Source organism: Limnohabitans sp. INBF003, assembly GCF_055396645.1.
On record NZ_AP029222.1, the window covers coordinates 2651801 to 2708832 of the forward strand.

A 57032-nucleotide genomic window follows, 5' to 3' on the forward strand; every position below is an offset into this window, starting at 1 on the left:
CAACTACTACGCCGTCAAAAAGGCCCGCGATTCCAACATGCGCCACCGACCCGTCGGTCTGGGCTTGATGGGCTTCCAGGATTCGCTGTACGAAATGCGCATCCCCTACGCCTCACAAGCGGCTGTGGAATTTGCTGACCAGTCGATGGAAGCGATTTGCTACTACGCCTATTGGGCATCGACCGAACTGGCCAAAGAACGCGGCCAATACGCCACCTACAAAGGCTCGCTGTGGGACCAAGGCATCTTGCCTCTGGACACACTCAACCTGCTGGAGCGCGAACGCGGTGGTTATGTCGAAGTCGACCGCTCATCCACGCTGGATTGGGACACGCTGCGCAACAAGATCGCAGCTGACGGCATGCGCAACTCCAACTGTGTGGCCATTGCCCCCACGGCCACCATCTCAAACATCATTGGCGTGGACGCTTCGATTGAGCCTTGCTTTGGCAACCTGTCGGTCAAGTCCAACTTGTCCGGCGAGTTCACCGTGATCAACGGCTACTTGGTGCGTGACCTGAAGCGCCTGGGTCTGTGGGATGACGTGATGGTCATGGACCTGAAGCACTTCGACGGCTCGCTGCGCCCGATCGATCGCGTGCCCCAAGAAGTGAAGGCACTTTACGCAACTGCATTTGAAGTCGAAACCACCTGGCTGGTCGAAGCCGCTGCACGCCGTCAGAAATGGATTGATCAAGCGCAGTCGCTCAACATCTACATGGCGGGTGCGTCAGGCAAGAAGCTCGATGACACGTACAAACTGGCTTGGTTGCGTGGTCTCAAAACCACTTACTACCTGCGCACATCCAGCGCCACGCAAGTGGAAAAATCAACGGTGCAAGCAGGCTCACACAACGCAGTCTCTTCATCGGGTGCGCCATCTTCAAGCATGGGTGCAATGGAGGCGGCGGCAGTGCCTGCACAAGCGCCAATGAATGCGATGCCGGCAACTGACGTCAAGTTTTCCGCGATCGACGACCAAGGTTGTGAAGCTTGCCAGTGATTTGAAAAACATTGCACTTGGCTGTGATAAGCCAAGTGCGATGCAATTGAACAACACTTCACGGTTGCGCAGATCGAAAAAGTGCATCGCTTCTTTGAATTTCGCGCGCTTGCTTTCATAATTTGAGAACTGGAATTTTTTATGTTGTCCTGGGACGATCAAGTCAAATCCGCACCGCAGCCTGCGATGCCCTCTTTTCCCGGCGCTGATGCAACGACAGCGTCTGCCGCCGCATCCCCAACAGCCAGCCCACGCCGCATGAATGCGGCAGACAAACGCATCATCAACGGCCAGACCGACGTCAACCAACTGGTCCCCTTCAAATACAAATGGGCTTGGGAAAAATACCTGGCCACCTGCGCCAACCATTGGATGCCGCAGGAAGTGAACATGAACCGCGACATCGCCTTGTGGAAAGACCCCAACGGTCTGACCGAAGACGAGCGCCGCATCGTCAAGCGCAATCTCGGCTTTTTCGTCACCGCTGACTCGTTGGCTGCCAACAACATCGTGCTGGGCACCTACCGCCACATCACGGCCCCTGAGTGCCGTCAGTTCTTGTTGCGTCAGGCCTTCGAAGAAGCCATCCACACCCACGCTTACCAATACATTGTGGAATCGCTGGGTCTGGATGAGTCGGAAATCTTCAACGCCTACAACGAAGTCCAGTCCATCCGCGACAAGGACGAGTTCCTGATCCCGTTCATCAATGTGATCATGGACCCGAACTTCCACACTGGCACGCTGCAAACCGACCAAACGCTGCTCAAGTCGTTGATCGTCTTCGCCTGCCTGATGGAAGGCCTCTTCTTCTATGTGGGCTTCACGCAAATTCTGGCACTGGGTCGTCAAAACAAGATGACCGGTGCTGCCGAGCAGTACCAGTACATCCTGCGCGACGAATCGATGCATTGCAACTTCGGCATCGACCTGATCAACACCGTCAAGCTTGAAAATCCACAGCTGTGGACCGCCGAATTCAAGGCCGAAATCAAGGAGCTGTTCCTCAAAGCGGTCGAGCTCGAATACCGTTATGCCGAAGACACCATGCCGCGCGGCGTGCTGGGCATGAACGCATCCATGTTCAAAGGCTATTTGCGCTACATCGCCAACCGCCGTGCCACTCAGATCGGCCTGGAAGCCTTGTTCCCGAACGAGGAAAATCCATTTCCCTGGATGAGCGAGATGATTGACCTGAAAAAAGAACGCAACTTCTTTGAAACCCGGGTCATCGAATACCAATCCGGTGGGGCTTTGTCCTGGGACTGATCTTCTGAACACCCCTTCAATGCAACCCCTTTTCAAGCCACAGTTCGCAACGCCTTCGGGTGTTGGGCGCTGTGGCTTTCCCGCGTTCATGGTGTTGGGGGTTTCCTCAGCACCATGGATCGCTTTGTGCAATCCAACAAGCACCAAGCGTTCCCTTTCCGTTGAGTTCTCAACTTGATCAAGGAGAAAATCATGGCAACTGCAAAAAAAGTAGCGGCAAAAAAAGCTGCTCCCGCAAAGAAGGCCGCTGTGGCCAAGAAACCTGCTGCTAAAAAAGTAGCCGCAGCCAAGAAACCCGCCGCTAAAAAAGCAGCTCCAGCTAAGAAAGCCGTCGCGGCCAAAAAGCCAGCTGCCAAAAAAGTAGCAGCGAAGAAGCCAGCAGCTAAAAAAGCAGCTCCAGCCAAAAAAGCTGTTGCCGCTAAGAAGCCAGCTGCCAAAAAAGTAGCAGCAAAGAAGCCAGCAGCTAAAAAAGCAGCTCCAGCCAAAAAAGCTGTTGCCGCTAAAAAGCCAGCAGCTAAAAAAGCCGCAGCCAAAAAGCCAGCAGCCAAAAAAGCCGCTCCAGCTAAAAAAGCAGCCGCCAAGAAAACTGCTGCTAAAAAGCCAGCCGCCAAAAAGCCGGCTGTGAAAAAGGCTGCTAAAAAACCTGCTGCAAAGAAGGCATCTAAAGCACCCGCTGCCCCCGCTGCACAGACAACACTGAATCCACAAGCTGCATGGCCGTTTCCTTCGGCCGCCAAGCCCTGATTCAAAAGTTAGACGCAAGTAGCGCTAAAGCCCGACACCGGCAACGGTGTTGGGCTTTTTTGTGGGCGATCTGCAGGGCGTGCGAGGGTACCCGTGACGGGTCAAGGGTAAAAACTGAGCAACCGGTAGCCCGATGGCATAAGCCCATCTTCAGGCATGAGGTGCAATTGACCATCCCACGTTTGCCCGGCGGCCAATGACACCGGCGCACCCAACTCGGCAACAGGCACCACACGACGCACCAAAGCTTTGTCTTGCGCGTTCAAAAGCGTCAACTCCAAAGCAGGTGTCTGCAGCGTTTGCGATGTGGCATTGCGCCAAGACCAACGGAGAAAAAAGCCCCCCTCTTCACGCGGCGTCAAGCTGGAGTTCTCAATCACGATGCCATCGCGCACCTGCAGCGGAGAAATTGCACAGCCCCATGTGCGGCAAACGGCCTGCCAAATTTTTGCGACGCCGGGTTCGGCTGCGACCAACGCATGGCGCTCGATCCAAAACCATTGAAACGCAAGTGCCAACAACAAGGCCAGCACGCTCAACTTGGGCAACCAGTAAGATCGCTTCAAGGCTGTGGGCGCGTTCTGCTCAGGGTGACCTGCGTCTGGCTGGGGATGCACTTTTTCGCCAAGGCCACCCAGCATCGATTCGTTGTGCAGGGGCGTCAAAGGCTCAGGCTTGAAGGTCGCAAGCGCTTCTTCAAATGCGGACACGGCCGTATCAGGCTGAACCGAAGGCTCGGATCGGTCTTCTTGCTTGAGCAATTCATCAATGACCAGCCGCTCAGCACTGCCAACAGAATCAGCTGTCTCACGTTCGATCAGGACCGGCCATGCCACCACCAAACCCGTGCTGTCAAAGGCATGCTGGCATTGTCCGCAGCGCAACCAACCTTGGGCAATCTTGAGCTGGTCAGGCACCAGCGTGTAGATCGTGGCGCATTCAGGGCAGCGGACAATCCGGGTCATGCGGTGGCAAGGGTCATGGTCAGCGCCTTTGCCTGCAGGTCAAGGCAAGGCAGCGGCAGATTGGGCAGTCATCAGGATCCAGCCATCTTCGCTGTCAGCGACTTCCAACTGAGTCCAGGGGGCATAAGCGGCCTTGAGTTCATCGGCTTGCCGCTCCAGAATGCCGGCAAGCACCAATGAGCCGCCAGATGCCACATAAGAGCACAGCAATGGGGCGAGCACTTTGAGCGGTGTCGCCAAAATATTGGCCAGCACCGTCTGGTATTGACCCTTGGCCTTGTCAGGCAAGCCCGCCAGCAACTGGACATGGTTGGCCTCGGCGTTCAGTTCGGTCGACGTGACCGCCGCATCGTCAATGTCCACCGCATCAATGGATGATGCGCCGTACTTGGCCGCACCGATGGCCAAAATGCCCGAGCCGCAACCGTAATCCAGCACGCGTTGACCCTGTACGCCGTGCTGGGCAATCCAGCGCAGGCACATGCGGGTGGTCGAGTGCGTGCCCGTACCGAAAGCCAAACCGGGATCGAGCCGGATGATCTGCTTGGCCTGTGCTGGTGGCTCATGCCAAGTTGGGACGATCCAGAAATCAGGGGTAATTTCTACCGGTGCAAACTGCGATTGGGTCAAACGAACCCAGTCTTGATCTGCCACAGCCTGAACACCCAAAATACGACAGCCCTCAAAAAAGTCCTGCGCAGACAACAGCGCAAGCGCCTCTTGCGCCTGGGCTTCTTGCGCAAACAAAGCCACCATGCGCGAACGCTGCCAGCCGTCTTTGGGAGGCGGCATGCCGGGCTCGCCAAACAAGGCCTGCTCTGCAGGGGTCTGGGCATCGGCGTCTTCGACCGACACACTCAAGGCATCCAAGGCATCGAGCGCATCGCTCAGGACATCAACCCGGTCTTCGGGGCACAGCAAGCTCAGTTCAAACATACGGTCTCAGCGTTTGTGCTGGCTCAGCCAGTGTTCCAGATAATGGATGTTGGTGCCGCCTTGCATGAACTTGGCGTCCACCATCAGCTCGCGGTGCAGCGGGACGTTGGTGTTGATGCCTTCGATCACCGTCTCATTCAGGGCTGTCTGCATACGGACCAAGGCCTGCTCGCGGGTATCGCCGTGAACAATCAGCTTGCCAATCATCGAGTCGTAGTTCGGCGGCACGAAGTAGTTGTTGTAAACATGTGAGTCCACCCGCACACCCGGCCCACCAGGCATGTGCCAAGACGTCACACGACCAGGCGAGGGGGTGAACTTGAACGGGTCTTCGGCGTTGATGCGGCATTCGATGGCATGACCACGAATTTCGATTTGTCTTTGCGTGAATGGCAGTTTCTCGCCCGCAGCGACCATGATCTGCGTCTTCACGATGTCCACACCCGTCACCCATTCGGTCACGGGGTGCTCGACCTGCACGCGGGTGTTCATTTCAATGAAATAAAACTCGCCGTTTTCGTACAAAAACTCGAAAGTTCCGGCGCCACGGTAATTGATCTTCTTGCAAGCGGCGACACAACGCTCACCGATTTTCTCAATCAGTTTGCGGGGAATGCCTGGTGCTGGCGCTTCTTCGATCACTTTTTGGTGACGGCGCTGCATGGAGCAATCGCGCTCACCCAGATAGACCGCATTCTTATGCTTGTCGGCCAGGATCTGGATTTCGATGTGACGCGGGTTCTGCAGGAATTTTTCCATGTAGACCGCCGGATTGCCGAACGCAGCACCCGCTTCGGCCTTGGTCATCTGCACCGCATTGATCAGGGCTGCTTCGGTGTGCACCACGCGCATGCCGCGGCCGCCGCCACCACCTGCAGCCTTGATGATCACGGGATAACCCACCGATTTGGCAATGCGGCGAATCTGGACCGGGTCGTCGGGCAATTCGCCCTCAGAGCCGGGGACGCAGGGCACGCCCGCGCGGATCATGGCCTGCTTGGCCGACACCTTGTCACCCATGATGCGAATGGAGTCGGGCGTAGGACCAATGAACTGGAAACCGCTTTTCTCGACGCGCTCGGCAAAGTCGGCGTTTTCACTCAAAAAACCGTAGCCAGGGTGAATCGCCTCGGCATCGGTCACCTCAGCTGCCGAAATGATGGCCGGCATATTGAGGTAGCTGAGCGGAGAAGCCGCGGGGCCAATGCACACCGCTTCTTCGGCCAACTTCACGTATTTCGCGTCTTTGTCGGCCTCGGAGTACACCATGACCGCTTTGACACCCAACTCTCGGCATGCGCGCTGGATTCGCAAAGCGATCTCACCGCGGTTGGCCACCAGGATTTTCTTGAACATGAAATCCCCGTTTGCTTATTCGACGATGAACAAAGGCTGACCGTATTCCACCGCCTGGCCGTTTTCACACAGGATCTGCGTGACGGTGCCAGACTTGTCGGACTCGATCTCGTTGAGGATCTTCATGGCTTCGATGATGCACAGGGTGTCACCCTCCTTCACCACAGAGCCGATCTGCACGAAAGGCGCAGCGCCTGGACTGGACGAGCGGTAAAACGTGCCCACCATCGGTGATTTGACGGCATGACCAGCAGGCGCGACAGGGGCTGCTGGTGCTTCTGCGACCGCAGGAGCGGCCACGGGTGCGCTGACCATGGCGACGGGAGCCGCCTGCTGCATGACCATTGGCGCAGCAACGCCCATGCTTTTGACAATGCGAACCTTGCCTTCTGCCTCGGTGATTTCCAGTTCAGAAACATTCGAATCAGACACCAGATCAATCAGTGTTTTGAGTTTGCGCAAATCCATAGATCCTCCATCGCGTTGAGCACATGTAATGGATCGAATTTACACCAATTTTCAGTAAAACACCCCGAAACTGCAGCTATTCAAGACGATAGAAGCCGAAATTCAGCGCAATTTGGTCAATTCACTTGTCAAAAACAGAAACAATGAAGCTTTCGGCCAACTCAAACAGCCGCAACATGCCATTGAACCAAATCATCCCGACTCAATTGACCCATCTTTTGTCGCCAAATACTGCCATCTGCTTTGAAAAATACAGTAAATGGCAAACCACCTGCTGCATTGCCCAGAGATTTGGCCAACTCTGTGCCCGCCAACCCCGCCATACCGACCGGAAAACCAAGGGGTTGACGGCCCAGAAAACGCCGCACCGCGCTGGGTTGGTCAATGGCCAAAGCAAGCACTTGGTGACCATTGATGGCATGTTCACGCCAAAAAGCATCAATCATCGGCAATTCATCGACACACGGAGGGCACCAGGTGGCCCAAAAGTTCAGCAGCAAAGGTTTGCCATGGAAGGCCGACATGTGCAATCCCTCACCCGAAGGGGTTTCGAACTGTTCTGACCAGACCGGGTGTCGGCTCGCATCGACAACCGCTTTGGGCTCAAAACGCCACAAAGCCAAGCCCATGCCAGCCACGGCAGCCGCTGCGCCAGCACCCAAAATCACGTTGCGCCGTGAGGCACCAGAGCTTTGATGTTCCATGTCCAGATTGTCTTTCATGCCGCCAACAGGCGCTCCAAAGCGGCCAAATCCCCTCGGGGCGAGCGGCCTTGCGCATCGGGCAGCAAGGCCCCGCGCAAATCGTCCAGATCGTAAATGCGCAGGTGCACACCCACATCTTCGTTCAACGGTGCGCAAAAGCTGTGCAAACTCAGCACATCCACATCATCACCGTGCAAGCCCCGCACAGTCTGGACTTCGTAACGCTGGTTTTGGTTGATCAAGGCGATCTCGGCCGATTTGGGATCGTCACAAAACAAGGCCAGGTCAATGTCGCACAGGCGTGTGGCCCAGCCCTGCCAGACCGCGCCGCCTAGGTGCGGGCGAAATTCGGCCAGCCGCTGCATCCAGACCTGCGCCAATTCACGCAAGGCCTGCAACTCGCCAGGTTGGGTGTCGCTGCAAAACAGGGCAATGTAATCACGCACCTCTGACTCGACCACGTCGTTGGTCGGCAAAGCGGTGCGGGCGGGCAAACCCAACTCTTTCAGCGCACGGTGCTTGGCTGGCCCAAAAGCCAACCCTTCTTCCACCACCAATCGGGCCGCTGTCGCAGCAATTTCGAGGGCAACATCGTTCATGGGTGTCGATTGTGCCCGGGCAGATGCTTGACACGTGCCTGCGCCACCTAAAATCCCCCCATGCATATTCATATTCTGGGCATTTGTGGCACCTTCATGGGTGGTTTGGCGGCACTGGCGCGAGAAGCCGGTCATCGGGTCACCGGCTGCGATGCCGGTGTTTATCCTCCCATGAGCGACCAGCTGCGGGCGCTGGGCATTGACCTGATCGAAGGCTTTGGTGCCGAACAGATGACCCTCAAGCCCGACATGTACGTGATCGGCAACGTCGTCAGCCGCGCCCGCTTGGCCGACGGCAGCCCCAAATTTCCGCTGATGGAAGCGATTCTGGAAGCCGGTGTCCCCTACACCAGCGGCCCGCAATGGCTGGCCGAGCATGTGTTGCAAGGCAAACATGTGCTGGCGGTGGCGGGCACCCACGGCAAAACCACCACCACCTCCATGCTCACCTGGGTGATGGAGCAGGCCGGTTTGCAGCCCGGCTTTCTGGTCGGTGGTGTGCCGCTGAATTTTGGCGTTTCAGCGCGGCTTGGCGGGGGGAAGTATTTCGTGATCGAAGCCGACGAATACGACACCGCCTTCTTCGACAAGCGCAGCAAATTTGTGCACTACCGTCCGCGCACGGCCATCCTGAACAACCTCGAATTCGACCACGCTGACATTTTTGACGACCTGGCCGCCATCGAGCGCCAGTTTCATCACCTGGTGCGCACCGTGCCTGGCTCGGGCCGGGTGGTGGTCAACGGCCTCGAAGAAAGCCTGACCCGCGTGTTGGCGCAAGGCTGCTGGAGCGAAGTGCGCAGCTTCGGCTCGACCGTGAGCGACTTTGTAGCCGAAGGCGAGCCTGCCAGCTTCAAGGTGCTGCAAGCCGGAAAACCGGTGGCCGAGGTGCAATGGGCGATTGGCGGCGTGCACAACCAGCTCAACGCGCTGGCCACCCTAGCCGCAGCCGAGCATGTGGGCGTGAGCCCGGCTGTGGCGGCGCAAGCCTTGGCCACATTTGAAAACGTCAAGCGCCGGATGGAAGTGCGCGGCACCGTCCCATTTGAAGAGGGGGGCATCACCGTCTACGACGACTTTGCCCACCACCCCACCGCCATCCGCACCACCGTCAACGGCCTGCGCCGCCAGGTGGGTGATGCCCGCATCCTGGCCATCTTCGAGCCCCGCAGCAACACCATGAAGCTCGGCACCATGAAAGCCCAGCTGCCCTGGAGCCTCGAAGAAGCCGATCTGGCGTTTTGCCACTCGGGCGGTCTGGACTGGGATGCTGTTGCAGCACTCAAGACCATGGGCACTCGAGCGCAAGTGGGTGCCAACATAGACGAAGTGATTGCCCAAGTGCTGGCGCAAGTACAACCCGGCGACCACCTGCTGTGCATGAGCAACGGCGGCTTTGGCGGGATTCACGCCAAATTGCTGGAAGCGCTGGCAAGGCGCTGACACTGTCTTTATCTGGGAGCGAGCATCTGCTCGCGAACATTGGCCTGAGCCAGTTCAAGCATTCGGCCGCAGGGGCGGCCTCCCACAAAGATGCAGCGTCAGGTGTTTCGTGGGAGCGCGCCCCTGCTCGCGAATCCATGCGTTCAGGCGATGCCCGCATTCGGCCGCAGGGGCGGCCTCCCACAAGAGGTTCAAATGCGGAGCCTGAATATCAACCCGCCCGACGCGCCTTCACCGCGTCCGACAGCACCTGCAGCACGCCCACGCTGTCATCCCAGCCGATGCAGGCGTCGGTGATGCTCTGGCCGTAAGTCAGCTTCGTCACGTCGTCCTTGCCGGGGGTGAACTTCTGGGCACCGTCCACGATGTGGCTTTCGACCATGACACCGAACACCTGGCGCGAGCCACCGCTGATCTGCGCCGCGATGTCCTTAGCCACATCGATCTGACGCTCGTGCTTTTTGCTGCTGTTGGCGTGGCTGCAATCCACCATCAAGGTGGCGGGCAGCTTAGCGGCTTCGAGTTCCTTGCAGGCGGCGGCCACGCTGTCTGCGTCGTAGTTGGGGGCTTTGCCGCCGCGCAAGATCACGTGGCAATCCTGATTGCCCTGGGTCTGCACGATGGCGACTTGGCCATTTTTGTGCACCGACAAGAAGTGGTGACCACGGGCTGCCGCCTGGATCGCGTCGGTCGCGATCTTGATGTTGCCGTCGGTGCCGTTCTTGAAGCCGATGGGCGCCGACAGGCCCGAAGCCAGCTCGCGGTGCACCTGGCTTTCGGTGGTGCGGGCACCGATGGCGCCCCAGCTGATCAGATCACCAATGTACTGGGGCGAGATCACGTCGAGGAACTCACTGCCTGCGGGCAGGCCCTGGCGGTTGATCTCGATCAGCAACTGGCGTGCGATGCGCAGGCCTTCGTCGATGCGGTAGCTCTCGTCGAGGTAGGGGTCGTTGATCAGGCCCTTCCAGCCCACGGTGGTGCGCGGTTTTTCGAAGTACACGCGCATCACGATCTCCAGCGTGTCGGCGTACTTTTCGCGCAGGGGCTTCAAGCGGCGGGCGTAGTCCAGCGCTGCGGCCGGGTCATGGATGGAGCAAGGGCCGATGATGACCAGCAGGCGGTCGTCCTTGCCATGCACGATGTTCTGGATGGCTTTGCGGGTGTTAGCGATCAGGCTTTCCGTCGCCGTGCCGGCGATCGGGAAGAACCGGATCAGGTGTTCTGGCGGAGGGAGCACGGTGATGTCCTTGATGCGTTCGTCGTCGGTCTGGCCGGTACGGTCAACAGCATTCGGATACCAAGCGTCTGGGGCGGTGGTTTTGGCGTTCATCGTGGACTCCTCAATTGAAAAAAGACAGGTGAAAAAAAACCGCCGGGCTTTGGGGCTCCGGCGGTGTGTGTCGAGATGTTCGGGTGCTTATGCGCTCGCCTCTCGTCCGCCGGGGACTGAGAACCAAAAATAAAAAAAGTAAAAAGCAGCGATGCGCGAAGACATGGATTCAATGTAGCACAGTTGGATGACAGTTCCTGACAGGGCGATCCGGGGACAAACCCGAAGGCTTCAAGTTCAGGCCGTGCCCCCAACCGTCAAGCCGTCGATGCGCAAGGTCGGCTGGCCCACGCCCACCGGCACGCTCTGGCCTTCCTTGCCGCAGGTGCCCACACCAGAGTCGAGCTTCATGTCGTTGCCGATCATGCTGATCTTCTTGAGCGACTCGGGGCCGCTGCCAATCAGCGTCGCGCCCTTCACAGGGTATTGGATCTTGCCGTTTTCCACCCAGTAAGCCTGGCTGGCCGAGAACACGAACTTGCCGCTGGTGATGTCCACCTGGCCACCCGCGAAGTTGGTGGCGTACAGGCCCTTTTTGATGCTGGCCACGATTTCTTCGGGGCTCTTGTCGCCACCCAGCATGTAGGTGTTGGTCATGCGCGGCATGGGCACATGGGCGTAGCTTTCGCGGCGGCCATTGCCCGTGGGCTTGACGCCCATCAGGCGGGCATTCATCGCATCCTGGATGTAGCCGCGCAAAATGCCGTCTTCGATCAGCACATTCTTCTGGCTGGCGTGGCCTTCGTCGTCCACGTTCAGCGAGCCCCGGCGGTCAGCGATGGTGCCGTCATCGAGCACCGTCACACCCTTGGCGGCCACGCGCTGGCCGATGCGGCCACTGAAGGCGCTCGAACCCTTGCGGTTGAAGTCGCCTTCCAGGCCATGGCCCACGGCCTCGTGCAGCAGCACACCGGGCCAGCCGTTGCCCAGCACCACCGTCATCTCGCCCGCAGGCGCAGGGCGTGCATCCAGGTTGATGAGCGCGGCCGACACGGCTTCCTGCACATAGCTCTCGACCATGGCGTCGTCAAAATAAGCCAGCCCAAAGCGGCCACCGCCGCCACTGCTGCCCACTTCACGGCGGCCGTTTTGCTCGGCGATCACCGTGACCGACAGGCGGATCAAGGGGCGCACATCGGCCGCCAGCGTGCCGTCGGCGCGGGCCACCAGCACCACGTCGTATTCGGTGGCCAGGCCCGCCATGACCTGCACCACGCGGGGGTCCTTGGCGCGGGCGATTTTTTCGACCTGCCCCAGCAGATTGACCTTGGCCGTGCTGTCGAGCGTGGACATCGGGTCCAGCGAGGGGTAGAGCGAACGGCTGGCCGAAATCTTGCGCGCAGGCACCTTGATGCGCTTGTTTTGCGCGACCGAAGCAATCGAGCGCACCGTCATGGCCGCGTCCATCAAGGAGGCTTGCGAGATGTCGTCCGAGTAGGCGAACGCAGTTTTTTCGCCCGACACGGCCCGCACGCCCACGCCCTGGTCGATGCTGAAACTGCCGGTCTTGACGATGCCCTCTTCGAGGCTCCAGCCTTCAGAACGGGTGTACTGGAAATACAGGTCGGCGTCATCGACCGCATGGGCCTTGATGGCGTTCAGCGCTTGGGTCAGGTGGGTTTCATCCAGTCCAAAAGGCTCCAGCAAGAGGGAGCGGGCGGTGGCCAGACGTTCGATGGTGGGTTCGCGTGAAATCATGGGAGCCATTGTAGGGACTGATCAAGCCCCTTGCCGGTGTGTTCTTTGGCACAGCGACAGGGTAAGCCGACAGCATCGGCACCACCGCGACCGATCAAGTCAGCCCATGAACCTTTAAATAGACGCCGAAAGCGAGAGGCAGCACACAGACGACCGCAAGAGGCGCTTGCTAAGTTTGACTTGGCTTTCACCACCCCAGGAGATTCTCATGACCAAAATCCCGTTCTTCAGTCTCATCGTCGCACTGTGCGCCAGCACCACGGCTTTCGCCGATCTCCAACTTGTGCAGGAAAAGCAGTGCCTGCAATGCCACGCGGTTGACAAGAACTTCATCGGCCCCTCATTCAAACGCATTGCCTTCCGATGGAATGGCAATCCGGTGGCTGAGAAAATGTTGATCTCCACCATCCGCAATGGCACCCGTGAAGGCGGTGGTCAGCATTGGAGTTCCACCACCAACATGCCGGATGCCTGGGAGCGCCCCATGGTCAGCGAGGAAGAGGCCAAAAAGATCTTCGTTTGGATCATGGTCCAGTAAAACCGGCCCCCTAATTGGGCCGGCGCCGCCACTCAAGCGGCAGATGTCATGTTTGCACCAGCTGTTTGGCTTTGGCTATCGACATGAGAATGCCCAGCGCCAGACCCAAGGTGACCATGGCCGTGCCACCGTAGCTGATGAAGGGCAGAGGCACGCCCACCACGGGCAAGATGCCGCTGACCATGCCCATGTTCACAAAGGCGTAAGTGAAGAAAATCATGGCCATGCTGCCCGCCAGCAAACGGCTGAACAAGGTGGGGGCCTGGGCCGCGATGACCAGGGCACGGTAGACCAGAAAGAAAAACCAGAAAATCAGGTACAAGCCGCCGACAAACCCAAACTCTTCGCCATACGCGGCAAAAATGAAGTCGGTGGTGCGTTCGGGAATGAACTCCAGGTGGGTTTGCGTGCCTTGCATGAAGCCTTTGCCCAAGAACCCGCCCGAGCCGATGGCGATCATGCCCTGAATGATGTGAAAGCCTTTACCCAAGGGGTCACGAGCCGGGTCCAGCAAGGTGCAAATGCGCTGCCGTTGGTATTCGTGCAGGACGCGCCAATCCACATCGTCGGCACACAACGTGGGCTCCATGATGACCAGCACCACCACCCCGACAAGGCCCAGCACCACAGGCGGCAAAATCCAGCGCCATTTAAGCCCGGCAAAAAAGATCACCGCCAGGCCCGCAGCCAGCACCAGCAATGAGGTTCCCAAATCAGGCTGCTTCATGATCAAGCCAACCGGAACACCCAAAATGAGCAAGGCCACCGCGAAATCAGAAGGTCTCAGCTGGCCTTCGCGTTTTTGAAACCAGGCCGCCAGCATCAGAGGCAAGGCGATCTTCAGGATTTCGCTGGGCTGGATCACCACGCCCAAATTGACCCAGCGCCGAGCCCCTTTTTTGGTGATGCCAAAAAGCGCCACGGCAATCAGCAGCAGCACCCCGAGGGTGTAAACCGGTACGGCCCAGGCCATGAGTTTTTGTGGTGGCACCTGGGCCACCACAAACATGATGGCGCCAGCCAGCAGCATGTTGCGGCCGTGGTCCACAAACCGGGTGCCGTGGTCATGGCCAGCCGAAAACATGATCAGCAAACCCGCGCAGGCGAGCATGAACACGGCAAACGCCAAGGGGCCGTCAAACCCCTTGAGCAGATACCTCACGCGCTGCAACAGCGTCGGCTTTTGAATGACTGAACCCATGGTGCGGATTATCTCAGGCTGAATTTTGAAAATGGGGGCCAGCGTTGCCGTCAGTGGCTTCGTCCGCTGCGGAACATGCCGTGGGTTTTGCGGTTGAGCGCGCCTTGGGCAGCCAGCTTGTTCATGGAGGGACTGGCGTGCGCGTGGGTGATGGCCATGCCCAAAGCATCGGCCGCATCCTGGCGAGGCACCACGGGCAGCTGCAGCAAGCGTTTGACCATTTCCTGAACCTGCGACTTCGCGGCACGGCCATGCCCGGTGACCGACTGCTTCATCTGCAAAGCGGTGTACTCGGCCACAGGCAAATCGCAAGACACCAGCGCGGTGACGCAACAGCCCCGGGCCTGGCCCAAGAGCAAGGTCGCTTGCGGGTTGATGTTGACAAACACGATTTCGACCGAGGCCACATCGGGCTGGTAACGGGCATTGATTTCGCGGATACCGTCGTAAATCACCTTCAGTCGGGCGGGCAAATTGCCCATTTCTTCGCGGGTGGTCTCGATCACCCCGCTGGCCACGTATTGCAAACGTGAACCGGTCATGTCCAAAACCCCAAAACCCGTGGTCTGCAGGCCCGGGTCAATGCCCAAAATGCGCAAGGTTTGCGGCGCGGGGGTGGTCAATGAGCTCATGGCAACACCACGTCGCCCATGCGGGCCATGATGGTTTCGGCGCGGCTGGCCAGATAGGCCGATTGCGCACGCTGCTCAAAATACCGGGGGCGCGGCAACATGACGGCCAGGCGAGCGGCTTCCCAGTCGTTCAGGCGGGCGGCACTTTTTCTGAAGTAATGCTGCGCAGCCGCTTCAGCACCAAAAACACCCTCACCCCACTCCACGCTGTTGAGGTAAATCTCCAGAATGCGCTGTTTGGACAACAAGGCCTCCAGCGTCACAGTGATCAGCATTTCCTGGCCCTTGCGCAACAAAGTGCGTTCACCCGACAAAAAGAGATTTTTGGCCAGTTGCTGGGTGATGGTGGACCCGCCCACAATCTTGACGTGGGGCGTCTTGGCATCCGGCCGGCGCTGGGCGCGCTGCTCAGCCACGGCTTTGGCCTTGGCGTTTTTCTCCCAGGCTTTCTCCAGCGACTCCCACCAAATACCGCTGTGCTGGATGAACGCGCCGTCTTCTGACGCAATGACCGCCCGCTGCAAGCTGGGGGAGATGTTTTGGCGCGCCACCCACTCTTGCCGCCAAGGCAGTTGCCCTTGCCGGGTCACGATCTGCCAGATCTGCGAACGCTCAAAACTGGTGGATTGGGGCGCCACCACGGCCATGCTGGCGATGCGCAAAGCAAAAAACAGCTGCAAACCCAACAGGGCCAGCACCACCAGCAAACACCAACGACCGAAAGCGCGCATCTGTATCCTTTGTCCGAATGATCTGAAGCAGGGTCAGGGCCGCTGGGGCTCTGCGGCCAACATGCGCGTTTCCAGGGTGCCATCCTTGGAAAACTGAAAACGGGTGACCACCACCATCTGATCGGCTTGCCGCCGCATGTTAGCGCTGAACGCGTCAAAAGGCGCGGCACTGCGCACAATCGCCACGGCCCGCTGGTCCAGCAAAGGCTGGCCAGAGGGCTTGGCCACCTCGGTCTGAACGAGGCGGCCTCGGCCATCAACCGTGATCACCATGGTGAGCTGGCCATAGAGTTTTTGCCCACCCACTTGGGGGAAATTGAGCGTGCCCCGTGTCTCGATGGTTCGCCTCAATTTGTCGTAATACAAGGCGTAGACGGCTTCTCGCGTGGCTGGGCTGATGTAGCGTTTTCGGGGGGCGCCCTGGTTTTTTTGCACCCGCTGCTCGATCTGCGCCAATTGTCGTGTCAGCTGCTGCTGGCGCTCTTGCAGGGCTTGGCGATCGGGTGCGTAGGCTTTGTCACCTTCATTGTCCTGGGCCAAGGCCGACAGCTCCTGCTGGAGCTGGGTCAGCAAACGCGTTTGTTGCAGCTTGAGTGCTTCGATCTGCTGCTGCATGGCGCTGATGTCGGTGCCAGACTCGTGGTGCGCTGCAGGCGGCAAGGGCGAACTGGCGCGTTGCGCCTGCAGGGTGTCACCGCCCCCGGACAGTCGGACTTGGGCCAATGCCTCAGCGCGATCAGGCGCTGCGTCACTGCGGGCGTTCACCAGGATCACCTCCAGCAAGGTGTCCTCAAACACACGGTTGAAGCTTTCGGGATCGGCCCAACGCCAGCCGATCAAGGCGGCATGCAGGGCCGCAGAAAACGCCAAAGCCCACACCAAGGTGCGACGCCTGAACGACTGGTTCAGGCGGGGGAAAAAGCCCGCCAAAGAAGGCTGATCGCCTTCAAGAACCATCGCTTTGCGTGCTGTCATTCAAGTCGACGGCAATCGTGAGCGGCCCGGCCGCGAGCGCTTCGTCTTCTTCTGCCTCGTCGGCTTCTTGGTCAGCCGCCGCCACCGGGGCATCCAGATGCGCGGTCACGGTGCCATGCACGTCCAGCGCCATCAAATCGACCTCGCCCAGTTTGACGCGCACGCGCGCCCCGCGCAGCAGACCCTGTGCGCCCATGACGCTGAACATCAAAGGCAAACTGTCGGCACGCACCAGCCAGATGCCGCCGCCCATCTCCTTGACCAAACTGGCGTCCAGCTCTTCGATGCTTTGCTGCTGCACATGGCGCAGCGTCCAATAGCGCTCCATGCTGGACTGCACGCTGTTGTAGGCGCTGTAGGCAGCGTCAAAGCCACTGATGATGGAGAACAACTCGGCATCTTTGGGCTTGAAAGGCGCAGCCAAGGCAGCGGTCGCACCATGCTTGGCACACGCGATGATTTGCCACTGGTTGACCAGGTCGGTGTAGCGGCGCAAGGGCGATGTGCTCCAGGCATAACTGGGCACGCCAATGCCCGCATGCGGCAGCGCCTTGGTGCCCATGCGCACCTTGACGCCCGGCGCCATGCTGGCCTGGCTGCGGTAAATACCGGGCACACCAAAGCTGGCCATCCACTGGCCCCAAGTGCTGTTGGCCAAAATCATGGCCTCGGCCACCATCAAGTCCAGTGGTGCACCGCGCTTGCGTGTGCCGATCAACACCGTCTCTTCGCCCGTGGGCGGCACGTCGTTGCTGGGGCGGTCCAGCTTGAAGCTGTAGTCCGGCCGGTTGAAGCTTTCGGGCTTGCCACGCACCACCTCGCGCCGCGCTTTGAGGGTTTGCGCCAAGCGCCAGAAAAACCCGAGCGTGGCACGGCTCACCGGCACATCGGCGTGGTCGCTCTGGTCCTCACCCTCGAGCCATTCGCGGGTGATGCGATCGTCCAGCTGGTCATGGCGCAGGTTGACCAAGATCGGCACCCGCTCCAGCTTGGTTTCGGTGCTTTGCACTTCCAGGGTGTCTTCGCTGAACGTCACATACAAAGACACCGCCGGGCAGTCACGCCCCTCAATCAGGGTATAGGCCTGCACCACGTCGTCGGGGAGCATGGTGATCTTGTAGCCCGGCATGTACACCGTGGACAAACGCTGACGACCCAACTGGTCAATAGCGCTGCCCGGCGTCAAGGCCAAGCCAGGGGCCGCAATGTGGATGCCCACCGTGACGGTGCCAGTACCCAAACCCTGCAAGGACAGCGCATCGTCGATCTCGGTGGTGTGTGAATCGTCGATCGAGAAGGCCTGCACCGGGGCCAGAGGCAATTCATCCTGGATGGCCGGGGCTTGCAAAGCCGGAAAACCCGTTCCTTTGGGAAACAAGTCAAACAAGAACCGCTGCCAATGGAAGTCCCAGGCCGAAGCGATGGCCCCGGCGTTTTGCAGCAGGTCCAAAGGCGCTGTCTGGCTGGCTTTGCTGGCCTCGACCACGGCTTTGTACTCGGGGGTATTTTTGTCAGGGCGGAACAGAATTTTGTACAGCTGTTCGCGGATCGGCGCAGGGCACACGCCCGCCACCAATTCGGCCGACCAGGCCTCGATCTGCGCCTGAAGCTGCTTCTTTTTCTCGATCGCAAGCAAGGCCTGTTGCACGATTTCGGCAGGCGCTTTGCGGTAGCGGCCTTTGCCGCCTCGGCGGAAATAATGCGGGGCTTCGTGCAAGCGCAGCAAAGCCGCCACCTGTTGCACGGTGCTGGCGCCTTCGCTGAAATAGTCTTTGGCCAAATCGGCAAAGCCGAATTCTTCGTCCGATGCGAATTCGTAGGCCAGCTCCAACTCGATGCTTTGGCTCAAGGCCGCCGCTTCGTTCAGCAAGTTGGCGGGGGCTGGTTTCTCAAATTTGAGCAGCATTTGCGCTGCCTTGACTTTGACCCGTTTGCCCGAATCAAGCTCCACTTGGGCGGAGGCTTCGGCTTCGGACAGGATCCGTCCGGCCATGAATTTGCCGGCTTCTTCAAATAATGCGTACATGGGCTGATTTTCCCATGCGGCACCGCCTAGACGGGCGCCAGGACTCAGGCCAAGCGAAGAAATTCAAGGATTTCGGGCAGGTATTCGTCGAAATCACTCAGCGCGTGGTCACTGCCCTCGACCAAGCGCACCCGCCCCGCCTCGTGCCGGGCCAGCATTTCACGCCAGTCCAGCACCTCATCGCCCTTGGCGATCACCGCCAGGATTCGGGCTTGGGTGCTTGGCGGTTGGGCCTCCAGTTCGGCCAGCTCTTGCACATACGCGGCCTCAAAAAAGACTTTTTGAACAGGGTCATGCCATGCAGGGTGCTCGCCGATGTAGCCCGCCAAATCACGAGCGGGGTACACGGCCGGGTTGAGCAAAACCGCCGGGCAATCGAGCTGCTGGGCCAGCCAAGCCGCATAAAAGCCCCCCAAAGAAGACCCGACGATGGCCATCCGATCGCTGGGCCAAGTCGACACGCCTTGCAACAACATCTCGATGGCCTGTTGGGGAGACACGGGCAGTTGCGGACACCACCATGTCACGCCGGGGTGCTGGTTTTGCACGATGTCGGCCATTTTTCGGGCCTTAGCCGAGTTCGGCGAAGACCGAAAGCCGTGCAAATACAGCAGGTGGGTGGTGCTTGGCATCACCAGGCGGGCTGAAGTGCCGCGAAGCCACGAGGGGCCTCGGCCGCTTGGTCAAAAGTGACCACTTCATAGGCATCAGGCTGCGCCAGCAAGGCCCGCAAGAGCTGGTTGTTCATGGCATGGCCCGAACGAAACGCGCTGTATGCGGCCAACAGCGGTTTGCCCAAAATGTACAAATCGCCCATGGCGTCGAGGATCTTGTGCTTGACGAACTCGTCGTCATAGCGCAAGCCGTCTGAGTTGAGCACGCGGTAGTCGTCCATCACGATGGCATTGTCCAGGCCACCGCCCAAAGCCAGGCCGTTGGCGCGCAGCATTTCCACGTCTTTGGTGAAGCCAAAGGTCCGGGCGCGGGCAATGTCACGGGCGTACACGCCTTCGGACATGTCAAACACGACTTGCTGCCCGGTCGAATCCACGGCAGGGTGCCGAAAATCGATCTCGAAGCTCAGCTTGTAGCCGTGGTACGGATCAAGCCGAGCCCACTTGATGTTCTCGCCCACGCCTTCGGACACCTCCACAGGCTTGAGCACACGGATAAAACGCTTGGGCACCTGCTGCTCCACCACGCCCGCGCTTTGCAGCAAGAACACGAAAGACGAAGCCGACCCATCAAGAATGGGCACCTCTTCGGCGGTGATGTCCACATACAGGTTGTCGATGCCCAAACCGGCACAGGCCGACATCAAGTGCTCCACCGTCAGGACTTTGGCCTGCCCTGCGGAGATCGTGGAAGCCAGCCGGGTGTCGGTCACCGCTTCGGCAGTCACCGGAATGTCGACCGGCTCTGGCAGGTCGATCCGGCGAAACACAATGCCCGTGTCTGGGGCAGCGGGGCGCAGGGTCAGCTCAACACGCTGGCCGCTGTGCAAACCCACGCCGACGGCTTTGGTCAAGGTTTTGAGGGTGCGTTGAGCGAGCATGCGGTTATTTTAATTGGCACTGGATTCTGTGGAGCTGACAAGGCATTGAACTTGGCGCTTAGGCCGACTTTGCCAACACACCAGTCCCGGTGTGTTCCCCGGGGCTGGCGGGCGATATTGAGGCGCGAAGCGACGACGAGCCCGACAGCCCCGGGGAACATACCGGGACGGCCCATACCCAGAGCCGTTCTCAAAGTTCTGCCGCCCACTCGTTTGAACTCACGCAAAAAGGGGTCAGACAGGCACCCGCCCGTCTGACCCCAAAGCACCAGAAATAACCGTCAGATCAGCAGATCAGTCTGCTTGCTTGCGCAAGAAAGCGGGGATCTCGATGTCGTCCATGCCGGCATTGGCCATGCCATCCACACGGGCAGCCGCATGGGTGCGGTTGCTGCGCCAGTAAGCGGGCACGTTCACCCCATTGGCTGACGAAGGCGATGCCGCGGTCAGCGATGGTGCCACGGCGTCTTGACCGCCCATGGTGAAAGGCACGTTGTCGGTACCAGTGCGCAGCACTTGCAGTGGAGGCGCCGTGCGGCGGGCACCGGCTTTGGACAGGCCTGTGGCCACCACGGTCACGCGGATCTCGTCGCCCAGGCTTTCGTCATAGGCCGTGCCGTAAATCACATGCGCGTTTTCCGAAGCGTAAGCGCGGATGGTGTTCATTGCCTGCTTGGACTCGGACAACTTGAGCGAACCCTTGGCGGCGCTGATCAACACCAGCACACCCTTGGCACCCGACAGGTCCACACCTTCGAGCAGCGGGCAGGCCACGGCTTGCTCGGCCGCGATACGGGCGCGGTCAGGGCCGCTGGCAGCAGCCGTGCCCATCATGGCTTTGCCGGGTTCGCCCATCACGGTGCGCACGTCTTCAAAGTCGACGTTCACATGGCCAGGCACGTTGATGATTTCGGCGATGCCGCCGACGGCGTTTTTCAGCACGTCGTTGGCGTGGGCAAAAGCCTCGTCTTGCGTCATGTCTTCACCGCCGGGCAATTCCAGCAGTTTTTCGTTCAACACCACGATCAGCGAATCGACGTTGGCTTCGAGTTCCTGCATGCCCAAGTCGGCATTGGACATGCGGCGACCGCCTTCAAATTCAAAAGGCTTGGTCACCACACCCACGGTCAAAATGCCCATCTCTTTGGCGATGCGGGCGATCACGGGTGCAGCGCCCGTGCCTGTTCCGCCGCCCATGCCGGCAGTGATGAACAACATGTGCGCGCCTTCGATGGCAGCGCGGATATCCGCTTCGGCGCTTTCAGCGGCTTCGCGGCCTTTTTCGGGCTTGCTGCCAGCGCCCAAACCGGTCTGGCCCAGCTGGATGAAGCGGTGTGCCGCGCTACGGGCCAAAGCTTGCGCGTCGGTGTTGGCGCAGACGAATTCGACGCCTTGGACTTGGCGCTCGATCATGTGCTCGACAGCGTTGCCGCCGCCACCGCCGACACCGATCACTTTGATCTGGGTGCCTTGGTTGAACTCTTCGGTTTGGATCATTTCAATGGTCATGGTGCTACTCCTAAATTTGTTTGCAGTTGCCGAGATTTTTCTAAATACTTTTTGTTCGAGAGGGGGGTGTCAACATCGACACGGTCGTGATGCGGGTGGACTGCCTCTGGCCAGAAATCTTTTTTTCCAGTTCATCAGAAGTTCCCCACAATGAAATCTTTGAAGCGGCCAAAAGCGTTGTTCACAGAACTCTTCTTTTGGGTGACTTTGTAGCCCCGCAGGCGGGCCATGCGGGCTTCTTCGAGCAAGCCCATCACGGTCGCAGCGCGTGGCTGGCTGACCATGTCGGCCAAGCCGCCTGCGTACTTGGGCAGGCCACGGCGCACGGGCTTGAGGAAAATGTCTTCACCCAGCTCAACCATGCCCGGCATCACGGCACTGCCGCCTGTGAGCACAATGCCGGACGACAGCACTTCTTCGTAGCCCGACTCGCGGATGACCTGGTGCACCAGCGAAAAAATTTCTTCGATGCGCGGCTCGATCACACCGGCCAAGGCCTGGCGGCTGAGCATGCGCGGACCCCGGTCTCCCAGGCCAGGCACTTCGACCTGCGCATCCGGGTCGGCCAGCAACTGCTTGGCGTAACCGCTTTCGACCTTGATGTCTTCAGCGTCTTTGGTCGGGGTGCGCAAGGCCATGGCGATGTCGCTGGTAATCAGGTCACCGGCAATCGGAATCACAGCGGTGTGGCGGATCGAACCGTTGGCAAAAATGGCCACATCGGTCGTGCCAGCACCAATGTCCACACACACCACGCCCAGCTCGCGCTCGTCTTCCGACAACACAGCCAGACTGGACGATTGCGGGTTGAGCAGCAGCTGGTCCACTTCAAGGCCGCAGCGGCGCACGCACTTGATGATGTTTTCTGCAGCACTTTGCGCACCGGTCACGATGTGCACCTTGGCTTCCAGGCGCATACCGCTCATGCCAATCGGCTCTTTCACTTCCTGACCGTCGATGACAAATTCTTGCGGCGCCACCAGCAACAAGCGCTGGTCGGTCGAGATGTTGATGGCACGGGCAGTTTCCATCACGCGGGCCACATCGGCTTGCGTGACTTCCTTGTCCTTGATGGCCACCATGCCGCTGGAGTTGATGCCGCGAATGTGGCTGCCGGTGATGCCTACGTTCACGCGGGTGATCTTGCAGTCGGCCATCAGCTCGGCTTCTTTCAGCGCCTGCTGGATGCTTTGCACCGTGGCGTCGATGTTGACCACCACGCCGCGCTTGAGGCCATTGCCCGGGGCAATGCCCAGGCCGGCGATCTTGAGCTCGCCATCGGGCATGACCTCGGCCACCACCGCCATGACTTTGGAGGTGCCAATGTCCAATCCCACCACCAGATCTTTGTACTCTTTTGCCATTTGACTCACCGTTTCCGTTTCATTCCTGTGCCTTGATCGCTCAAGGCTTTTTCTGAGCTTGTGCTTCCAACGTGGTCACACCACGCAAGCGCAAGGCATAACCATCTTTGTGGCGCAAATCAGCCCCTGCCAACGCCGTGGGTGTTCGTCCATACCGCGCTGTCACTTGCGAAAGGGTCCTGAAAAACACCTTCAACTGGGCACCCACTTCTGCTTCCGTGCCACGCCCCAGCTCCAGCCATGCACCGTTTTGTGTCAGCACGCGCCAGCTGCCGCGTGGCGTCAATTCGAGCTGGTCAATGTCCATTTCCACCGCCTCAAAGAGGGGCTGCAAATGCCGGTACATCTGAACCACAACGGCCGACTGGTCATCCGGGCCCTTGAGCCGAGGCAAGCGTTCAATATCCACATCCTCGACATTCGCCTCAAACACACGGCTTTGCTGATTGACCATCTTGTTGGAGCCGTCATCACCCCAAAGCGCCATGGGTTCATGCTCGACCAAAACAGCTCTCAGGCTGTTCGGGAAGTCACGGTGCACCACAGCACCCCGAACCCAGGGCACGGCCTCAAAGGCCTCGCGTGTCCGGTTCAAGTCGATGGTGAAAAAGTTGCCATTCAACTGCGGCATCACATTGGCCCGCAAAGTGACCGCGTTGTTGCGCGTCACGTCGCCCTGCACGGTGATCGCCTGAATCGCAAAAACAGGATGTCGCAGCAGCCACCAAGCGCCCCCCACCAGACTCAGCAACACAAACACCACCGTCAGCGAAGCTGCCGTCATGTTCATGAGCCGGATATCCAGTGGCAAAGGCATGGTTTTTTTCACCCCAAGACCTCCTGCGCATGGTCCAACGTGGCCGAAGCCAACAACTGGCAGCACAAGGCTTCGTAGCTCAGGCCTGATGCACGGGCCGACATGGGCACCAATGAATGCCCAGTCATGCCCGGCGAGGTGTTGATTTCAAGCAGGTAGGGTTGGCGGGTGACTGCATCGATCATCACGTCAATGCGGCCCCAACCCCGGCAACCCAACACCTGGTAGGCCTTGACCACCAAGGCCTCGATGGCGGCCTCTTCGGCCGCAGGCAAACCCGACGGCACCAGGTACTGGGTATCGTCCGTGAAGTATTTGTTTTGGTAGTCGTAATTGCCTGCCGGCGCGACGATGCGGATCACAGGCAATGCATGCGTACGCTCACCCTGACCCAACACAGGGCAAGTGACTTCATCACCCACGATGCATTGTTCGCACAGGATGTCGGCGTCACACACGCCTGCGGCCGCCAAGGCGGCAGGCAATTCTTCAGCGGTCAGAACCTTGGTCACACCAATCGAAGAGCCTTCACGCGCTGGCTTGACGATCATGGGCAGGCCCAAGGTCTTGATCAGCCCTTCCACCGAGACCTGGCCCAAGTGTTCACGTTGCACCAACACATAGGCCGGTGTGGGCAAGCCTTCGGCCAACCACACGCGCTTGGTCATGGTTTTGTCCATGGCGATGCTGGAAGCCATCACACCAGAACCCGTGTAGGGAATGCCCAGCAGCTCCAGGGCGCCCTGCACCGTGCCGTCTTCGCCATAGCGGCCATGCAAAGCGATGAAGCAACGGTCAAAACCCTCGCGCTTCAATTCACTCAAATCCCGCTCGGCAGGGTCAAACGCATGGGCATCCACCCCAGAGGCCTGCAAGGCCTTCAACACGCCTTGGCCGGACATCAGGGACACCTCGCGCTCGGCGGAGCGCCCACCCATGAGCACCGCGACCTTGCCCAAATTGGCAGCGTTCATGCAGCACCTCCCATCTCGACCACTTTGGCAGGCACGGCGCCGATGGAGCCTGCGCCCATGCAAATCACCACATCGCCATCGCGCGCGTTGCTCAAAATGGCCTGCGGCATGTCGGCGATCGCATCGACAAACACCGGCTCCACCTTGCCTGCCACTCGCAGGGCGCGGGCCAGTGAACGGCCATCGGCCGCCACGATCGGGGCTTCGCCTGCGGCATAGACCTCGGACAGCAGCACACTGTCGCAACCCTGACCAATGACTTTCACGAAATCCTCAAAACAATCGCGCGTGCGGCTGTAGCGGTGCGGCTGGAACGCCAACACCAAGCGGCGACCCGGGAATGCGCCACGGGCCGCAGCCAGCGTGGCCGCCATCTCGACTGGGTGGTGACCGTAATCGTCAATCACCGTAAAGCGCCCGGTGCCACCGGGCACGGCCACATCGCCATAACGCTGGAAACGACGACCCACACCCTTGAAGCCCGCCAGTGCGCGCTGCACCGCGGCATCGTCCACCCCCAACTCCACCGCCACGGCCACGGCCGCCAGCGCGTTGAGCACGTTGTGGTTGCCCGGCAAATTCAGCACCAAAGGCAAGTCGGGCAAGGTCACGCCGTTGCGGCGTTGCACGGTGAAATGCATCTGGCCGTGTTCGGCACGCACATCGACAGCGCGCACTTGAGCGCCTTCGTTCAGGCCATAGGTCGTCACGGGCCGGGCGATGTCGTTCACGATGGACTGCACACCCGGATCGTCCGAGCAAACAATGGCCGTGCCGTAAAAAGGCATGCGGTGCAAAAACTCGACAAAGGCCGACTTCAAGCGTGCCAGATCATGACCATAGGTTTCCATGTGGTCAGCGTCGATGTTGGTCACCACCGCCATCACCGGCAACAGATTCAAAAATGAAGCATCCGATTCATCGGCTTCAACCACGATGTAATCACCCGTGCCCAATTTGGCATTGGCGCCCGCACTGTTCAGACGACCACCGATCACAAAGGTCGGGTCCAGCCCGGCTTCGGCCAGCACGCTGGCCACCAGGCTGGTGGTGGTGGTTTTACCGTGCGTGCCGGCAATGGCCACGCCTTGTTTCATGCGCATCAGCTCGGCCAGCATCACGGCGCGCGGCACGATGGGGATGTGGCGCTCACGCGCTGCCAACACTTCGGGGTTGTCGGCTTTCACGGCGGTGGAGGTGACCACCGCATCGGCGTCCTTGACGTTTTGGGCGGTGTGGCCCACATGGGTCTCGATGCCCAATGCGGCCAGACGCCGCAAAGTGGCACTGTCTGACAGGTCAGAGCCGGAAATGGCGTAGCCCAAATTGAGCAAGACTTCGGCAATGCCGCTCATGCCCGAGCCACCGATGCCGATGAAATGGATCTTTCGAATGGCGTGTTTCATGCTGCCAGCTCCTCACAAGCCATCACGACCTCCCGTGTCGCATTTGTTTTTTTCTGTTCATAAGCTTTTTGAGCGCAAACCAGCAAGTTTTCACGGGTCAATCCCGACAAACGCTCTGCCAAAGCCTCAGCCGACAGCTCGGCCTGAGGCACCAACCAGCCCGCACCGTGCTGCACCAAAAACCGGGCATTGGTGGTTTGGTGGTCGTCCACTGCAAAGGGGAAAGGCACAAACAAGGCCGCTGCACCCACCGCTGCCAGCTCGGTCACCGTGCTGGCACCTGAGCGGCAGATCACCAGGTCGGCTTGTGCAAACGCAGTGGCCGTGTCGTTGATGAAAGGCGTCAATTCGGCTTGCACACCGGCGGCCTCGTAGTTGGCACGCAGGGCCTCAATTTGTTTGGCGCCGCTTTGGTGGGTGACCACTGGCCGGGTATCCGCAGGCATCAAAGCCAAGGCCTTGGGCACGATGTCGTTGAGCGCTTTGGCACCCAAACTGCCGCCCACCACCAAAACACGCAAAGGACCTGTGCGGCCCGCAAAGCGTTCGGCAGGCATCGCTTGCTCTGTGAACGCACGGCGCAAGGGATTGCCCACCCACTGGCCCGTTTTGAACACGCCCGGGAAAGCAGTAAACACCCGGGCAGCGACCTGTGCCAACAACTTGTTGGCCAAGCCTGCGACAGAGTTTTGTTCGTGCAACACAACCGGCTTGCCACACAAGCTGGCCATCAGGCCGCCCGGGAACGTGATGTAGCCGCCCAGACCCAGCACCACATCGGGCTGGACGCGACGCACCACCTGCAGGCTTTGCCAAAACGCCCGCAACAAACGCAGAGGCAGCAAAGCCAGGGTGCGAATGCCTTTGCCACGCACCCCCGAAAATTCGACCGACTCGAACGCAAACCCGCGAGGTGGCACCAAATCGTGCTCCATGCTGCCAGGAGCACCCAGCCAGTGCACGCGCCAACCGGCATCGCGCAGGGCTTCTGCCACGGCCAAGCCCGGGAAAATATGGCCACCAGTTCCACCGGCCATGACGAGGGCGCACTTCGTGTTCATGATCGCCCTCCCCGCATCATTTGCTTGTTCTCGGCATCAATGCGCAACACCACGGCAATGGCGATCAGGTTCATCATGATGGCCGAGCCGCCGTAACTCATCAGTGGCAGCGTCAGGCCTTTGGTGGGCAAAGCGCCCAAGTTCACACCCATGTTGATGAATGACTGAAAGCCGATCCAGATGCCCACGCCTTGGGCGACCAAACCCGAAAAGACCTTGTCCAGTGCGATGGCCTGTCGACCAATCACCATGATGCGGCGACTGAGCCACAGGAACAGGAAAATCACCAGCGATACACCGACCAAACCGAATTCTTCGCCTATCACCGCCAGCAAGAAGTCGGTGTGCGCCTCGGGCAACCAGTGGAGTTTTTCGACACTGCCCCCCAGACCCACACCCCAAACTTCGCCACGGCCGATGGCGATCAACGAGTGCGAGAGCTGATAACCCTTGCCCAAAGCATGCTCGGCACTGAAAGGATCGAGGTAAGCAAAAATGCGGTCCCGACGCCACGGCGACGCCGCAATCATGACCACAAATGCGCCCACCAAGCCCGCAAAAATCAGGAAGAACATGCGGGCATTGACGCCACCCAAAAACAGGATGCCCATGGCGATGATGGCAATCACCATGAAAGCCCCCATGTCGGGCTCGGCCAGCAAAAACACCCCGGCCACCACCACGGCTGCACCCATCGGCAGCACCGCACGGAAGAAGCGCTCCTTAACCTCCATCTTGCGCACCATGTAATCGGCCGCATAAATGATGGTGGCAAATTTCGCCAACTCGGACGGCTGGAAATTCATGATGCCAAAGGAAATCCAGCGGCGTGCACCGTTGACGCCTTTGCCAATGAATGGCACCAGCACCAAGGCCAACAACACCAGCGACAGCACGAACATCGGGCGGGCCACTTTTTCCCAAGTGCTGGTGGGAATCTGAAAAGCCAGCAAGGCCATGATGCAACCAAACACCATGGAGATCACATGCCGAGTCAGGAAGTGCGTTTGTGCGTAGCGCGAAAAACGCGGGTTGTCCGGCATCGCGATCGAGGCCGAATACACCATGACCATGCCCCACATGAGCAAGGCCACGACCACCCAGACCAAGGCCTGGTCCACGCTTTGCAAGCGGGTGGCAGACCCGGAAGTCTGGCGTGCAAAGTCATAGCCCCCCAAATTGACGGGCAAGCTTTGACCTTGACTGTCCTGTGCGTTCAAGTTGCCGCCCGCAAACAGACCGGTCAGGCGAGCCCAACCCGTGTGCAGACGTTGCGACAAAGTCAGGGCTTCGCTCATACGCCACCCTCCATCGCCACACCGGCCGCTTCGGCCAACTCGGCGACGGCATCGCAAAAGACTTTGGCGCGATGGCCATAGTTGTCAAACATGTCAAAGCTGGCGCAAGCAGGCGACATCAGCACCGCATCGCCGATGTGGGCCATGCCGGTGGCTTGCGCCACAGCGGCGTGCATATCGACCGCGTCTTGCAAAGGCACGCCGCAGTCCTGCAGCACATCGCGCATGCGTGGACCATCGCGCCCGATCAACACCACGCCACGCGCAAAACGAGAGACCGGATCGCGCAAAGGTGAAAAGTCCTGGCCTTTGCCGTCGCCCCCCAAAATAACCACCACGCGACGATCGGCACCCAAGCCTTGCAAAGCGGCCACCGTGGCGCCTACATTCGTGCCTTTGCTGTCGTCAAAGTATTCGACTTCGTTGACGATGGCCACGGGCTCTACGCGGTGCGGTTCACCCCGGTATTCGCGCAGGCCATACAACATGGGGCCCAAAGCGCAGCCTGCGCTGCCGGCCAGGGCCAGAGCAGCCAAGGCATTGACCGCGTTGTGGCGACCGCGAATGCGCAAGGCGTCTGCAGGCATCAGGCGTTGGATGTGCAGTTCTTCGGCTTCGTCTTTGCGACGACGGCGGGTTTCATCGGCCTCCAGGGCGCGCACCAGCCAGGTCATGCCGTTCATGACTTCAATGCCGTAATCGCCGGGACGCGTGGGCATGTCGCCACCAAAGGTCACGCAGGCGCGCTCAACCGGCTTTTGCAACTTCACACGCACCGATGCTGGCCGCATGGCCATGACTTGCGCGTATTCGCGGTTGAGCACCATCAGGGCCTGCGCCCCAAAAATTCGGGCCTTGGCTGCCGCATAAGCGTCCATGGAGCCATGCCAGTCGAGATGGTCTTGCGAGATGTTCAACACCGTGGCGGCTGTGGGCTCAAAGCCTTCGCTGCTATCGAGCTGAAAACTCGACAGCTCCAACACCCAGACCTGTGGCAAGGCTTGTGCCATGGGGTCCAGTGAAACCACAGGCGCAGGCGGGATCGGCAAAGGCTCAGTCTCATCGCCATCCAGGGCGATCAGGCTTTCTTCTTCGGTGGCATTGACAACGTCGGTGCTGTGCCCCTCTGTGGCTGCGACAGTCTCTTCGGTCGTTTGACCGGTGTGCGGGGCTGCTGACGCCACAGGCTCCACCGTTGTGGCGCTTGCATCGGGACGAACGGGATGAGCGGCCAACTCGGCCGCTTGTTCGGCTTCGCGCTGGGCTGCATCCTGCTCAACCTGCGCTTGCGCCTGCACGATGGCTTCGGTCAAGGTGTCGAGCAGCGTGGGGCCAATGTTGCCGGCCACTTTCACCGTCTTGCCCGCACGGGCCACCAGCTGTCCGGTGAGCGAAGTCACCGTGGTCTTGCCGTTGGTACCGGTGATGGCCAGCACCTGCGGGGCGTAGCCAAAGCGCGCTTTCAAATCCTGCAAGCCTGCCGCAAACAAGCTCAGCTCACCACCTTGCCACAAGCCCATGGCCTGCGCAGCGCTCACCACGGGCGCGACCACATCAGGGGCCAAACCGGGGCTGCGAAACACGGCGCGCACCGAAGTGCCTTCGACCAGACTTGCTGCAAAGGAGCCCGATACAAAACGCACAGCAGGCCACTCGGCCTGCAAAGCAGCCAACTGAGGCGGCGTTTCACGGGTGTCGGCCACAGTCACATCGGCTCCCGCATGGGCGCACCAACGGGCCATCGCCAGGCCCGAAGCACCCAAACCGAGAATCAGAACGTGTTGACCTTGGAGCTGCATGGCTTACCTCAGCTTCAGGGTCGACAAGCCGACCAAACACAGCAGCATGGTGATGATCCAGAAACGCACGACCACTTGCGTTTCTTTCCAGCCGCTCTTTTCGAAATGGTGGTGCAAAGGCGCCATCTTCAGGATGCGTCGGCCTTCACCGTATTTTTTCTTGGTGTACTTGAAGTATGTGACCTGGGCCATCACCGACAAGGCCTCGACCACGAAGATGCCGCCCATGATGGCCAGCACGATTTCCTGCCGCACGATGACCGCGATGGTGCCCAAGGCGGCACCCAATGCCAATGCGCCCACATCGCCCATGAAGACCTGGGCAGGGTGGGTGTTGAACCACAAGAAGGCCAGACCCGCACCGGCCATGGCCGCGCAAAAAATCATCAACTCGCCCGAGCCCGGAATGTGCGGGAAGAACAGGTATTTGGAATACACCGAGCTGCCAGTGACATAAGCGAACACACCCAATGCCGAGCCCACCATGACCACCGGCATGATGGCCAGGCCGTCCAGGCCATCGGTCAAGTTGACAGCATTGCTGGCGCCCACAATAACCAGGTAGGTCATGATCACAAAACCCAAGACCCCCAACGGGTAGTTGATTTCCTTGAAGAAGGGCACCTGCAAACCGGCTTTGGGGGGCAGGTTCACGTCAAAGCCCGACAGGACCCATTTGACGAACAAATCGAACACGCGCAAGTTGGACACTTCGGAAATGCTGAACACCAGGTACAGCGCAGCCAGCAGACCGATCACCGACTGCCAGAAATATTTCTCTCGCGACCGCATGCCTTCGGGGTCTTTGTTGACCACCTTGCGCCAGTCATCGACCCAACCAATCGCGCCAAAGCCCAGCGTCACGATCAGCACAATCCAGACAAAGCGGTTGGAGAGGTCAAACCACAACAAGGTGGAAATGGCAATCGACAACAAGATCAGCACCCCGCCCATGGTGGGGGTGCCGCTTTTGGACAGGTGCGACTCCATGCCGTAGCCACGGATAGGCTGGCCGATCTTGAGCGAAGTCAAACGACGGATCACAAAGGGGCCGGCGGCCAAGCCGATCAACAGCGCCGTCATCGCGGCCATCACGGCACGGAAGGTGATGTATTGGAAAACGCGCAAAAAGCCCCACTCCGGAGACAAACTTTGCAACCATTGGGCCAAACTAAGCAGCATGGGCCTCCCCTTTTTTATTCTGTTGGGTGTTGTTCATTAAGCCTTGTGATAACAAGGCTTCGACCACGCGCTCCATCTTCATGAAGCGGGAGCCTTTGACCACCACGCTGTGAAAATGGGCGATGTTTTGCGTGGCCGCTGCCAGCAAACTGTCCATGCCCTCAAAATGCTGCGCCTGACCAAATGCCCGGGCGGCGTGCACGCACAAATCGCCCAAGGTGTACATCGCCTCAATCCCGCGCTCTGCCGCATAGGCACCCACTTCTGCGTGAAACTCGGGCCCCTGGTTGCCCACTTCACCCATGTCGCCCAGCACCAGCAATCGCGGCGCGGGTAACTCGGCCAACACATCGATCGCTGCGCGCACCGAATCAGGGTTGGCGTTGTAGGTGTCGTCGACCAAGGTGATGTCGCTGTTTGCCGCATGCAAAACCAAGGCACGTGACCGCCCTTTGACCGGCTCGAACGCTTGCAAGCCTTGGGCCACTGCCGCCAAGGACACTCCCGCAGCGAGTGCACAGGCACTCGCTGCCAAGGCGTTTTTCACGTTGTGGCGACCGGCAATGTGCAAACGCACAGGGGCGGTGCCTTCGGCGGTCTTCAAGGTGAACTGCCAAGCACCCGATTGCCAGAGCACCACAGCGGCGCAGACATCCGCCTGAGCCCCGTTGGCCGACAAGGCAAATGTGCGCTGCGTGCGTTGACCGGACAAGCTTTGCCAGATGTGCGTGAATTCTTCGTCTGCCGGGAACACCGCCACACCGCTGGCAGGCAAAGCCTGCAACACGGCACCGTTTTCATGCGCCACGGCTTCGACGGTGCCCATGAATTCCTGGTGTTCGCGTTGTGCGTTGTTGACCAGTGCCACCGTGGGTTGCGCCAGGGCAGCCAGGTAGGCGATTTCGCCGGGGTGGTTCATGCCCAGCTCCACCACAGCGATGCGGTGGTGCGCGCGCAAATTGAACAAGGTCAATGGCACGCCGATGTCGTTGTTCAGGTTCCCCTGCGTTGCCAAAGCGTCCGACCCGGCATGGGCGCGCAGGATCGAAGCGATCATCTGCGTGACGGTGGTTTTGCCGTTGCTGCCGGTCACGGCAATCAAGGGCAGATCAAACTGAGCGCGCCAGCCTGCGGCCAACTCACCCAAAGCGATGCGGGCATCGGGCACTACCAGCGCAGGCAAGCCGTGTGCTGCCGCCAACGCCTCACCCGAGGCCTCGCACAGCACCGCCACGGCACCTTGCGCCTTGGTTTGGGCGATGAACTGGTTGCCATCAAACCGCTCGCCACGCAAAGCCACAAACAAATCACCCGCCTGCAAGCTGCGGCTGTCGGTGTGAATGCGATCAAGCACAACATTCATCACATTCACGCCACGTGCCTGGCTCAACCAGGTCAAGGCCCGTTCGAGCGGCAAGTTCATGGGGGAATGCAAGGCGCTCATGCGGTCGCTCCTTGACGCGGGTCCGCACGGTGCTGCAAGGCGGCCTGAACATGCAACACATCCGAAAACGGGTGGCGCACGCCCATGACTTCTTGCTCGGTCTCGTGGCCCTTGCCGGCCACCAGCACCACGTCTTGGGCGGCAGCTTGTGCCACCACCTCGGCAATCGCCAGTGCACGGTCCGCTTGAGTGCGTGCCTGTTGGGGACGGGTCAAACCGGTCACCATCGCAGCCAAAATGGCTTCAGGTGATTCCGAACGGGGGTTGTCGCTGGTCAGCACCACCTGGTCGGCAGCGGCCTCTGCGGCAGCGGCCATCAGGGGGCGTTTGAGCGCATCGCGGTCACCACCGCAACCCAGCACACACCACAGACGGCCACCACGCACCGCCGCTTGCGAACGCAAAGCGGTCAGCGCATGCGACACGGCATCGGGCGTGTGCGCGTAATCGACCACCACCAGAGGCAAATTCTGCGCGTCCTGCCTTGGAAGCACGCGCTGCATGCGCCCGGGCACGGCCGTCAAATGCGCGCAAGCCTGAACGGCTTCAGCCAGGCTCACACCCAAAGCCCGCAAGCTGCCGATCACGCCCAACAGGTTGTCGATGTTGTAGTCGCCCATGAGGCCGGTGTGCAAGGTCTGCACTTCAGCGCCTTCAAGCACCTCAAACGCCAAGCCATCGGCACTGCGTAACGCACGCGCTTGCAAACGGGCAGCGCCTTGACGCGAACAGGTCCACACGTCCAGAGCACCACCGTTCAAGTGGCGGGCCAACAAGGCCCCTTGTTCGTCGTCGATGTTGATGACCGCCGCCTGCAAACCGGACCAGCCAAACAAGGCCTCCTTGGCCGACCAATAGCTGGCCATGTTGCCGTGGTAGTCAAGATGGTCTTGTGTGAAATTCGTGAACACAGCCACGCGGATGTGCGTGCCGTCCAGCCGGTGCTCGGCCAGGCCGATCGAAGAGGCCTCAATGGCGCAATGCGTCACGCCCGCATCGGCAAACACTTTGAACTGACGCTGCAGCAACACAGGGTCGGGCGTCGTCATGCCAGTGGACACCAGATCGGGCACTCGGCCCACACCCAATGTGCCCACCAAACCGCAAGCCTGACGTAACACCGGAGATGACAGGGCCTGCGCCAGCCACCAGGCGGTGGACGTTTTGCCGTTGGTGCCGGTCACGGCCAGCACGCTCAGGGCCTGACTCGGATGCTCATAATAGGCATCGGCTACGAGGCCGGTCTGCGCCTTGAGACCCTTCATCACGGCCAGCTGATCGGCATTGGTCAAGTTGACAGGCAAAGTTTGGAGCCAATGCGCATGGCCTTCTTCTTCGAGCAAGCAGGCCGTCGCGCCCTGCGTCAAGGCTTGCGCCAGATATTGGCGTCCATCGGTCGCTGCGCCTGGCCAGGCAATGAACCCATCGCCCGGTTGCACCATACGGCTGTCGGTGCGCAGCTCACCCGTCACATGCGTGCGCAACCAGCGTGCTGCTTCGTGGGGGCTGTGCAAGCCGCGCATCAGAACGACTCCTCGACCGACTTGGCCACGACTTGCGGTTTGACCGCCATGTCGGGTTGCACACCCATCAGACGCAAAGTCTGCTGCACGGTCTGGCTGAACACGGGGGCAGCGACATCGCCACCGAAGTAACGGCCATTGCTGGGCTCGTCGATCATCACCGCCACAATGATGCGAGGGGCCTCGATCGGGGCCATGCCCACGAAAAAGCCCCGGTATTTTTTCCCAGCGTAGCCTTTGCCTTCTTGCTTGTGCGCCGTGCCAGTTTTGCCACCCACTGAATAGCCCATGGTTTGGGCCTTTGGCGCCGTACCTCCAGGGCCTGCCGCCATCTGCAGCATCTTGCGCATGGCCTTGGCGTTTTCTGCGCTGATGACCCGCACACCAGGGACCTGGTTTTCGGCCTTCATCAAGGTGGCGGGCACCACCTCGCCGTCCCTGGCAAACATGGTGTATGCCCGCGCCACTTGAAACAAGCTACCGGAAATGCCGTAGCCGTAACTCATGGTGGCTTGCTCAATAGGTCGCCAGGTTTTGTAGGGACGCAACCGACCGCTGACCACACCCGGAAACGGCAACTGCGGCTTTTGACCAAAGCCGACCTGGGCATACATTTCCCACATCTCGCGGGGTTGCATCTGCATGGCCATCTTGACCGTGCCGACGTTGCTGGATTTCTGAATCACTTCATTGACCGTGAGCACCCCATGCGGATGGGCATCGGTGATGGTGGAGCCGGTGATGGTGATGCGGCCGGGCGCTGTTTGAATGGGCGTTTCGGGTTTAACCAAACCTTTTTCCAGCGCCAGCGCCACCGCAAACGGCTTCATGGTCGAACCGGGCTCAAACGTGTCCGTCAATGCACGGTTGCGCAATTGTTCGCCGCTCAGGTTGACGCGTTTGTCCGGTGAATAGCTGGGGTAATTGGCCAAGGCCAGAATTTCGCCCGACTGGGCATCAAGCACCACCACGCTGCCGGCTTTGGCTTTGTTCTCCAACACCGCCTCGCGCAACTTCTGGTAAGCAAAGAACTGCACTTTGCTGTCAATGCTCAGCTGCAGGTCTTCCCCGTCGACGGGCGGCACGGCTTCGCCCACGTCTTCCACTACACGGCCTAAGCGGTCCTTGATGACCCGGCGCGAACCCGATTTGCCTGAGAGCTGCTTTTGAAAAACCAACTCCACACCCTCTTGGCCCTGGTCTTCCACATTGGTAAAGCCCACGATGTGGGCCGCTGCTTCACCTTCAGGATACAAACGCTTGTACTCCTTGATGTCGTACACACCCTTGATCCCAAGCGCCAGAATTTGCTTGACGACAGGCTCATCGAGCTGCCTGCGCAACCAGACAAAGGTTTTTTCATCGTCCTTGAGTTTTTTGTCCAACTCGGCCGGGCTCATCTCCAGCAAGCGGGCCAGCTCACGCAACTTGGCGGGGTCGCGCTCCATGTCTTCGGGGTTGGCCCAAATGCTGGGCGCAGGCACGCTGGATGCCAGCAACATGCCGTTGCGGTCGAGCACACGGCCACGGTTGGCAGGCAAAGTCAGCGTTCGGGCAAAGCGGACTTCACCCTGGCGAATGAAAAAATCATTCGCAAAAACCTGCACATAAGCCGCACGCGCCACAAGCCCCATGAAACCCAGAGCAATGGCCGCCACAATGAATTTGCTGCGCCAAACCGGTGTCTTGCTGGCCAACAAGGGGCTGGATGAAAGCTGAACGCTGCGGCTCATGGACGCGCCTCCTGGCCAGCAGGGGCGGCATCCTTGACGGACACGTATTGGGTGATGGCGGGCGAGGCTGCGCGCATTTGCAGCTGCTGACGCGCAATCTGCTCTACGCGCAAAGGCGTGGCCTGTGCACGGCGCTCCACCTGAAGGCGGTCCTGATCCACATCCAGACGCTTGGCTTCCTTGCGCGCCGACTCCAGCGCCATGAACAAGCGACGCGTCTCATATTGGCTGTGCACCAACACCAGCGCACTGGCGATCACGGCCAGCAACAAAAAAATGCTCAGGCGGGTCATGCGGGCACCTCGGTGCGCTCGGCCATGCGCATGATGGCGCTACGTGAGCGGGGGTTGCCGCGCACCTCAGCCTCGCTGGGGCGCACACGGCCACAGGCCTTTAACCGCATCTTCACCGGCTCGGCAAACGGCACACGCCGGTCCACCACTTCTTTGGAGTGCTTGGCAATGAACTGTTTGACGATGCGGTCTTCCAGCGAATGAAAACTGATGACCACCAAGCGCCCACCGGGGGCCAGCACATGCAGACTGGCTTCTAGCGCTTGTTCGAGCTCCGCAAGCTCTGCGTTGATGAAAATCCGAAAAGCCTGAAATGTCCGCGTTGCAGGGTTCTGGCCCGGCTCGCGAGTTTTGACCGTGTCAGCCACGAGCTGGGCCAAATCGGTGGTGGTTGAAATTGGGCCCCGCTCTTGTCGGCGAGCCACAAGCGCCTTTGCAATCTGAAAAGCAAACCGTTCTTCGCCATAGTCACGTATCACCTCCGTGATTTGATCCACCGTGGCTGTTGCCAGCCAATCGGCCACACTCTCGCCGCGCGTGGTGTCCATGCGCATGTCGAGCGGGCCCTCAAAACGAAAAGAAAAACCCCTCTCGGGGCTGTCGATCTGGGGGGAGCTGACGCCCAGGTCCATCAACACGCCATCCACACTGGCTGGCGGCAGATCACCCAGGTGCGAGAAGCCTTCGTGCCTGATCGAAAAACGGGTGTCTTCAATGCGCCCGGCTTCGGCAATGGCTTCCAGATCTTTGTCAAACGCCTGCAAACGGCCTTGCGCAGAGAGGCGAGAAAGAATCAGGCGCGAGTGACCGCCACGGCCAAAAGTGGCATCGACATATGCGCCATCGGCACCCGCAGAAGCCTGGAGCAATTCGTCCACAGCTTCGTTCAGAAGCACGGTGGTATGGGTCAGTACGGCGTTGGTCATGGCGTTCAGAACGAGAAATCCTTGAACACATCGGGCATCTCGCCCTGCATGGCCTGCGCCTCTTGCGCGTCGTAGGTGGTTTTGTCCCACAGCTCAAAGTGGTTGCCCATGCCCAGCAGCATGGTGTCTTTGGCAATGCCTGCGGCCTGACGCAATTCGGGCGAGATCAATACACGCCCTGTGCCATCCATCTCGACATCCATGGCATTGCCCAAAAATATCCGCTTCCACCACTGGGCAGACATGGGCAGCTGGGCAATGCGTTCGCGGAACTTCTCCCACTCTGGGCGGGGGAAGACCATCAAACAGCCGTGGGGGTGCTTGGTGATCGTCAGCTGGCCTTGTGCTGTGGCGCTCAAGACGTCACGGTGCCGGGTCGGTACAGACAACCGCCCTTTGGCATCCAGACTCAGCGATGAAGCCCCTTGAAACACTGCAACGACCTTTTTCAGTTGAGAGAGATAAGCAAGGACACTTTTCCCCACTTAATTGCACTTTTTTGCACTGTATCAGGAATTCAGTACAACTCAACCGGTGTAGATCGATTTTTTTCAATGAAATCAATGGCTTAGCGCTGAAACCAAACCTGATGACGAGAGAAACCTCTATGTAAATTAGGCACTTACAAGGGGCAGTGAAAGTAACTCGTGAAGGATAGTAAAAATTAAAAATGGCAAATACATCAAATGCAAAAAACCATTTTTTGTCCTAACAAGACTTAAACCGGGCGTAAAAAAACCCCTTGGGAGGGGTTTTTTGACGTTTTGCAAATGCCTGTGGGTTCAATCACCGAACATTTTTTGCTTCAACTCACGCCGTTGCTGTGCTTCCAAAGACAAGGTTGCGGTGGGACGGGCCAGCAAACGACCAACGCCAATAGGCTCGCCGGTTTCGTCGCAGTAACCGTATTCACCCGCGTCGATCAGGCCAATCGATTGCTCGATTTTCTTGAGCAGCTTGCGCTCGCGGTCACGCGTGCGCAGCTCCAGGGCGTGCTCTTCTTCGATCGTGGCACGGTCTGCCGGATCGGGCACCACCACGGTGTCTTCACGCAGATGCTCGGTGGTCGCGCCCGCACTGTTCAGGATTTCCTGCTTCAAGGTGGACAACTTCCGACGGAAATAGGCCATTTGCACGCTGTTCATGTACTCCGACTCAGGCATCGCCAAAATTTCGGCGTCGGTCAACTGCTCAACCGCTTTGGTCTTCCAGTTGTTGGCCAATTTGGGGTCTTTTTTGATCGGCGCAAAAGGGGCAGAAACCACCGCCACTGGTGAACTCGGCATGAAACTGGCCTTGGCTGCCGTCGAAGCCACCGCAGGCGGCAATGAAGGCACCGTGATTTGGGCCAAACGGGCGGAGGGGCGTGTTGCACGAACCAATTGGTCAGGCGCAGCAGGCGCCACCACTGCCGTCACGGCAGGTTGGGCGACCGGGGGAGTCGGTGTCGCCACTTTTTTAACAGTCATAGATTTCGCTTCAGGTACAGAGGCCGTCTTTTTAGGGGCCGGCGCGGGTGCGGCCTTCGCCTTGGGGGCGGGGGTCGGCTTAGGAGCTGCAGCAACGGCCTTTTTAGGCGCCGATGCGGCGAGCTTGCTTTTCAATGGAGGGGCCTTTTTGGCAACCGCAACAGCTTGAGGTGTCTTGGTTGACTTGGGGGCAGGTGCGGCTTTTGAGGTCTTCGATGCGGCAGTGGGTTTGGCTTGTGGCTTCGCTGTCGTTTTGGCCGAAACCGCAGGTTTGGCCGCCACTTTTTTGGCCGCTGCAGGCTTGGTTACGGGCTTGGCTTTTGCCTTGGTGGCGGTCGCTTTGCTCGTTGTTTTTTGAGTCGAGGTCTTCACGTCTTGTCTCCTAGCCGTGTGAAAGGGCAGGCCCAAACCTGTAGCCACACTGCAGCAACCGATTGAAAAACCTGTTCATTTGCATTTCAAACCCTTGTTATAGACCTTATGGGGTTCACCAGCCTTACCGAAAAGGGGGGGCTTCAGGCGGGCGATTGTAACGATAAGAACGATCAAAAAACGGCCACTTGTCGATTAAAGACAAGTTCCCGTCAATTGGTGGCCCCCCGTCTCTGCGCCCCAAACACGGCTTACACCAGGCACTGCTCCAGGCCCTGCAGCAGAATGTCTTTGGGCAAATCAATGCCAATGAACACCATCTTGCTCATTTTGACTTCGCCATCGGCCCACATCGGCCCCAAATCGCTGCCCATGAGCTGGTGCACGCCCTGGAAAATCACCTTGCGTTCAGTGCCGCGCATGTTGAGCACGCCCTTGTAGCGCAGCATGCGGGGGCCATAGATATTCACAATGGCGCCCAAGAAATCCTCCAGTTTGGCCGGGTCAAACGCGCGCTCGGACCGGAAGACAAAGCTTTTCACATCGTCGTCGTGGTGATGGTGATGCCCGTGTCCATGGCCGTGCTCGTGGCCATGCGAGGGGTGGTCACAGTGCTCGCCGTGTTCGTGATCATGGTCGTGCTGGTGAGAAGGGTGGTCGCAGTGCTCGCCATGCACGTGGTCATGGTCATGCGCACCGTCATTCAGAAAGTCGGGATCAATGTCCAGCTTGGCATTCAGGTTGAAGCCCTTCAGATCAAACACTTCGGACAAAGCCACTTCGCCAAAGTGCACCACTTTTTGGGGCGCACGCGGGTTCATGTGTTTGAGGCGGTGCTGCAAGGCATCCAGGTCTTCGGCAGAAACCAGATCGGCCTTGCTGATGAAGATCTGGTCGGCAAACCCCACCTGGCGACGCGCCTCCTGACGGTCATTCAATTGCTGGGCCGCGTGTTTGGCGTCCACCAAGGTCAGGATCGAGTCGAGCAAGAAGGTCTCCGCGATCTCGTCGTCCATGAAAAAGGTCTGCGCCACAGGGCCAGGATCGGCCAGGCCGGTGGTCTCGATCACGATGCGATCAAAGCTGAGCAGCCCTTTGCGGCGTTTGGCGGCCAGCAGTTGCAGCGTGGCACGCAGGTCCTCGCGGATGGTGCAGCAGATGCAGCCGTTGCTCATCTGGATGATTTGTTCGTTGGTCTCAGACACCAGGATGTCGTTGTCGATGTTCTCTTCGCCAAACTCGTTCTCGATCACGGCGATCTTCTGGCCGTGGGCCTCGGTCAGCACACGCTTGAGCAAGGTGGTTTTGCCCGAACCCAGAAAACCGGTCAGGATGGTGGCGGGGATGAGGGACATGAAGAGGCTCCGCTGAAAGGGTCAAAAGACAAGAGTTGGGGAGTGTAGCGACGAATTCAAACCGCAAGCCTGCAAGCAACGGCATACCCTCATGGGCCGACGGCAGACCCCTGCCCAAGGGTCATTTGCGTTTGGCACGCGGGTGGGCCGCATCGTAGGCTTTTGCCAAATGCTGAAAATCCAGCCGCGTGTAGACCTGTGTGGTGGTGATGTTGGCGTGGCCCAGCAGCTCTTGCACAGCCCGCAAGTCGCCGCTGGACTGCAGCACATGGCTGGCAAACGAATGGCGCAGCATGTGCGGGTGCACCGGTGTGGCCAAGCCCGCCAGCAGGCTGCGGCGCTTGAGGCGCTGCGCCACGCCGCGTGGCGTGAGGCGCGTGCCGTGACGCCCGGGAAACAGCGCCAGCGCCAAATCCGATGCGCCCGGCGTGGGCTGACTCAACATGCCCGGCAACTGGGTGCGAACCGCCAGCCAATGCGCCAAAGCCGCCGTGGCCGAGCGCCCCAAAGGCACGCTGCGGCGTTTGCTGCCTTTGCCTTGCACCTGCACCTCGGCGTTTTGCAGGTCGATCCAGCCACGGCCAGCGCGGCTGGCATCGGCGCTGGCCACCACATCCAGCCCTGTCAGCTCGGCAATGCGCAAACCACAGCCGTAAAGCAACTCCACCATGGCGGCATCACGGGCTTCGAGCCAAGGGTCGTCGTTGTCTTCTTCGTGTTCGGCCAGCTGCACCGCCTCATCGACGCCCAAAGCTTTAGGCAAAGGCTTGGCCACACGCGGTGCCCGCACATCCACCACCGGGTTGTGCGTCATCAGGCCTTCACGGCCCAGCCAGGTGTAAAAACCGCGCCAGCCCGACAAGATGAGGGCAATGCCTCGGCCGCTGCGCCCGGCACTGTGCATCTGCGCCACCCAGCGGCGCACATGGCCGTTTTGCACCTGCAACAAAGGCACTTTTGAAGCAGCGGCCATGTCGGCCAGGCGGACCAAGTCCAGTTGATACAGGGTGCAGGTGCGTTCGGCCAGGCGCTTTTCAAAACGCACATGGTCCAGGTAGCGGACGACCAAGGGGTCAGGGGTCTCCGCCTCCGACATGGCTCAGGCCTGTGGTGCGCGCAACACCGACAAGGAGGCCCCCGCCAACTCGGCCAAACGCTCCAACAAGTCGGTGCCCATCTGGCTGTTGAAGCGCTGGGCATCGGGCGAAGCCAACACCAGCAGGCCAAAAGCGGGCTGGCCGGGGGCCGCACGCAAGGCCAGCAGCGCCAAAGACGCCGCTTGCGTCGGCTCGGCCAACCACTGCACAGCTTCGTAACCTGCGTTGGGGCCCACATAAGGGGTCTCAAGCGATGTCGCCAAAGTTTGCACCCCTTCGGTCACGCCTTGCGCATAAACCGCTTGGGCATGCTCGCCCTGCAGCGACCACAAACGCAGTGCGACCTGAGGCACCTGGAACAAGTCACGGATATTTTCGACCGCCAAATCAGCCAAATGATCGGGGGGCGTGACCAGCAACTCGCAAGACCACCGGTGCAGCTTGTCGGTCAGGATCATGTTTTCATTGCCATGCCGGATCATGTCCATGATGCGGTGTTCCAGCCCCTTGATCTTGTCACGCAGCATTTGCGCCTGGCGCTCCTGCAAGCCCACCGTGCGGTGGCTTTGCGGGTGCGTCAACTGCACCGTGGCCAAGAGCGATGCATGGCGCTCAAAAAAGTCGGGGGTGTTCACCAAATAGTCGGCAATGTCGTCTTCGGTGATCGGGCTCATCGGCTCGGAGGGGGTCATGTCTTGGCTCCAGAAATTCAGGAAAGGGTGTCGGGCAAGTCGATGCTGCCCTCAAACACGGAGGTGGCAGGGCCGGTCATCAGCACCGGGCTGTCGGGCTGTCCGGCCCACTCAATGGTCAGCACGCCGCCACGGGCATGCACATCCACGCGGCTGTCCAGCCAGCCTTGGCGAATGCCTGCGACCACGGCCGCGCAGGCGCCCGTACCGCAGGCCAAGGTCTCTCCTGCCCCGCGCTCGAACACCCGCAGCTTGATTTGGCTGCGCGAGTTGATCTGCATGAAGCCCGCATTCACCCGCTTGGGGAAAGCCGGGTGGTTTTCGATCAGTGGGCCTTGGGCCAGCACCGGGAAAGTGTCCACATCGTCCACCCGCTGAACAGCGTGCGGATTGCCCATGGACACCACCCCCACGCGCGCAATGCCCTGCGCACCCAAGGCCAGGTCAAACACCGGCCAACCATTGACTTGGTCGCTGATGAGGCCCATCGGGTTGAAAGGCACGCGTTCCCAGTCAAACACCGGCGCGCCCATGTTGACCGTGACGCGGCCATCGGGGTTCATGCGCAGCTCGATCTCGCCCTGCTGCACTTTCACGCGCACCGTGGTTTTGTCGGTCAGGCCCTTGTCGCGCACATAGCGCACAAAGCAACGCGCCCCGTTGCCACAGTGCTCCACCTCGCCACCGTCGGCGTTGTGGATCACGTATTCAAAGTCCAGCCCGGCTGCGGGTGACGGGCGCACGATCAGGATCTGGTCGGCCCCCACGCCAAAGTGGCGATCGGCCAGAAAGCGGTACTGGGCCGCGTTCAGGCCCAGGCGGCCCTGGGTCTCGTCGAGCACGACAAAATCGTTGCCGGCCCCTTGCATCTTGGTAAAGCGAATGTGCATGGCGGCGATTATCGCCCTTGAAGGGACGCCCGGCCGCCTGATAATGGGGCATGGCACGCACATCTCAACTCCTGCACCCCCAACGTGAACCTGCGCCTTTGCGCCCTGCCGCCACCGTGCTGCTCTTGCGCGATGGCCCGCAAGGCATTGAGGTCTTGATGACCCGTCGCTCTATGACGGCCAGCTTTGCACCCGGGGCTTACGTGTTTCCGGGCGGGGGCGTGGACGCCGCCGATGCCCAAGCTCATGCCCTGTCCACTCGCCGCATCAAGCAAAGTGACTTGCACTTGACGCAAGCCATTGCGGCGATCCGCGAGAGCTTTGAAGAGCTGGGCATTTTGTTTGCCCGCCACGCCGATGGGCGCTGGGCCGATAACGCGGACATTGCCCAAATTGACCGCAAAAAACCCTTTGCAAGCCAATGCCAAAACCAAGGATTGACGCTGGCTGCCGATCAGGTGTTTGTGCTGGCCCACTGGATCACCGACCGCGACCTGCCGCGCCGCTTTGACGTGCCCTTTTTGGTGGCCCGCATGCCCGAAGGTCAAACCCCGGTGGCCGACGAGGCCGAGCAGTTCGAACCCGTCTGGGTGCGCCCCGTGGATGCGCTGACGCGCCATGAAGCAGGCCAGTTTTTCATCATCTTCCCGACCATTCGCACACTGGAGCGACTGAAAGCCTTTGCCTTAGTCGAAGACGTGCTGCAAGCTTGCGCCGTGAACGACGAACCGCTGTGGACCAGCTGCCCCCGCGCGGGCTGGTTGGCGGGCAACGAAGCCCGCTACATGGAGCACGAGGCACCGTTTGGCGAACTGGCGCTGGTGACCCCCGACGGGCAAATTCACCACCACTTGGACTGGCAAACCGACCAACCGGTGCCCCTGCTGAAAAACGTGCAGCGCCTCACCGCCCCCAACCCCGGCGTGATGACCGGCCCCGGCACCAACAGCTATTTGGTGGGCGACCCCAACACCGGCTACATCGTGATCGACCCGGGCCCGGCCGACGACGAGCACCTGCAGCGCCTGTGGCGGGCTGCGGGCGGGCAAATCAAGGCCATTGTGTGCACCCACTCGCACGCTGACCATTCGCCCGGTGCGGCCCCATTGCAAGCGCTGTGCACCCACAAGCCACCCATCCTGGGCCTGGCGTCGCGCCCCACGGCACGCGCCAACAGCCACTTCACGCCCGAACGCGAGCTGGCCGATGGTGAACAACTGGTGTTGCAAGGCACAGGGGTGGCCGGCGCAATCACCCACACCCTGCGTGTGATCCACACCCCTGGCCACGCGGCCAACCACCTGTGCCTGGTGCTCGAAGAAGACGGCTTGCTGTTCTCGGGCGACCATGTGCTCAACGGCAGCACCACCGTGATCGACCCACCCGATGGCCACATGGGCGACTACCTGGATTCGCTGGACAAACTGGCTGTGGCCTGTCAAGCGGGGGGCATCGAGTTCATCCTGCCCGCGCACGGCCATGTGCTGGGCTTTGCCCACCAGGCCATCACGCAACTCAAGGCGCACCGCCTGCGGCGCGAGGCAAAAATAGCCGCCGCCATGCAGGCACTGCCCCAAGGCAGCCTGCAAGAGTGGGTCGAAAAAGCCTACGACGATGTGCCGCCCCGCCTGTGGCCCGTGGCCGCCCGCTCTTTGCAAGCGCATGTGGACCACATCCGCGAACAAGCCTTGTCTTGAGGCATTTTGAGATTTTTTGAAAGATTTGATGATCCCCTCTGAAGAAGGCATTCGCCTGGCCAAACGCCTGGCCGCCGAACAAAATTGCTCCCGCCGCGAAGCCGAAGCACTGATCGTGGCGGGCGGTGTCCAGGTGGCAGGCAAAGTGGTCACCGACCCGGCCCGGCGCGTCAAAGACGAACAAGCCGTCAATGTGAACCGCTTGGTATCCATGGCGGCCTTGGCACCACTGACGCTGGTGTTGTTCAAGCCCGCAGACAAAATGGCCAATTTGGCTTGGCTGCAAGACACCGCTGGCCTGAAAGCGCCACAACCCGGCATTTGGGGGTCTGAGCGGCTGTCCAAAATGCAAATGCCTCTGCCTTTGCCCAAAGCCGCCAGCGGGCTGTGCATTTTTTCGGACGATTTGGGCGTGCTGCGCCATCTGGAAGACCGCCGCAGCCCCATGGAAGTGGAATGGATGGCCACGATCCAGGGCCCTGTGAGCGAAACGACGATCAAAGCCCTGAACGGCCCGGGCATCCGCGCCAGCATCAACCGACAAACCGACACCCTGACGGTGCTGCGCGTTGCAGGCAAAGACATCGACGGCCAGGATCTGGGTCGCTGGCTGGACCAGCAATGCCCTCTGCAAGACCTGCGTCGCCAACGGGTGGGCCGTCTGAGCTTGGCCCCATTGGAGCCGGGACAATGGCGGCAGCTGGAAGGCTACGAACGTTTCTGATTGATTTCCGACAAAAATGCACAGGATTTACCCTTGAAATGAAACGGGCAATCCCCAATTGAGGAATCAGTCTGAGAAAATGACTGAGCAGTCTAGGTTGTGAATCTCACATCCGATGACCCCGCAAAACCCCGGAGGGTTTTGCCCAACGCAGAAAGGAGCACACCATGCGTTTGAGCACCAAGAGCCGATTTGCCGTCACCGCCATGATCGACGTTGCGCTGCGCGAAGACCGCGGCCCCGTGTCATTGGCCGCCATCAGCGTGCGTCACCAGATTTCGCTGTCCTATCTGGAACAGCTGTTCAGTAAACTGCGCCAGCAAGGCTTGGTCGAAAGCACCCGCGGCCCAGGCGGCGGTTATTCGCTGTCGCGCAATGCCGAAAAAATCACCATGGCCGACATCGTCGGGGCTGTGGATGCGCCTTCGGACGAAGAAGCGGCAGCCGAAGGGGGCTGGATGAACAGCGAACTGTGGGCCAGCCTGAACGAAAAAATGCTGACCCATCTGCAATCCATCAGCTTGCGCCAACTGGTGGCAGAGCAGCGCACCAAGGGCGTGACCGTGGAGCCTGCGCCCGCCCCGGCCGTCAAACGCGGCGTGTTTGCCAAGCCCAAAAGCACATTGAAGATCACCGCGCCCAATTCGGTGTTTGCACTGGCGGGCACCTTGATGCCTTCACGAGGCTGATCGACCTCAAGCTTCATAAAAACCCGCTTCGGCGGGTTTTTTATTGGGCGTTTGAAAAGTGTGAAGCTCGCCGATAAGCCGGATTCTGTGCACAGCGGTTGCCCGCTGTGTGACCGCCATTACTCTGGGCCGGGGGTCGCCCACCCGGCTCGATGCTACCTACCCGCCAACTCACCCCGCGGAACCACAGGGAGAAGCGGTGCGGCGAACCGCGCCACTTCAGGAAGGCCTACTTGGTATTGCTGCGCGTAGAGATTGCCCGTTTCACCCGAACTGAATCGGCTCGTCTCTGTTGCTCTGATCCTCACCTCACGGTGGAGAGGCGTTGCCTCCTACGCTGTCCTGTGCAGTCCGGACGTTCCTCCAGTGCCTCCTTTCGGAGATTGCACCAGCGACGGTCTGGCGAGCTTCACGAGGGTGATTATCGCCTGCGGGCATAAGCTCATGCCGCAAAAGGTCTGAACTTTCACGCACAATGTTTTTTTGTACCAAATTTTCAGCTAGGAGACCCCGCCATGAAAGCCCACACCATCCTCGACACCATCGGCAACACACCGCATGTGCGCATCAACCGCCTGTTTGGCGCGGGTGCCAACGTGTGGATCAAGTCCGAGCGCAGCAACCCCGGCGGCTCGGTCAAGGACCGCATTGCACTGGCGATGGTGGAAGACGCCGAAAAATCCGGTGCATTGAAGGCGGGCGGCACCATCATCGAGCCGACCTCGGGCAACACCGGCATCGGCCTGGCCATGGTGGCAGCCGTCAAAGGCTACAAACTGGTGCTGGTCATGCCCGACAGCATGAGCATCGAGCGCCGCCGCCTGATGCTGGCCTATGGCGCAAGCTTTGACCTGACGCCTCGCGAAAAAGGCATGAAAGGGGCCATTGCCCGCGCAGAAGAGCTGGTGGCCAGCACGCCCGGCGCTTGGATACCCCAGCAGTTTGAAAACCCCGCCAACATCGACGTGCATGTGCGCACCACCGCGCAGGAAATTCTGGCCGACTTCCCCGATGGCATCGATGCGCTGATCACCGGCGTGGGCACGGGTGGCCACCTGACAGGCACGGCTCGCGTGCTCAAAGCGAAATTCCCAAATCTCAAGGTATTTGCTGTCGAGCCAGCCGCTTCGCCCGTGATCTCGGGCGGGGCACCGGCACCGCACCCGATTCAGGGCATTGGCGCAGGCTTCATTCCGAAAAACCTCGACACCAGCGTACTCGACGGCGTGATCCAGGTCGATGCCGAAGCGGCCCGTGAATACGCCCGCCGCTCAGCACGCGAAGAAGGCATGCTGGTCGGCATCTCGTCCGGTGCCACGCTGGCGGCAATTGCACAAAAGCTGCCCGAACTGCCGACTGGCGCCACCGTGCTGGGCTTCAACTACGACACGGGTGAACGCTACCTGTCGATTGAGGGGTTTTTGCCTGCGTAAAAAAACCATCGGCGACAAACCGCCACAAATGGTGGGCCATACCCTTGCTCCGTCTTGCTGCGTCGACTGCCTTAAAAATTATGCCTTATGTTTTAATAAATAAGATTCCAATTTGAATTCACGGATGAGGCAGCCCATGCAAAAAACCATCATTTCACTGATCCTCACACTTTTGTTGGGCCTTCATGCGTCCGTCAGCGCCATGACTTTGGAACGGGTGAATCAAGATCTGTTCGCCACTGGCCCCACGGTAGACGAGGATTTTCTGAAATTCAAGGAAGCTTTTTCCAAAGAAGGCATAGAACGCCTGATCTTGGTCAATGGCACCGGTGGTGATCTGTGGACCGGGATGCGTGTGGCGCGCATGGTGCAAGTGGCAAAAATCAAAACGGTGACATCCGGCTTTTGCATGTCGGCTTGCTCCTTGATTTTCATTGCGGGTCAGCAGCGTGCCTTTGGCACGGGTTACTTACCCCGTGCAACCATGGTGGGCATACATGGGGCGAGCACAAAAGATACAAAAAAAGTGCTCACAGAAGCCATGCCACAGATGTACGCCTTGTACAAGCAACAAATGGGGGACAAGTTCGACGCGCCCGTCATCAGCCAGGCCCTTTATGACATCAAAGAAGCGTATGGTTTTTTACGAATTCGTGAAATACAGCGCAACCAGGAAAAAGACCGCACTCCCTGGTTTTGCCCGACAAGCCAGACCCCTTTGATGGAGTGTCAACAACACACCGGCAAGGACGCCTACTCACTCGGTGTGGTAACCCAGACAGAAACCGAAATATTGGCACTGCCAACCAGCATGCAAACCCGACTGGGGTTTTATGGTCGCCCGCTGACACCACCGACCACCGACCCACAAGGTCATGCGGAAAAACTCCTTGAAATCATCTGTGCAGACAATGCCCTGTGCAAAAGCAAGGCAGAACGGGACATCCAAAACTACGCTTCATCGAGCATCCATAAATCGGTAGCCGTTGGCTGGGGTGGGCAAGGTTACGGCATTCGCGTCGGAGACGATGACCCCAGCATGGCCATGCACAGAGCCCTTTACTCCTGCAACCATCGAACCAACACCCCCAAACTGTGTCGACTGGTCACGGTCAACGACCACGAACTGTTGCCGCTTTATGAAGAAGCGCACAACCAGACGTCCACGTTATTGCAAGGTCTGAAAATGCCCGATGCGGCCCGCGTGCAAGTGGAACGTGATGAGCCAGGCAGCAGCACACCGTCCAAACTGCTTTACGGCAATCACATCACAGGGATGACACCCAAAGCCCTGGAAGGCATCCGCCGGGTGGACTCGGCAGAACTGGCAACCGCACTGTTGCAAAACACCCGCCCAGTGCTCATTGATGTGACGGGCGCTGGCCCGTCAATCCCGGGGGCGCTGAATTTCTTGCATGCAGGTCTGGCTTTCACAGACGAAAAAAGAGAAGTCGCGTACGAAGAACGCTTTCGCCAGATGCTGCAAGCGGCTGCGCCCGACCCCAACCAGCCCGTGGCTTTTTACTGCAGCGGTTCTGAATGCTGGCTGTCGGTGAATGCCGCTATGCGGGCACGAAAAATCGGGTACACGCAAGTCATGTGGTACAGGGGCGGCATCACCGCCTGGGTGCGGTTGGGCTTACCCACCGTACAGCGAACACCCGTTGCCATCTTGAACTGAAATCAGGTCTTTGCTGATCCCAGGAGGATCGTGCAGCCAAAATGCGCACCTAAGCCAGAGATAATCACCCCTGCTTGCTTGATAACCACAAGCCACAGAGGTTGCCATGATCCGAATTTCAGAACTCAAACTCCCCCTCTCGGCCCTGCCGGTTGAAGTGCGTCGCTCGGCCGACGCGCCTTCAGAGACCGACGAAGACCGTCTGCCCACACCCCACCCCGAAAAGGCTCTGCGCCAACTGGCAGCGCAAGCGCTGGGCATTGGCGATGGAGACATTGCTGCGCTGAAAGTGTTCAAACGCAGCTTTGACGCCCGCAAAGCCGACTTGTTGGCGGTGTACATCGTGGACATCACGCTGACCGACGCCATCTCCGAAAACGCCCTCCTGTCAAAACACAGCGCCAATTCGCACATCCAGCCCACACCCGACATGGCATGGCATGGCCCCTGCCTTGCCCCGGAAGGCTTTGGGGCAGCAGAAGGCGAGCGCCCCGTGGTCGTCGGCTTCGGACCTTGCGGCATGTTTGCGGCGATGGCGCTGGCGCAAATGGGCTTCAAACCCATCGTGCTGGAGCGAGGCAAGCCGGTGCGTGAACGCACCAAGGACACTTGGGGCCTGTGGCGCAAAAAAGTGCTCAACCCCGAAAGCAATGTGCAATTTGGCGAAGGCGGCGCAGGCACCTTTTCCGACGGAAAGCTCTACAGCCAAATCAAGGACCCGCGCCACTTGGGACGCAAGGTCATGGACGAATTCGTCAAGGCTGGAGCTCCGGCCGACATCCTGTTTGCAGCGCACCCGCACATTGGCACCTTCAAGCTGGTCAAGGTGGTGGAAAACATCCGTGAGCAAATCATCGCGCTGGGCGGCGAGATTCGTTTCGAGCAACGCGTGATCGACGTGCTGCTGTCACCCTCCACCGAGGGTCACCAACTGACCGGCCTGCAAGTGCAAGACCTGCACACAGGCCAACGCCAGACGTTGCACACACGTCATGCGGTTCTGGCCTTGGGCCACAGCGCGCGCGACACGTTTGTCATGCTGCACCGCCGCGGTGTGGCCATGCAGGCCAAAGCCTTTTCAATTGGCGTACGCATCGAACACCCGCAAAGCGTGATCGACCAAGCCCGTTGGGGCCGCCATGCGGGTCACCCCCTGCTGGGCGCAGCCGATTACAAGCTGGTGCACCACGCGCAAAATGGCCGGGCCGTCTACAGCTTTTGCATGTGCCCTGGTGGCACCGTGGTGGCGGCCACCAGCGAAGCTGGCCGCGTGGTCACCAATGGCATGAGCCAATACTCGCGCAACGAACGCAATGCCAACGCAGGGATGGTGGTGGCGATTGACCCACCTGATTACCCACTGGACACCGCAGCTTGGCAAGCCGCCTTTGGTGACGAAGACGGCGCAGTGTTGGCACAAGAAGCCCAAACCCTGTCGCGCCAACAACCGCCAGCAGCACATCCACTGGCGGGCATCGTGTTGCAGCGCCAACTGGAAACACGGGCTTTTGAAGTGGGCGGCAGCAACTACGAAGCGCCTGGTCAATTGGTAGGTGACTTTCTGGCCAAGCGCCCATCCACCACTTGGGGCAGCGTGCAGCCGTCGTACAAGCCGGGCGTCAAACTGGTCGACTTGGCCGATGTGCTGCCCGACTACGCTGTGGCTGCCATGCGTGAAGCCTTGCCCGTTTTTGGTCGCAAGATCAAGGGCTACGACATGGCCGATGCCGTGCTGACCGGCGTGGAAACCCGCACCTCATCGCCCTTACGTATCCCACGTGGCGAAGACCACCAAAGCACCAACACCCGGGGTTTGTACCCCGCAGGGGAAGGCGCCAGTTATGCGGGAGGCATTTTGTCAGCGGGTGTTGACGGTATCAAAGTGGCCGAATCTTTGGCGCAGCACATCACATCCTGACACCGCCCAAAACAACGCGTGGCCATCATGCGTTGGGGGCTCCTGCCATTTTTTGGTGACAAGAACAGGCCTGCTCAGCCAAGCGCTGCGGCGACGTGATGTGCAAGTGGCCTTTATGCACATCAAAACCGGATGCGTTTTGAGCATCAGACGGTTCAAGCAAATGCCGAACGGACATCGGTAACGCATGAAAATTCAAGTCCAGATTGGCGTGAGGATATTGCGCTACACAGTGCAAAAGCCAACTGGCCAAATGCTGTTCGGCCGTGTGGTGGTGCAAGCAAAACGCCCATTGGGCCATTTGCCCGATCAGGCTTTGTGTTGCAGCTGTGGTGTGCCACAACCAAGACGCATAGCGAATGGGATCCGCTGCCACAGGAGTCCAGTCGACGCGGTAAGCGCGACCAGGAACCATCACATGGGACTGAATGGCACCCCTGCCCACCTGTCCTGGAGCGACACACCCGTGCCATCCCACCACCGCGAGAATAGCGTCCGCTGAATTCTCTGAACCCAAAGTCATCAACGCATCCACCGGAAAATAAACAAACCGGTCTGACGCATCAGAATCGGACGCCAAAGGGCCAGTCGACAGGTCAACGCACACGGGCTTCAAATCAGGTTGAAGTGCGCCCTCTGCAAGCATCGAAGCCAGCAAGGCGTTTTCAATTTTTTTGGTTGACAAATACGTGCACTCCAGACGCCTGAATTTACTCCCAGTACAACCCCCAAAGCTGCTGGTTTTGGCGCGCCTTTATTCTATGTTCTTTATCGAACACTTGAATCCATGCGGGTTGTGGTCAACTTGTGAATCTTGCGGCATATACTCTTCGAGCTTTTAGACAAGCTCCAGATCCACCGATCTTTCAGCCACTCCACAACCCATTTCAACACCACTGGCACCGGGTCAATTTCCGTGACGCTCTTAACCAACGGACTCATCTTTCAGCTGGCCAAGGAAGATCAAAACCGTGTGCAGCGCATCTGTCACCCGGTCAAGTTGGTTGCAGGGCAAATCCTGTGTGATGCGGCTCAACAAGAAACGCCCAAAGTCTATTTTTTAACGGGCGCATGCGTTGCCTTGTTGATTGAGAGTCCGCCGCACAACTCTTTGGCCGTGGGTTTGGTCGGCGCAGAAGGCGCCATCGGCTTGGGGTCCGTGCTGGACATCGGCCTCGAAAATTTGCGATTTCGCGTACAAACCGCCGGCGATGCCTGGATCGCAGAAAGTGCAGACCTGGCGCTGCTGCTGCACCAACGCCCAGGAATGTTGTGGGCCATCTCTCAATATCTGTGGGTGTTGGCAGCCCATGTGGCCACCATGGCCGCATCCATTCAGTTCGATGACATCACCACCCGACTTGCACAATGGTTGGTGCTGTCGGCAGACCGGGCGCAAGCGCAACATCTGCAACTGACACACGAGCACTTGGCTCAAATGCTCGGCGTCCGACGTGTCAGCATCACCCTGGCTGCAGGTGAACTGAAAGAGCGCGGGGTCATTGACTACCAAAGAGGCGTTATCGACATTCTGGACATGACCGGTTTGTGTCAAATCGCACACAAAACCCGGAACATCTCACAGGTTTGATAAAAATCAGCAAATCCAAATATTTCCAAAAAAGTTAAATATATGTTCGACATCGAACCAAATTAACAAATCGATACTGATAAATTGAAACGGAGTCCCGCATGGCAATTAACATTTATGCAAACTACGTTAAACACAAACAAAATAATTGATTTTTTATCTGATTCGATACTAGAAGAGTGGTCTCCCTATTTTGAGCCGGTTGAGTTGGCACTGGGCCAAGTACTTTACGAACCAGGCCGCATCATCGGGCATCTGTATTTCCCCGTCACTGCGATCGTGTCCTGGGTTCATGTTCTCGAAAACGGGGCCTCGACCGAAATCGCCATCACCGGTCGCGAAGGGGTGGTTGGCATTTATTTGCTCATGGGCGCCTCACAAACCAACAACCGAGCCATTGTGCAAAAAGCCGGGGCAGCCATTCGGATTCGTTTGAGCGTGGTGCTCAACAGCTTTAACCAGGGCAATGTGGTTCAAAGGGTATTTTTGCGCTATGCGCAAACCTTGATGAATCAGATTTCCCAAGTCTCCGTTTGCAACAGGCATCACCCCTTGGAACAACAACTGTGCCGCATGCTTTTGCTCACGCTGGACAGGCAAGACAACAAGACCATTGTCTTGACCCACGAATTGATGGCCAGCATGTTGGGGGTTCGCCGCGAAGGCGTGACCCATGCCGCTCGTCGTTTGATGAATGAAAACATTCTTCACTACAGCCGAGGCAACATCACCGTGCTGGACCGAGAAGCCCTGGAAGACCGGAGTTGCGAGTGCTACAACGTGATCAGCCGTGAATATGATCGTTTTTCAAGCATGCCCCACTGAAGCCAACAGGGGGCACTGCATCAAACTGAAACCATCTGATTGCGAATTGCGTAGCGGGTCAAGTCTGCCACTTTGTGCAAGCCAATCTTGCGCATGATGTTGCGGCGATGCACCTCCACGGTACTGGGGGCAATCTGCAGATTGCGTGCAATTTCTTTGGACGAATAACCGTCGGCAATCAGACGAAGAACCTGTTCTTCACGACCTCCGAGTTGCCCTTTCAAGCTGATATCGCCCGATCTGGCCTTGCGAACGCTCTCCATCATTTCAGTGGCGGCCGCCTGACACAAATACACACGGCCTGCCGCAGCAGCGCGAATCGCCGACATCAATTCATCGATGCTGCTGGTCGTTGAGACATAGCCTTTCGCACCAGCATCCAATATCTCAATAATAGAATTTCGATCCGAGTCACCAGAAAAAGCCACCATGTTCTTGGCAGGTTGATGGTGCGCAATCTGATGCATCAACTCAATGTCTTTCGAGTCATTGGCCTGCATGCCAATCAACACCACATCAGGATCGACCTGGTCGCACAGGGCATTGGTCGTCGCACCGTTGTCAGAGATGCCTACCAAATCCATGTCATGGTGCGTTCGCAAGACCGCTGCAATACCTTCAGACACCACCTTATGCTTGGAAGAAAGCAAAACTCGAATTGACATGTCACGTCTCCAAAGATGGGGCGAAAACCCCTTTTTGTTGCAAAGTCAAGCCATTCATTCGTGTTCCACATCTCCTGAAAACCAGCACCACTTTAGGCGATTGTTGAGAAAGTGTATGCACCAGAACGTCCACAGAATGTGCGGTCCAGCACATATGACACAAATAAATGAATGTTTTAACGCGCCATCACTGAACCATGGAACCGCCTTGTGAACCGCTCTTTCCAGGCAACGATAAATCGTTCATTTTTTCACTGATATGGAGCACTTCTTTGAGATGCTCGTGTGCGTTGAAAGAGTGGTGCTTGGACAATTTGGCGTGGTGCAAAGCGGCCTTGAATGCGCCAGCCTCATGGTGCCTTGCGGCCTCTTTGTTGCGTTGGTACGCATGCAGCAACTCCTCTGAAGCACGTCGGTAGTGATCGCCCATATTTTCGTTGTAGGCTTTCTCAAGCATTTGGTTTTCTTGGGTCATTTCAGCTCCTAGTCATGTGTCGCATCAATGATGAATGCCGATTTAAAAAATATCTGTGAGATGGCTCACATCAACCCATGCTCTTGCATGTAGCGCTGCAAAGACATGCGGCCTGGGCAGTTGAGCTTTTGGTAAATGTGGTGCAGATGAAGTTTGGCCGTGCCCTCGCTGATGAACAGCTTGGTTGCAATTTTTTTATTCGGCCACCCCTCCGTCACCATGCGTGCTACGGCCATTTCACGTGGCGTCAACAGGTGCGATGCGTGGGCATTTTTCTTTTGTTGCTCCAACAAAAGCGACATCGTCTTGACCGTCAAATCGCGGTCAAGCCACTTGCTGCCCTCGTGCACAGACTTGATACACCGGGCCAAAATTTGCTTGGACTTTTCTTTGGAAACCAAGCCAGGCACATCCAGATCCAGTGCCCTCATCACTTCGCCAATCGGTGCACCGGTAAAAACCACCGGCCGCGTTTGCAGATTTTTGGCTTTGATCTCCTCCAACAAGGCCAGCCCGCTTCGTTGGTTCAAAGACAAATCCATCACCAAGATGTGCGGCCGGTGCTGCTCCAAAGCCTGCAAAGCGGCATCGCCCGTTCTGACGCACGACTTGACTGAAAATTCGGGTGAATCCTGAAACACATGGGTCAAACCTTCCAGCATCACCGGATAGGGGTCTGCAAGCACAATATCAATGCACATCGGTCATGTCCTCATCAAGGGTTATCACAGGCTCGACGGTCATTTCAAGAAGGTCAAACTTCGCCTGATCGTTGCCATCAGAATAGGACGCCCTTGCGTTCTTTGTGATCCTCTGAATTGGTGAAACCCGCTACGTTCAAACCAGTAAACGCACAAAAATGGGTAGTTGAAATGGCAGTTTTTTGCACCGCAAAAATGCCTCTCAAACAACCCGCACCATGGGCTCACCGAAAAACGGTATGTTTGAGATGCCGCATGTGGTTGGGTGTGGTGGCGGGCTTGTTGTCAAGGTGTTCACAGGCGTGACGAAAACGCAGCAGTGTTTTTTGTGCACGGCCCAAAACGCTGTCAGGCTCATAACCGCCCACACCCAGGGTGCCAAAGCACACGCCCGTCAAAAGCACCAACCCCTCACCCGCTGTATCAGCCATGTGAATGTGAAAACGCCCATCGGCCACCGCCTTCACCACGCGTTCATCCAGCATCAAATGCCGTCGGTTGCGGCTGGGCATCAAAACCCCTTGCTGACCATCCAGACCCAAGCTTTCACAGCTTCGGAAGTAGCCCTCAATCTTTTCGTTGATGCCCCCGACAGGCAACAACTCACCATGCTGGTTGACCGCCCCTGTCACGGCAATGCCCTGACGCAGGGGGACACCAGACAAACTCGAGAGCAAGGCATAAAACTCGGCACACGAAGCCGAATCGCCTTCGACCCCGCTGTACTCCTGCTCAAAGACAACGGCTGCGTTCATGGCTAAAGGTGCAATGTGCGCAAACAAGGACGACAAATAACTGTGCAAAATCAGCACACCCTTGTCATGGATGGGCCCCGACATCTCGACTTCCCGTTCGATGTTGAGCAAACCCTCTTCACCGGCATACGTGCAAGCGGTGACCTTGACCGGAAAGCCAAACCGGTAATCCCCCAAATCCAGCACCGTCAAACCATTGATCTGAGCCAGCCGCTCACCAGAGACGCCCAACAGGCGCTCACCATCCACAAGCGTCTCTTGCAAACGCTGCTCAGCGTAGTTGTGGCGATGAATACGGGCCTGTCTCGCGGCGCAGACATGCTTGGCATCCACCAGTGGATGGCCTTGTTGCCTGGCCAGAGCAGCGCTTTCGATCACCAGGGCTTCTGTCAAAGCAAAGATCGCGCTTTGGCGATGCTGGTCGTCCGCCTCACGGTGGGTTTCTTCAATCAAGGCCGCCACGGCCGCTGCCGAAAAATGCGGCAGGTTCATTCTGCG

54 protein-coding genes and 1 other RNA gene (2 of these 55 running past the window's edge) are annotated in these 57032 nt (G+C 59.0%); 14 read left to right on the plus strand and 41 right to left on the minus strand.

What is annotated here, in order from left to right; genetic code table 11:
* From ACZ5VE_RS12180 to ACZ5VE_RS12190, 3 genes are all read left to right on the plus strand, one after another.
* On the plus strand, positions 1–1003 hold the end of the coding sequence (locus ACZ5VE_RS12180; protein ID WP_464457499.1) for a ribonucleoside-diphosphate reductase subunit alpha. Its footprint begins 1883 nt before the window's first position; only the last 1003 of its 2886 coding nucleotides appear in the window; its start codon lies beyond the left edge, outside the window; the stop codon is at positions 1001–1003.
* A 141-nt stretch (positions 1004–1144) separates the two neighbouring features.
* Entirely contained in the window at positions 1145–2272 is a 1128-nt protein-coding gene (locus ACZ5VE_RS12185; RefSeq protein WP_464455421.1) for a ribonucleotide-diphosphate reductase subunit beta, read from the plus strand.
* 192 nt (positions 2273–2464) lie between these two features.
* Complete coding sequence (locus tag ACZ5VE_RS12190; protein WP_108312514.1) at positions 2465–3016, plus strand: histone H1-like repetitive region-containing protein; 552 nt, start codon at positions 2465–2467, stop codon at positions 3014–3016.
* 101 nt (positions 3017–3117) lie between these two features.
* Here the strand turns inward: ACZ5VE_RS12190 and ACZ5VE_RS12195 are convergent, their stop codons facing one another.
* From ACZ5VE_RS12195 to ACZ5VE_RS12220, 6 genes are all read right to left on the minus strand, one after another.
* Entirely contained in the window at positions 3118–3981 is an 864-nt protein-coding gene (locus tag ACZ5VE_RS12195; RefSeq protein WP_464455422.1) for a zinc-ribbon and DUF3426 domain-containing protein, read from the minus strand.
* A gap of 39 nt (positions 3982–4020) precedes the next feature.
* On the minus strand, positions 4021–4917 hold the full coding sequence (gene prmA, locus ACZ5VE_RS12200; RefSeq protein ID WP_464455423.1) for a 50S ribosomal protein L11 methyltransferase: 897 nt from the start codon (positions 4915–4917) through the stop codon (positions 4021–4023).
* A gap of 6 nt (positions 4918–4923) precedes the next feature.
* The gene (gene accC / locus ACZ5VE_RS12205) at positions 4924–6273 is read right to left on the minus strand and encodes an acetyl-CoA carboxylase biotin carboxylase subunit (RefSeq protein WP_464455424.1); all 1350 of its coding nucleotides are present in this window, start codon (positions 6271–6273) and stop codon (positions 4924–4926) included.
* A gap of 15 nt (positions 6274–6288) precedes the next feature.
* Positions 6289–6741, minus strand: coding sequence for an acetyl-CoA carboxylase biotin carboxyl carrier protein (gene accB / locus ACZ5VE_RS12210; protein WP_464455425.1), 453 nt, complete (start codon positions 6739–6741; stop codon positions 6289–6291).
* Between the two features lie 161 nt (positions 6742–6902).
* The gene (locus ACZ5VE_RS12215) at positions 6903–7445 is read right to left on the minus strand and encodes a TlpA disulfide reductase family protein (RefSeq protein ID WP_464455426.1); all 543 of its coding nucleotides are present in this window, start codon (positions 7443–7445) and stop codon (positions 6903–6905) included.
* A gap of 14 nt (positions 7446–7459) precedes the next feature.
* Entirely contained in the window at positions 7460–8044 is a 585-nt protein-coding gene (locus tag ACZ5VE_RS12220; protein ID WP_464455427.1) for a hypothetical protein, read from the minus strand.
* 60 nt (positions 8045–8104) lie between these two features.
* On the opposite strand from ACZ5VE_RS12220, the gene mpl reads away from it, so the two are divergent.
* Positions 8105–9487, plus strand: a complete 1383-nt coding sequence (gene mpl / locus ACZ5VE_RS12225) for a UDP-N-acetylmuramate:L-alanyl-gamma-D-glutamyl-meso-diaminopimelate ligase (RefSeq protein WP_464455428.1) — start codon at positions 8105–8107, stop codon at positions 9485–9487.
* A gap of 211 nt (positions 9488–9698) precedes the next feature.
* Here mpl and ACZ5VE_RS12230 read toward each other — a convergent pair whose 3' ends face one another.
* Both ACZ5VE_RS12230 and tldD read right to left on the minus strand, forming a co-directional pair.
* Entirely contained in the window at positions 9699–10820 is a 1122-nt protein-coding gene (locus tag ACZ5VE_RS12230) for a 3-deoxy-7-phosphoheptulonate synthase (protein ID WP_464455429.1), read from the minus strand.
* A gap of 237 nt (positions 10821–11057) precedes the next feature.
* A complete protein-coding gene (gene tldD, locus ACZ5VE_RS12235) occupies positions 11058–12518 on the minus strand; it encodes a metalloprotease TldD (RefSeq protein ID WP_464455430.1) in 1461 nt (486 codons plus the stop codon).
* A gap of 208 nt (positions 12519–12726) precedes the next feature.
* Between tldD and ACZ5VE_RS12240 the strand changes: the two genes are divergently transcribed.
* Complete coding sequence (locus ACZ5VE_RS12240) at positions 12727–13056, plus strand: c-type cytochrome (RefSeq protein WP_464455431.1); 330 nt, start codon at positions 12727–12729, stop codon at positions 13054–13056.
* A 46-nt stretch (positions 13057–13102) separates the two neighbouring features.
* Here the strand turns inward: ACZ5VE_RS12240 and rodA are convergent, their stop codons facing one another.
* The 23 genes from rodA to dksA all read right to left on the minus strand — a co-directional run bounded on the left by rodA (position 13103) and on the right by dksA (position 39109).
* Positions 13103–14257: a rod shape-determining protein RodA gene (gene rodA / locus ACZ5VE_RS12245; RefSeq protein WP_464455432.1), complete on the minus strand. Its 1155-nt coding sequence runs from the start codon at positions 14255–14257 to the stop codon at positions 13103–13105.
* 50 nt (positions 14258–14307) lie between these two features.
* On the minus strand, positions 14308–14856 hold the full coding sequence (ruvC, locus tag ACZ5VE_RS12250) for a crossover junction endodeoxyribonuclease RuvC (RefSeq protein WP_108312517.1): 549 nt from the start codon (positions 14854–14856) through the stop codon (positions 14308–14310).
* 29 nt (positions 14857–14885) lie between these two features.
* Positions 14886–15620 (minus strand): monofunctional biosynthetic peptidoglycan transglycosylase, encoded by a 735-nt coding sequence (gene mtgA, locus ACZ5VE_RS12255; protein ID WP_464455433.1) that lies wholly within the window; start codon positions 15618–15620, stop codon positions 14886–14888.
* A gap of 33 nt (positions 15621–15653) precedes the next feature.
* The gene (locus tag ACZ5VE_RS12260; protein WP_464455434.1) at positions 15654–16595 is read right to left on the minus strand and encodes an energy transducer TonB; all 942 of its coding nucleotides are present in this window, start codon (positions 16593–16595) and stop codon (positions 15654–15656) included.
* The gene (locus ACZ5VE_RS12265; RefSeq protein ID WP_464455435.1) at positions 16567–18621 is read right to left on the minus strand and encodes a ribonuclease catalytic domain-containing protein; all 2055 of its coding nucleotides are present in this window, start codon (positions 18619–18621) and stop codon (positions 16567–16569) included. Before ACZ5VE_RS12265 ends, ACZ5VE_RS12260 begins: the two co-directional genes overlap by 29 nt.
* Before the next feature lie 44 nt (positions 18622–18665).
* Positions 18666–19253 (minus strand): YqiA/YcfP family alpha/beta fold hydrolase, encoded by a 588-nt coding sequence (locus ACZ5VE_RS12270; RefSeq protein ID WP_464455436.1) that lies wholly within the window; start codon positions 19251–19253, stop codon positions 18666–18668.
* On the minus strand, positions 19253–20176 hold the full coding sequence (gene lpxC / locus ACZ5VE_RS12275; protein ID WP_464455437.1) for a UDP-3-O-acyl-N-acetylglucosamine deacetylase: 924 nt from the start codon (positions 20174–20176) through the stop codon (positions 19253–19255). Before lpxC ends, ACZ5VE_RS12270 begins: the two co-directional genes overlap by 1 nt.
* Positions 20177–20470: 294 nt before the next feature.
* Complete coding sequence (ftsZ, locus tag ACZ5VE_RS12280; RefSeq protein WP_464455438.1) at positions 20471–21685, minus strand: cell division protein FtsZ; 1215 nt, start codon at positions 21683–21685, stop codon at positions 20471–20473.
* A gap of 134 nt (positions 21686–21819) precedes the next feature.
* Positions 21820–23049 (minus strand): cell division protein FtsA, encoded by a 1230-nt coding sequence (gene ftsA / locus ACZ5VE_RS12285; protein WP_464455439.1) that lies wholly within the window; start codon positions 23047–23049, stop codon positions 21820–21822.
* Positions 23050–23089: 40 nt separating this feature from the next.
* The gene (locus tag ACZ5VE_RS12290; protein ID WP_464455440.1) at positions 23090–23866 is read right to left on the minus strand and encodes a cell division protein FtsQ/DivIB; all 777 of its coding nucleotides are present in this window, start codon (positions 23864–23866) and stop codon (positions 23090–23092) included.
* Between the two features lie 8 nt (positions 23867–23874).
* On the minus strand, positions 23875–24840 hold the full coding sequence (locus tag ACZ5VE_RS12295) for a D-alanine--D-alanine ligase (RefSeq protein WP_464455441.1): 966 nt from the start codon (positions 24838–24840) through the stop codon (positions 23875–23877).
* Positions 24837–26246: a UDP-N-acetylmuramate--L-alanine ligase gene (murC, locus tag ACZ5VE_RS12300; RefSeq protein WP_464455442.1), complete on the minus strand. Its 1410-nt coding sequence runs from the start codon at positions 26244–26246 to the stop codon at positions 24837–24839. The genes ACZ5VE_RS12295 and murC overlap by 4 nt, the downstream gene beginning before the upstream one ends.
* On the minus strand, positions 26243–27307 hold the full coding sequence (gene murG, locus ACZ5VE_RS12305) for an undecaprenyldiphospho-muramoylpentapeptide beta-N-acetylglucosaminyltransferase (protein ID WP_464455443.1): 1065 nt from the start codon (positions 27305–27307) through the stop codon (positions 26243–26245). Before murG ends, murC begins: the two co-directional genes overlap by 4 nt.
* Positions 27304–28605 carry a putative lipid II flippase FtsW gene (gene ftsW / locus ACZ5VE_RS12310; RefSeq protein WP_464455444.1) on the minus strand — a complete coding sequence of 434 codons (1302 nt, stop codon included), beginning with the start codon at positions 28603–28605 and terminating at the stop codon, positions 27304–27306. The genes murG and ftsW overlap by 4 nt, the downstream gene beginning before the upstream one ends.
* A complete protein-coding gene (murD, locus tag ACZ5VE_RS12315) occupies positions 28602–30404 on the minus strand; it encodes a UDP-N-acetylmuramoyl-L-alanine--D-glutamate ligase (RefSeq protein WP_464455445.1) in 1803 nt (600 codons plus the stop codon). Before murD ends, ftsW begins: the two co-directional genes overlap by 4 nt.
* 3 nt (positions 30405–30407) lie before the next feature.
* Entirely contained in the window at positions 30408–31586 is a 1179-nt protein-coding gene (gene mraY, locus ACZ5VE_RS12320) for a phospho-N-acetylmuramoyl-pentapeptide-transferase (protein ID WP_464455446.1), read from the minus strand.
* On the minus strand, positions 31576–33030 hold the full coding sequence (locus ACZ5VE_RS12325; RefSeq protein WP_464455447.1) for a UDP-N-acetylmuramoyl-tripeptide--D-alanyl-D-alanine ligase: 1455 nt from the start codon (positions 33028–33030) through the stop codon (positions 31576–31578). The genes mraY and ACZ5VE_RS12325 overlap by 11 nt, the downstream gene beginning before the upstream one ends.
* Positions 33027–34553, minus strand: coding sequence for a UDP-N-acetylmuramoyl-L-alanyl-D-glutamate--2,6-diaminopimelate ligase (locus ACZ5VE_RS12330; RefSeq protein ID WP_464455448.1), 1527 nt, complete (start codon positions 34551–34553; stop codon positions 33027–33029). Before ACZ5VE_RS12330 ends, ACZ5VE_RS12325 begins: the two co-directional genes overlap by 4 nt.
* The gene (locus tag ACZ5VE_RS12335) at positions 34553–36286 is read right to left on the minus strand and encodes a peptidoglycan D,D-transpeptidase FtsI family protein (RefSeq protein ID WP_464455449.1); all 1734 of its coding nucleotides are present in this window, start codon (positions 36284–36286) and stop codon (positions 34553–34555) included. Before ACZ5VE_RS12335 ends, ACZ5VE_RS12330 begins: the two co-directional genes overlap by 1 nt.
* Positions 36283–36579, minus strand: a complete 297-nt coding sequence (gene ftsL / locus ACZ5VE_RS12340; protein WP_464455450.1) for a cell division protein FtsL — start codon at positions 36577–36579, stop codon at positions 36283–36285. Before ftsL ends, ACZ5VE_RS12335 begins: the two co-directional genes overlap by 4 nt.
* Positions 36576–37505: a 16S rRNA (cytosine(1402)-N(4))-methyltransferase RsmH gene (gene rsmH, locus ACZ5VE_RS12345; protein WP_464455451.1), complete on the minus strand. Its 930-nt coding sequence runs from the start codon at positions 37503–37505 to the stop codon at positions 36576–36578. The genes ftsL and rsmH overlap by 4 nt, the downstream gene beginning before the upstream one ends.
* 5 nt (positions 37506–37510) lie before the next feature.
* Entirely contained in the window at positions 37511–37939 is a 429-nt protein-coding gene (gene mraZ, locus ACZ5VE_RS12350; protein WP_464455452.1) for a division/cell wall cluster transcriptional repressor MraZ, read from the minus strand.
* Between the two features lie 348 nt (positions 37940–38287).
* Complete coding sequence (gene dksA, locus ACZ5VE_RS12355) at positions 38288–39109, minus strand: RNA polymerase-binding protein DksA (RefSeq protein ID WP_464455453.1); 822 nt, start codon at positions 39107–39109, stop codon at positions 38288–38290.
* 40 nt (positions 39110–39149) lie between these two features.
* Here dksA and ACZ5VE_RS12360 point away from each other — a divergent pair, with 40 nt between their 5' ends.
* Positions 39150–39332, plus strand: coding sequence for a hypothetical protein (locus tag ACZ5VE_RS12360; RefSeq protein WP_464455454.1), 183 nt, complete (start codon positions 39150–39152; stop codon positions 39330–39332).
* Positions 39333–39597: 265 nt separating this feature from the next.
* Here the strand turns inward: ACZ5VE_RS12360 and ACZ5VE_RS12365 are convergent, their stop codons facing one another.
* From ACZ5VE_RS12365 to dapF, 4 genes are all read right to left on the minus strand, one after another.
* Positions 39598–40701, minus strand: a complete 1104-nt coding sequence (locus ACZ5VE_RS12365; RefSeq protein WP_464455455.1) for a CobW family GTP-binding protein — start codon at positions 40699–40701, stop codon at positions 39598–39600.
* A gap of 121 nt (positions 40702–40822) precedes the next feature.
* The gene (locus ACZ5VE_RS12370) at positions 40823–41797 is read right to left on the minus strand and encodes a tyrosine recombinase XerC (protein ID WP_464455456.1); all 975 of its coding nucleotides are present in this window, start codon (positions 41795–41797) and stop codon (positions 40823–40825) included.
* Positions 41798–41800: 3 nt separating this feature from the next.
* On the minus strand, positions 41801–42490 hold the full coding sequence (locus ACZ5VE_RS12375) for a DUF484 family protein (RefSeq protein WP_464455457.1): 690 nt from the start codon (positions 42488–42490) through the stop codon (positions 41801–41803).
* Between the two features lie 17 nt (positions 42491–42507).
* Positions 42508–43380: a diaminopimelate epimerase gene (gene dapF / locus ACZ5VE_RS12380; RefSeq protein WP_464455458.1), complete on the minus strand. Its 873-nt coding sequence runs from the start codon at positions 43378–43380 to the stop codon at positions 42508–42510.
* 50 nt (positions 43381–43430) lie between these two features.
* On the opposite strand from dapF, the gene ACZ5VE_RS12385 reads away from it, so the two are divergent.
* From ACZ5VE_RS12385 to ACZ5VE_RS12395, 3 genes are all read left to right on the plus strand, one after another.
* Positions 43431–45077 carry an MBL fold metallo-hydrolase gene (locus ACZ5VE_RS12385; RefSeq protein ID WP_464455459.1) on the plus strand — a complete coding sequence of 549 codons (1647 nt, stop codon included), beginning with the start codon at positions 43431–43433 and terminating at the stop codon, positions 45075–45077.
* Between the two features lie 28 nt (positions 45078–45105).
* Positions 45106–45801 carry a S4 domain-containing protein gene (locus ACZ5VE_RS12390; protein WP_464455460.1) on the plus strand — a complete coding sequence of 232 codons (696 nt, stop codon included), beginning with the start codon at positions 45106–45108 and terminating at the stop codon, positions 45799–45801.
* Between the two features lie 167 nt (positions 45802–45968).
* A complete protein-coding gene (locus ACZ5VE_RS12395; protein ID WP_464455461.1) occupies positions 45969–46490 on the plus strand; it encodes an Rrf2 family transcriptional regulator in 522 nt (173 codons plus the stop codon).
* Positions 46491–46548: 58 nt separating this feature from the next.
* On the opposite strand, the gene rnpB is transcribed toward ACZ5VE_RS12395, so the two are convergent.
* Positions 46549–46901, minus strand: an RNA gene (gene rnpB / locus ACZ5VE_RS12400) — RNase P RNA component class A.
* Between the two features lie 104 nt (positions 46902–47005).
* Here rnpB and cysK point away from each other — a divergent pair.
* The 3 genes from cysK (at position 47006) to ACZ5VE_RS12415 (ending at position 51522) form a co-directional block, all read left to right on the plus strand.
* Positions 47006–47923 carry a cysteine synthase A gene (cysK, locus tag ACZ5VE_RS12405; RefSeq protein ID WP_464455462.1) on the plus strand — a complete coding sequence of 306 codons (918 nt, stop codon included), beginning with the start codon at positions 47006–47008 and terminating at the stop codon, positions 47921–47923.
* A 136-nt stretch (positions 47924–48059) separates the two neighbouring features.
* Positions 48060–49604, plus strand: coding sequence for a rhodanese-like domain-containing protein (locus tag ACZ5VE_RS12410; protein WP_464455463.1), 1545 nt, complete (start codon positions 48060–48062; stop codon positions 49602–49604).
* Between the two features lie 106 nt (positions 49605–49710).
* Positions 49711–51522: an NAD(P)/FAD-dependent oxidoreductase gene (locus tag ACZ5VE_RS12415; protein WP_464455464.1), complete on the plus strand. Its 1812-nt coding sequence runs from the start codon at positions 49711–49713 to the stop codon at positions 51520–51522.
* Between the two features lie 25 nt (positions 51523–51547).
* Here ACZ5VE_RS12415 and ACZ5VE_RS12420 read toward each other — a convergent pair whose 3' ends face one another.
* Positions 51548–52180, minus strand: coding sequence for a cyclic nucleotide-binding domain-containing protein (locus tag ACZ5VE_RS12420; RefSeq protein ID WP_464455465.1), 633 nt, complete (start codon positions 52178–52180; stop codon positions 51548–51550).
* 258 nt (positions 52181–52438) lie between these two features.
* Here ACZ5VE_RS12420 and ACZ5VE_RS12425 point away from each other — a divergent pair, with 258 nt between their 5' ends.
* Together ACZ5VE_RS12425 and ACZ5VE_RS12430 are read left to right on the plus strand one after the other, a co-directional pair.
* Positions 52439–53113 carry a Crp/Fnr family transcriptional regulator gene (locus ACZ5VE_RS12425; protein ID WP_464455466.1) on the plus strand — a complete coding sequence of 225 codons (675 nt, stop codon included), beginning with the start codon at positions 52439–52441 and terminating at the stop codon, positions 53111–53113.
* Positions 53114–53392: 279 nt separating this feature from the next.
* Positions 53393–53938: a Crp/Fnr family transcriptional regulator gene (locus ACZ5VE_RS12430; protein ID WP_464455467.1), complete on the plus strand. Its 546-nt coding sequence runs from the start codon at positions 53393–53395 to the stop codon at positions 53936–53938.
* Positions 53939–53958: 20 nt separating this feature from the next.
* Here the strand turns inward: ACZ5VE_RS12430 and ACZ5VE_RS12435 are convergent, their stop codons facing one another.
* The 4 genes from ACZ5VE_RS12435 to ACZ5VE_RS12450 all read right to left on the minus strand — a co-directional run.
* Positions 53959–54603: a LuxR C-terminal-related transcriptional regulator gene (locus ACZ5VE_RS12435; RefSeq protein ID WP_464455468.1), complete on the minus strand. Its 645-nt coding sequence runs from the start codon at positions 54601–54603 to the stop codon at positions 53959–53961.
* Between the two features lie 187 nt (positions 54604–54790).
* Positions 54791–55078, minus strand: a complete 288-nt coding sequence (locus tag ACZ5VE_RS12440; RefSeq protein WP_464455469.1) for a hypothetical protein — start codon at positions 55076–55078, stop codon at positions 54791–54793.
* Positions 55079–55143: 65 nt separating this feature from the next.
* Positions 55144–55779 carry a LuxR C-terminal-related transcriptional regulator gene (locus ACZ5VE_RS12445; protein ID WP_464455470.1) on the minus strand — a complete coding sequence of 212 codons (636 nt, stop codon included), beginning with the start codon at positions 55777–55779 and terminating at the stop codon, positions 55144–55146.
* A 224-nt stretch (positions 55780–56003) separates the two neighbouring features.
* Positions 56004–57032: the end of a Lon protease family protein gene (locus ACZ5VE_RS12450; protein ID WP_464455471.1), read on the minus strand. 1440 nt of this gene lie beyond the right edge of the window; 1029 of the gene's 2469 nt are visible here — the last part of the coding sequence; the start codon falls outside the window, past its right edge — the gene reads right to left on this strand; it ends in the stop codon at positions 56004–56006.

Bases quoted from the DNA above. Each gene is read 5' to 3' on its own strand.
- ACZ5VE_RS12185 (WP_464455421.1), top strand. From the start codon at position 1,145: ATGTTGTCCTGGGACGATCAAGTCAAATCCGCACCGCAGCCTGCGATG.
- ACZ5VE_RS12190 (WP_108312514.1), top strand. From the start codon at position 2,465: ATGGCAACTGCAAAAAAAGTAGCGGCAAAAAAAGCTGCTCCCGCAAAG.
- ACZ5VE_RS12195 (WP_464455422.1), bottom strand. From the start codon at position 3,981: ATGACCCGGATTGTCCGCTGCCCTGAATGCGCCACGATCTACACGCTG.
- prmA (WP_464455423.1), bottom strand. From the start codon at position 4,917: ATGTTTGAACTGAGCTTGCTGTGCCCCGAAGACCGGGTTGATGTCCTG.
- accC (WP_464455424.1), bottom strand. From the start codon at position 6,273: ATGTTCAAGAAAATCCTGGTGGCCAACCGCGGTGAGATCGCTTTGCGA.
- accB (WP_464455425.1), bottom strand. From the start codon at position 6,741: ATGGATTTGCGCAAACTCAAAACACTGATTGATCTGGTGTCTGATTCG.
- ACZ5VE_RS12215 (WP_464455426.1), bottom strand. From the start codon at position 7,445: ATGGAACATCAAAGCTCTGGTGCCTCACGGCGCAACGTGATTTTGGGT.
- ACZ5VE_RS12220 (WP_464455427.1), bottom strand. From the start codon at position 8,044: ATGAACGATGTTGCCCTCGAAATTGCTGCGACAGCGGCCCGATTGGTG.
- mpl (WP_464455428.1), top strand. From the start codon at position 8,105: ATGCATATTCATATTCTGGGCATTTGTGGCACCTTCATGGGTGGTTTG.
- ACZ5VE_RS12230 (WP_464455429.1), bottom strand. From the start codon at position 10,820: ATGAACGCCAAAACCACCGCCCCAGACGCTTGGTATCCGAATGCTGTT.
- tldD (WP_464455430.1), bottom strand. From the start codon at position 12,518: ATGATTTCACGCGAACCCACCATCGAACGTCTGGCCACCGCCCGCTCC.
- ACZ5VE_RS12240 (WP_464455431.1), top strand. From the start codon at position 12,727: ATGACCAAAATCCCGTTCTTCAGTCTCATCGTCGCACTGTGCGCCAGC.
- rodA (WP_464455432.1), bottom strand. From the start codon at position 14,257: ATGGGTTCAGTCATTCAAAAGCCGACGCTGTTGCAGCGCGTGAGGTAT.
- mtgA (WP_464455433.1), bottom strand. From the start codon at position 15,620: ATGCGCGCTTTCGGTCGTTGGTGTTTGCTGGTGGTGCTGGCCCTGTTG.
- ACZ5VE_RS12260 (WP_464455434.1), bottom strand. From the start codon at position 16,595: ATGACAGCACGCAAAGCGATGGTTCTTGAAGGCGATCAGCCTTCTTTG.
- ACZ5VE_RS12265 (WP_464455435.1), bottom strand. From the start codon at position 18,621: ATGTACGCATTATTTGAAGAAGCCGGCAAATTCATGGCCGGACGGATC.
- ACZ5VE_RS12270 (WP_464455436.1), bottom strand. From the start codon at position 19,253: ATGCCAAGCACCACCCACCTGCTGTATTTGCACGGCTTTCGGTCTTCG.
- lpxC (WP_464455437.1), bottom strand. From the start codon at position 20,176: ATGCTCGCTCAACGCACCCTCAAAACCTTGACCAAAGCCGTCGGCGTG.
- ftsZ (WP_464455438.1), bottom strand. From the start codon at position 21,685: ATGACCATTGAAATGATCCAAACCGAAGAGTTCAACCAAGGCACCCAG.
- ftsA (WP_464455439.1), bottom strand. From the start codon at position 23,049: ATGGCAAAAGAGTACAAAGATCTGGTGGTGGGATTGGACATTGGCACC.
- ACZ5VE_RS12290 (WP_464455440.1), bottom strand. From the start codon at position 23,866: ATGCCTTTGCCACTGGATATCCGGCTCATGAACATGACGGCAGCTTCG.
- ACZ5VE_RS12295 (WP_464455441.1), bottom strand. From the start codon at position 24,840: ATGAACGCTGCCAATTTGGGCAAGGTCGCGGTGCTCATGGGTGGGCGC.
- murC (WP_464455442.1), bottom strand. From the start codon at position 26,246: ATGAAACACGCCATTCGAAAGATCCATTTCATCGGCATCGGTGGCTCG.
- murG (WP_464455443.1), bottom strand. From the start codon at position 27,307: ATGAACACGAAGTGCGCCCTCGTCATGGCCGGTGGAACTGGTGGCCAT.
- ftsW (WP_464455444.1), bottom strand. From the start codon at position 28,605: ATGAGCGAAGCCCTGACTTTGTCGCAACGTCTGCACACGGGTTGGGCT.
- murD (WP_464455445.1), bottom strand. From the start codon at position 30,404: ATGCAGCTCCAAGGTCAACACGTTCTGATTCTCGGTTTGGGTGCTTCG.
- mraY (WP_464455446.1), bottom strand. From the start codon at position 31,586: ATGCTGCTTAGTTTGGCCCAATGGTTGCAAAGTTTGTCTCCGGAGTGG.
- ACZ5VE_RS12325 (WP_464455447.1), bottom strand. From the start codon at position 33,030: ATGAGCGCCTTGCATTCCCCCATGAACTTGCCGCTCGAACGGGCCTTG.
- ACZ5VE_RS12330 (WP_464455448.1), bottom strand. From the start codon at position 34,553: ATGCGCGGCTTGCACAGCCCCCACGAAGCAGCACGCTGGTTGCGCACG.
- ACZ5VE_RS12335 (WP_464455449.1), bottom strand. From the start codon at position 36,286: ATGAGCCGCAGCGTTCAGCTTTCATCCAGCCCCTTGTTGGCCAGCAAG.
- ftsL (WP_464455450.1), bottom strand. From the start codon at position 36,579: ATGACCCGCCTGAGCATTTTTTTGTTGCTGGCCGTGATCGCCAGTGCG.
- rsmH (WP_464455451.1), bottom strand. From the start codon at position 37,505: ATGACCAACGCCGTACTGACCCATACCACCGTGCTTCTGAACGAAGCT.
- ACZ5VE_RS12365 (WP_464455455.1), bottom strand. From the start codon at position 40,701: ATGTCCCTCATCCCCGCCACCATCCTGACCGGTTTTCTGGGTTCGGGC.
- ACZ5VE_RS12370 (WP_464455456.1), bottom strand. From the start codon at position 41,797: ATGTCGGAGGCGGAGACCCCTGACCCCTTGGTCGTCCGCTACCTGGAC.
- ACZ5VE_RS12375 (WP_464455457.1), bottom strand. From the start codon at position 42,490: ATGACCCCCTCCGAGCCGATGAGCCCGATCACCGAAGACGACATTGCC.
- dapF (WP_464455458.1), bottom strand. From the start codon at position 43,380: ATGCACATTCGCTTTACCAAGATGCAAGGGGCCGGCAACGATTTTGTC.
- ACZ5VE_RS12385 (WP_464455459.1), top strand. From the start codon at position 43,431: ATGGCACGCACATCTCAACTCCTGCACCCCCAACGTGAACCTGCGCCT.
- ACZ5VE_RS12390 (WP_464455460.1), top strand. From the start codon at position 45,106: ATGATCCCCTCTGAAGAAGGCATTCGCCTGGCCAAACGCCTGGCCGCC.
- ACZ5VE_RS12395 (WP_464455461.1), top strand. From the start codon at position 45,969: ATGCGTTTGAGCACCAAGAGCCGATTTGCCGTCACCGCCATGATCGAC.
- cysK (WP_464455462.1), top strand. From the start codon at position 47,006: ATGAAAGCCCACACCATCCTCGACACCATCGGCAACACACCGCATGTG.
- ACZ5VE_RS12410 (WP_464455463.1), top strand. From the start codon at position 48,060: ATGCAAAAAACCATCATTTCACTGATCCTCACACTTTTGTTGGGCCTT.
- ACZ5VE_RS12415 (WP_464455464.1), top strand. From the start codon at position 49,711: ATGATCCGAATTTCAGAACTCAAACTCCCCCTCTCGGCCCTGCCGGTT.
- ACZ5VE_RS12435 (WP_464455468.1), bottom strand. From the start codon at position 54,603: ATGTCAATTCGAGTTTTGCTTTCTTCCAAGCATAAGGTGGTGTCTGAA.
- ACZ5VE_RS12440 (WP_464455469.1), bottom strand. From the start codon at position 55,078: ATGACCCAAGAAAACCAAATGCTTGAGAAAGCCTACAACGAAAATATG.
- ACZ5VE_RS12445 (WP_464455470.1), bottom strand. From the start codon at position 55,779: ATGTGCATTGATATTGTGCTTGCAGACCCCTATCCGGTGATGCTGGAA.